The sequence below is a fragment of the Anaerocolumna jejuensis DSM 15929 genome (assembly GCF_900142215.1).
GTDB classification, from domain to species: domain Bacteria; phylum Bacillota; class Clostridia; order Lachnospirales; family Lachnospiraceae; genus Anaerocolumna; species Anaerocolumna jejuensis.
Genome location: NZ_FRAC01000006.1, coordinates 519,045 through 576,715, shown reverse-complemented (window position 1 = coordinate 576,715; position 57,671 = coordinate 519,045). Strand labels below are relative to the sequence as shown.

Sequence of the window (57,671 nt, the reverse complement as noted above, 5' to 3'; positions counted from 1 at the left end):
AATCCAAGAACTGTTGATGATTGTATTAATATATTAGCATACTTAATAACAAATAATCTTATGACCTATACTTTTGACGTAGATATATCCTATGAAGAAGCAGTCAAAGAAGGAGGACTTCAAGACTTATTCAAGACAGCAGCAAATCCAGAGGAAACACCAGAATTATTTCGAGGCGCAATATGTAATACTGATATTAGCATTAAAAGGAATGGGACAGGTACTCAGGTGATAGTAAAATTTAAAGGTTGGAGTACTCAAACGGGAGATAGTCTGGCCAAGTTAAATAAAGAGTATTTTATCAAAACACAGGCTGCAGTACAAAAGTTAATTGATAGTGGAAAAATTACATCTTCCATGACCGAATCCAAGAAAGCATTCCAAATATTTAAGTGGATATCTCTAAATGTATTTCCTGTACTTGACGAGTTCGATGATAATCCTAAATATATGAAGGAAAGCAGCGCTACAGGGTATGATGCAATTGTTAGTAAAACCACCACAAGTATAGGGTATACAGCATTATATAATTTGATGTGTAGATTTGTTGGCTCAACGAAGATTAACACAATGCAGGGTACTTCTTTTGGTAGGTCACATATGTGGACATTTCAAGAGTTGGATGGGAAAAAAGTTATAACTGATGTGGCAAATGGATTTGCAGATGGAACTGAGTTTATGCCTGCTTATTTTGCAATGCATACAACCGAAACAGATTACTATCTAAAATGGGATAAAGTAAAATATGCAGATTATGTTTCAAATTTTGAATATGTAGAAGATGTAGGAGATGAAACGTTTGATGAATGGTATAATGAGAATTATGGCGACGGGAGTGATATAGACTCAGAATAAATAAAACCAATAAGGGTAGGTTATCTTAGAGGGTATTCCTACTCTTTTCTATTGCTCAATATGTTTTCCTTGGCGCTTCGCGCCCCGCATCCCCAATCTCTCAATTTTTCAATTTGATGGTGTAAGTCAATGCAAATTTAGGTATAATAAAAAAAAGCCATTAAGGGAGGGTATCAGTATGTGTGGAAGGTATTATGTGGATGATGAAACTTCGAGGGAAATCAAGAAGATAGTAGAAGAACTGGACAAAAAACTTGGTAACACAAGTGCAAAAGCAAAGACAGGCGAAATCTTTCCCACAAACGATGCAGCTATCTTAGTGGCAAAGGGTAGTAAAATAGAGCCGGATATTCTGAAGTGGGGTTTTCCGAACTTTAAAAACAAAGGGGTCATCATAAATGCTCGGAGCGAGACAGTCTTTGAAAAGCCAATGTTTAGAACAAGCCTAACTTCAAGGAGATGTATCATACCAGCAAATGGTTTTTTTGAGTGGAATGCTAATAAGGATAAAATCTATTTCACACCTCAGAATGAAAATATTATGTATATGGCAGGTATCTTTAATCTTTTTGAAAATGAGTCGAGGTTTGTAATACTGACAACGAGTGCAAACTCCTCAATTGAGGATGTACACGACAGGATGCCTTTGTTACTAACAGAGAACCAGATTGAAGAATGGGTATTTGATGACATGCGAACCTCAACAATCTTAAAGCAGACCCCATACTTACTTAACAGAAAGAGTGATTTTGAACAACAGACATTGAATTTGTTTTAGGGTATTATGACTTAAATTAAAGGCACGGTCAACCAACGTGCCTTTAGTAAATCTACGCTATTAAAATGCAATTTGCTTAATCAGTTATTTTCTAAATAAATTATTTCTTTTCCGTTTTCTTTAGCATATTCTATTTCATTTTTTACACTATCGCCAATATACCCATCCACATTTACAACAAAAATTGCATCTGACAAATCGATTTTTATTCTGTGTAATTCACCTAATAAATCTTTTTCGCATTCTGTCAAATCTCTATCCAAAATATGAGGTATAATTCCTATTACAACATATTCATTTTCTAGTTCTAGCCTTTCAGACATTTCTTGTATTTTATTCCAAAATCTTACCGAACCACATATTGTGACAACTTTTCTTTTCACTACTATTCCCCCTGATAAAATAAATCAAATTCTAATTTATTTAAGAATACCATAAGCAAGGCTAAAAATATAGGCTATGTTGTAATCCTTGGTTATATATGGGTATCTGCTTTTATTGGCGCTTCGCGCCCCGCATCTTCAAGGTCAAATTACTTTGTAAATTGTAAATGATTTCATCTTGAAAAACGAACATTTGTTTGATATAATGACATCAAAAAGGAGGCGAACATTTGTTTGGATAAACTAATTTTTCATATCGACGTGAATTCAGCTTTTTTGAGCTGGGAAGCTATTTATAGGCTTGAACACCAAGGCGGTACAGTTGATTTAAGGGATATCCCTTCTGCAGTTGGTGGTGACAAGGAGAAGCGTAGTGGTATCATTCTTGCGAAATCCACATCAGCTAAAAAATTTGGCATCCAAACAGGTGAGACTATTGGGGATGCTTTAAAAAAATGTCCTGAATTAACAATAGTACCGCCTCATTATAACTTGTATGAGAAATGTTCAGCTGAATTTTTTGATATCCTTTATAGATTTGCTCCGATAGTTGAAAAATATTCAGTGGATGAAGCCTATTGCGATATGACAGGTACCGAGGGTCTTTATGGTTCTCCTGTTGTAACAGCAAATCTAATTAAAGACACAATATATAACGAGTTAGGTTTCACTGTGAATGTAGGTATTTCAAACAATAAATTGCTTGCAAAGATGGGAGGCGATTTTTCTAAACCCAATAAGGTTCACACACTTTTCCCTGACGAAATCCAGAAAAAGATGTGGCCTTTACCTGTATCTGAACTTTTCTTTGTGGGTAGAGCTACCACGAAGAAACTCTTTAACTTGGGTATAATGACCATTGGAGATTTAGCAAAGGCAGATTTAAAGTTGTTGAGAGCACACTTAAAATCGCATGGAGAAGTTATCTATCTGTTTGCTAATGGAATAGACCCCAGTAGGGTAATAGGTACTCCTCCGGCAGCGAAAGGGTATGGTAATAGTGGCACAATACCTTATGATATAAACAAAGCAGAAGAAGCAAAATTAAGATTACTTGCTATTGCTGAAAATGTCTGTACTAGGCTGAGAATGGATGAGGTAAAGATTTCTGTGGTTGCAGTGTCGATAGTGTTTTATGACTTTACCCATATATCGCACCAAACCACGCTGTTTTCAGCTACCAATGTCACTACAGAGATTTATAAAGCAGTCTGTCAACTCTTCGATGATATGTGGGATAAACGCACCCCAATCAGACAACTGGGTATCCATACAAGTAAGGCGGCAGAGGACGATGGTATCTTTCAATATAACTTGTTTAATTTGGATAACTTAGAAAAGCAAATAAATTTAGATAAAGCAGTTGATGAAATTCGAGACCGCTATGGTAACGATTCAATAATGAGAGCTTGTTTCTTAAACACTCAAATCTATCATATGACAGGTGGGGTAGGTAGAGAGAAGCTTTCCGTGAATTATGACGAGGTAAAAGTATTATGATTCCAATCGATGTTAATGCCACATTTAATACTCTAGGAGCAATAAAGCCAATCTATGTAAGGATGGAGGATGACAGCCATATGCTGCATACCTATAAGATACAAGGGGTAGAGTTCTCGAAAGAGGATAAAAAAGCCGGGATAAATACAATTGTCTTTGTCTGTTATATAGAGGATGAGGGTATCCAAAAGCAATTGAAGCTCTCATACAACCTCAATTCTCACAAATGGGTACTGCTATGACATTATCTAATTCATCCCGATAGGCGGGGCATATAAAACCATATGCCCCGCCTATCCCCGCTTAACCAGCAGGTCAGTATTGTAAACATTGTATTTCCTATGTACTTATACACCTTGGCAGTTAAGGGTAAATATTTTTTGACCTTATCAAGACCTAATCAAACCAATGTGATAACTTTATAACCATTACCATTTTAGCCAGGCATAAGCCTAAAAAATCTAAGCCTTATTATTTCAAAACCTTATCATATAAGCATTTCAGCATCTTATCTAAAAACCTTGTAATTCTAAGGTTTCTCTGTATCAGCAGGAAATTCATAAAAACCAGCCATAATTCTAAGAGTACTAAAAAAATCATCTGATATTTTAGGTGGACACATGCAAAAATTCACTAATTCAAGATTTACAAAGTGAAATGGGTATTTATCTTACAATTACAAGGTATTTAACCAATCAAAATGTTCCTCCATTTTTATTATTTTTCGTAGTGGACAGCACGCTGTTTTACTTATCAAATGGGTATTTCAGTATCAAAAATAGGTTATATTTTGGGGTGGTCATTTTCCCAACTTTGGGCAAAAATATGGGCAGAAGCAAAATTTTTGGTATGACATAAATGAGGGACAGAAATTTTAAAATTTTTTCATATGCCAAGAACATAAATCCGGGACATAGATATGTCACCAGTATAATTTGTATAAAGGTGTTAATGATGTGGGTTTACTTATAACTTTGTTAGAGTTAAAATATTTCTATAGTTAAAATATGGGGGTGTTACTGTGGAATTAAGTGAAGTTTATTCGAAACTAATCGATGTTAGTCCGTTTACACTCAATTTTAATATGGGTGGAATGGTTTCAGAATGTATGTTATCAGTGTATGATGGTTTATTAGAACAAGACTTTGATGATGAAATACCAGAGAATGGTATAAAGTTGGGAGAAACGCGCGAGCAAGCAGAACTGTTAAAATCGGAATTACGTGTAATGAGAAGTAATCTTGAAAAACAAATAGAAGTAAGTAATGAGGAATATAAGAACTCGATAAAAACGAGAGAAGAAGCATTTTTATATAATGCTGAGCTTTTGAGAAATATCGACGCATATAGTGGTAGTGTTGATGAAGCCTATCAGAAGTATGCTAAGAATTATCCTGACTTTGATATTGAGACTTTTACATCATACATATATTGGAGAACACAAGTTAGGAACAAGAGGTATATTAAAGCAGCACCATGTTTTATTTATATGTATTTAAGGGAACTATGTAATTTTACTGAAAAAGAAACACCCGAGGAAGTATGGGGTATATTAAATGAGATGTTAAGTGCTTACTCTATTATGGAGGGTTGTAGTAGTATTACTCGATATATTAATAATTCGATGTTAGACTTTTCTTTACTTTATGGCGTACATATTGAAAATAGCGAATTGTATGTAAGAGACGCTTTACTGAGAAAGTATGAGGATACATTAATTAAGTATAAAATAAGCATAGGTAATTTTTCAAATACTTTTGATTACTTTAATAAACATTCTTCTTATAAGATTACAAAAAGCCGTTTTTATAGTGATAGATATATTGATGTAATTAAAAAGTGCTTTCCTATAGTCATGGAGGATTTATATAAATTTTTTCAAGATAGTAATTTACCAGTATTTAATTTATGGGTAGGAGAATTAGTGGATTGCCCATATAGGCTAGAAGAAACGATATATACAATAAATAGACAATATTATTCTGATAGATATATTCAAATTGATGATATATTTCATCTAAATATAGAAAACGAAAAAATAATGACAAAACAATTGCATGCATATAAAAATGATAAGGGTATGTGTGTATGTGGGCGTTCATATACAATGATTTATGTTCTACAGTGCTTTGAAAATGAACTTAGAAAGATAGTTGGTTTTAAATACAAACTGCATCCTAGTAATAATGAGATTGAGAAAATGTTATCGCGGTATGATGCACCATTGCTAAAGGAAATCATTAATATTTATACCTCAGAGGAGTTTTTGAGTACCGTTAGAAATGCTATTGAAAAGGCAATTAAATAATCATTGAAGGAAGTGGTAATGCTACGGTGTTGCCACTTCCTTTTTAAATGTCAAAAATAATTTTTATAACATATAAAGTCAGTAAATGGACAGAAAGAGCCAAACCCACTGCAGTTTAATCTATATTAAGGGTAGAAAGAACAGAAAGTGGGTAATAAATCTTGAAATCAATTGAACATACAGCCAAAGAAATAATAACTCAGATACTTTTGCCGGATGAGGAAACAGTATCCGAGGACTTATTTGAAGATTTGTGTGATATCCTCACTTATGGGGTATCTTCAAAGTCAGCTATAGCAAAATAGCTTTTATATAAATCCCTTTATAAAGTTAATTAGTAATACAAGCGAGAGAGCCGGGGCATATGGGTTACATATGCCCCGGCTCTCTGTCCCGCATAATGCAAAAGTTGGTAGTAAAAAGTATAATATGGACACCCATCAGACCATATGGACAATTAAACCTACTCTAATTAAATGACAGAAAGAGGGTAGGTGCTCAAGATGTTAAAAGCAAAAGTAGATGAATTAAGAAAAATCAAGTTAAATGAGGACTTAGAGAATCCAAAGGAAAAAGAGTTAGGTGAAGACTTTATAAAGCTAATTCGGGGTATTAGCGAACCTGCAATACATAATGATACACAGTATGCTTGGGATTCTGGTTATGTAAAGGCTTTAGAGGAAGTCAGTGAAATTTTGAAGAAACGGGGTATTTGCAGATAATACTCAAATGATAGGAGAGGGCAGCATTTTGAAAATGCTGCCCTCAAAATTTGAAATAATAATACTATATTTTTATATGCTTTTTTGCTAAAATATTATTGTAATATAATGGTTACAAAATAAATCTGGAGGAAAATTGATGGGGAAAACTAATGAAATAAAATATTCAAACTTAACAAGCATATATTTTACTGCTAAGGGTTTTCATAATAATTATGAATATTTAAAGAAAAAGCAAGTAGAATCAAAGGATAAAATAGCTTATGATAGTACTATGCCTGTTGCTGCGACAAATGGTTTTTTTGCAATAGAACTTTATCTTAAGCTTATATACTCATTTGATTATTGGGAAAAAAATGAAAGAAGCAAAGAAGAGCCATCTAATTTAACACAATATCCAAATGGACATAACTTAAAAGGGCTATTTGAATATATAGATGAGAACTCTAAAAGTGAAATAACAAAAATGTTATCTTCTAAAATTAGCAAGGACCAACTTTTAGCTAACTTAGAGAAATATAAAGATGGTTTTATGGATTGGCGCTATTTCTTTGAAAAAGGTGATATCTATGGTGATTATTATTTTATATCAAATACATTAGAAGTCTTGTATTCATATTGCGAAATCTATATGAATCATAAGTCTTATACCAATGAAAATTGGAAAGATGATTTTTCTCGAACAAGTGTAACTATGCATCAGGAGCCTGTATCTACGATGGAAGAGTTGAATGCAGTACTAGGAAAAAGTTTATCAGAAATAATTTATGATAAAGAATAGCTCATTAATTTCATAATGATTGGCTTGGGTATAAAAAAGAGGGTATTTCATAAGACATTTGTGACTTGTAGGATACCCTCTTTGTTTGCTCTTGACCAGTATGTAAAGATAATGCATGAAATAAAATTATTTGTTCTCACTAGAGTTCTTATCAAGTTTCGCTTGAATATATAATATATTTTTAACATTTAGAGTAGAAGCATAATCACTTAATGATTTTTTATCATCATAGAAATCAGCAATTTTATGGTCACCTATAAAGCATTGAAAAAACTCAGAATAAAAACTTCCAAGGTTTTTATAATGCAATTCTTTAGTGGTAACAGTATTAACACCGCGTGCCTTTACATGCTGTGCTGATACCACAAATACACCATCTTCTGTATATAGAAAGAAGAATGAATCTGAAGTAATTTTGAGCATATTTGAAGCCTGTTTCTGAATATCCGGATTATCGCCTGAATAGTATTTTCCAATTTCTTTATCTGCGTGTGGTTGGCATATTTTAGATTGAGCAATAAAAGCTTTTTTGATTTTTTCTGCTCCTAAATCCAATTCTAAAAACCCAGCTAAATCTGCACCAAATTCTTTTTCAGCATCATCTTTATAAGTATATACATTAAAATGTATTCCATTGATACTTTTACCTTTTAAGGCCTTAGAAATTCTACTCATTAAAGATTCATTCATTTTGCTTCTTAAGACTTCGGTTATCGCTTCTTCTCTACCTTCGATTGAAGCATCTTTACTTTTTAAATACTCGTTTATAGTATCCATTGCAATATTATTAACAGCTTTGTTAATCTGTTCTTGTAAATCTTGAGCTACAGCTTTTTGATACATATACCATCCCCCTTGGGCTAATTTGGATATTTTTTCTACATTATAAGATAAAATGGTAAGTTTTACAACAATTTCAAATTACAAAATGTCTAATTTGTAAGATATCTCAATGATACATATATGTATAAACATATTTATATAAATATGCATAAACATATTGACAAACATATTGGCACCCGCTATATTATAGATGCAGATAAGATATAGGAATGGAGGGGGTAGTTCATATGCCACAAGTTACAAAGTATACAAGTAAGGTTTTAGCGAGCTTCGAACCTTTAATGCATAAGGAATTACAAGCAATAAAGGATAAAGAAAATGTTGAAGTTACAGAATCAATAAGATTAGCATGTGAGCCTTACATAGCGGAGCACCTTACATTAGAAGAACGAGCAGAAATTAAGAAAAAGTATTTAGAAGAGTTAAAGAATAGATAAGCAACCAACTGGGTTAGTTGGAAAGCATAGAGTTAGAGGACTATATAGCACCTAAGGGGTATTGATACTCCGGGGATGCAGTATGGTTCTTTTTTATTACAGTAATATCAGAAAATTAGGACAGTTATTATAACAGATACATTAATGGGTATATAAAAATAATGAAGGGTAGGTAACCAATATGTTATCAAAAGAGCAGAAGATTGAGAAATTAATTGAGTTAGGCGGTAATCGTTGGACAAAGGCAGGTAAAGATAGAATTTACTTCAATAGACCAGTATTCGAGAAACTGCTTAATATCCAAACCTCTTACTATAACTCAGGTAATTTAAGCGGCTTTTGGATGGACGGAGAAGTAAAATCCAATACACAAGGAAACCGAATATTGCGTGAATTAGAAACAGGTAAATTTTACTATGATATAGCAGATGATAAATTTTGTTACTATATTATTTATGGTAATGATATAGCAGAGAAATTAAGGTCAATTATAGGACCTGCCGAAGCCGAGCAGAACTAAGAAAAGGAGAGTGTTAGATTATGGGAAAAGCAGTAACTGTAATAGCTTTATTAGTAATGGTTTGTGGACTTATATATGTGGGTAAGCCTAATAATGATAATGTAGTGTGTAATGGTAGCCTGTTATCAAATGTGGATGGTACCTTATCCATTGGTGCAAATTTCTCCACAAATAGAGATTATGATTACATTGTGACTGAGAAAAATAAGCAGAAAGGATTGGTTTTAGAAAAGGGTAAATCTGCTTTTGTACCAATCGGTTTTAATACAGTTACAGTAAATGACTTAGAGGGTGAGACACTTAGATTGGATTTTAAATAATTGAAGAGAGGGTATTTACTATGAGGAGAGCAGTTTTTAGTTTTGTAGCATCAATAGTAGTTTTTGGAATTTATTTGCACATGTTTAGAAATGACCAGTTATTGGTAAGTTTGTATTTAAGGGACACACAAGAGGTAGTGCAGTTTATAGATACAACTTATGTACAGGTTTTAAAAAGTTTTGAGATAGTGGCAGCCAATGTGATAGCAGCTCTGTGTGGGGTGGCTTTTGCAAGAATGATAAGTAATGTTGAGTTCAGGGTAGGAAAAGATAAATTTGCCGAAGCCGAGCTACAAGAAGGAGAGTATTAATTATGGTAAGGAAGTTTAATAATTTCAAGTTTTTTGTGGGTTTAGTAATAAGTATTATGTTTGTGGTGTGGTATATAGTATCTGCAGTACTATATGGGGCAGGTTCTGAAACAAGTGTTAGAATAATAGCTTTGGCTGTTTGCTTAATAATACTTGCACCAAAATCAGAATTATCTATGTTAGAGCGAGTATATGGTTATAAATTTAACTGGTTTAAAGACCCAGATATTGAATTAATCGAAACGGGTAAAATTAATGGGTATACAGCCTATGCGATTGGAAAGGAAAAAATAGAATCACTTTCCCAAGGCAGCAAATACATAATCATATTTGCGGATAATAGAAACAAGAGTGGTATGCTGATAACTGAATATAATAAAACCTTTATTGATAGTAATATAGCAGAGGTAAGTGAGTATTTAGACAACTTTGCAAAAGACTGGAGATACAGTAATAGTCTTAGAGGTCTGATAAAAGACATCAAAGCAATTAGAGAGATGAAGAAAAGTTGCTGAGAGTTTCAGCCAAAAAGATTTAGAGAGTTAAAGGACAATTAAGAGATATGGGTATTCAGCCAAATTGAAGCCCAAATGCTTAAGATTGTCCTTTTTGATTTGTATAAATGACAGTTATAAGGAAAAGTGGACATAAAAAGAGACAGAAAAGACCATAAGTAATGGAAAATAAAAATAATGAAAGAGAGGAAAATAGCGATGATAAAGAGGGTGAAAGATAGAGCAATTAGGGTAGTTTCTATGGCAATGGCATTATTCTTGGCAGTAGGTAATATAGGTACTGGTGTTACTATAAAAGCAGCGGATACATATTCAATGAGTTATCATTCTGAGATTTATTTAGATTCTGGTGAATTATTTGATACATTGTATCATGACGATGCTTTTAACGATTACTATATGACAGACATTGATACAAACTCATACAGTAGCGGAGATACTATAACTATACAGCGGAAGCCATTTTATAGAGAGGCAGTGGAGGGTAGTGCAGAATTACATAATGACATTGACGTTGATGTAAAGTACCCAAATCTGCAATTCTTAGGCTATAAACTGTATAAATCAGTTGGTGTTACAGTGCAGTATGTGGGTATTTGCCAAGTGGGAGATTCCTTTATTAATGATGGTGCGAGTTATTACGTAGAAGGTGTTTATCACGATACCAACTCAGGTAGTTCAATTGCATATGCAGCCGAAAATTTGACATCAGGTGATTACACATATAACTTAACTATGGATAACAAGGCAGTGATTAAGCAGTTTACAGGCAGCGCAGTAGGTACAGTATCAGTACCAAATTCTTTGGCTGGGTATCAAGTGACAGAAATTTTGTCAGGAGCATTCACTAATCTTTCTTCTGGTGATACCTTAGAGATACCAGATAATATGATTGTCCACGAATATGCAATCAAGAATTATGCTCCGGGAGTTATAAGATTAGGGCAGAATATAGTATTTCCAGATTCAAATCCAGTTTTTGGTTACCTAGGTTTTCCAAGATATTTGGAAAATGCATATGCAACAGATGGAGCTGGGTACTATAAGCAAGTCTTTATCAGTCCTAATACCACATGGGTAAAGCAACATGAGATAACCTATGCTCGTAATGATGGTACAGACTATACATACACTGATACATCACGGTATATTGCTGGTGAAGATGTATCATTAGTAACTCCACAAAAACGAGAAGATTATGAGTTTTTGGGTTGGACATTAGCACAGGCTTATACTGAGGGAGATACCTTATATAGTGCTAAATATACTATGCCAGCAGATGACGTTTTAATGTATGGTCAGTGGGAAGTAAGTGAAGATTTTATAGTAACCTATGACACATCAGCAATAGGTGGTCTTGGTACAATTACAGACCCAACAATTTATAAAGCAGGCGATGAAGTAACAATTCTTGATTGTAGTTCCTCCGCAGCATCAGGATATGAAATCGAGGGTATCTACGAAAATGCAGATTATTCAGGCACAAAATACTCTGCCGGAGATAAATTAACAATCACAGGTGATAAGGCCTTATATGTAAAATATGTAGCTATCGGGTATCACTTAACTTTTAATCTAAATGGTGGTACAGGTAATTTGGCAGAAGATACTAATGTTCATAAAGCAGGCGATGTTGTAGTTCTTCCAGATTTGACAGGTCTGACGAGGACAGGGTATAAACCAATAGGTTTTTCTACAAGTCCTTTAACATTGAGCAAATCAGCATCGTTAATACCATTTGGGCCAAATTTTATGAGTGGTATGGATATGATTTATACAACTAGTTACAGTGTATTTGATAACACATTGCTTTATGTAGTATGGCAAGAGGAAGAGGTTGTAGCCGGAAATTATATTACATATTTACCTAATGGCGGAACAGGTCTTGCACCAGTGGATAGTACTAATTATAGTGACATTTATAATATGAATTTTACAGCTAAGAAAAATACTTTTACTCGTGAAGGTTTTGATTTTGGCGGTTGGAATACAAAAGCAGATGGCTCAGGTATTCCAATTTCAGAGGATGAAGTTAGAAGTGCATTTACAGTGTTTGGGTTGGGAGCTGGTAAATTATATGCTCAGTGGACACCAAAAGCAAAGCAAAAGTTTAATCTTACATTTGATATGGGTATTGCATGGATGTATGTATCTGCTCCACCAACTGCACAGTATGACGAGGGTACAGAGGTAAGCTTACCAATTCCATCAACAACAAGCTTTATGACTTCTTTAACGCAAGGATATGCATTTAATGGTTGGGACATACCAAATCCTTATACAATAACAGCCGATACTTTTGCAACAGCACAGTGGCAAGCATTTTGTAAGGTAAGTTATTCAGGTGGTGCAATGGTAGCTAATGTACCGTTTGATAGTAATAGCTATCAGCCGGGACAAACAGTAACAGTTATGGGTCCAACACCGTTAACGGATGGATTTACCTTTACAGGGTATTACATAGAGCAGTTAGGCGTTACAGTGCAAATTGGAGATACCTTTACAATGCCGGGAACAGGGGCAAATCTTACAGCACAATGGACTCCCAATGCAGTAATCCCAGTAGAAGAAAAGTATCATGCTTATTATAGCGCAGGTGCAGATACAACAATAATTACACCAGTAGATACTAATGAATATGCAAAAGATGATACTGTAACAGTAATGAGTGGAATTATAGTAGATGGGTATACCTTTAAAGGATGGTGGTGTACAGAGCTATCTAAGCTGGTACAGCCGGGCGAACAGCTTACTATGGGTAAAGCAGATTTGCACTTTATTGCAATGTTAGAGGTAAATCAACCTCCAGTAGTAGTTCCTACTGACCCTACACCTACACCCGACCCTACACCAGTTGTAACAGGCCCGGCAATAGAGATTACACCTACACCGGAACCAACAAATCCTCCGGAACCAACAGAGGAACCGAGTGTTACACCGGAACCAACAAATCCTCCAGAACCAACGGAAGAGCCAAGTGTAACCCCAGAGCCGACCAATCCACCAGTTCCAACGGAAGAGCCTCCAGTAATAGTAACTCCTACACCAACTAATCCACCGGCTCCAACAGAAGTGCCACCAGTGGTAGTAACTCCAGAACCAGAACAACCTGTCATTGTAACACCTGACCCTGTTCCACCCGTTGTTGTAACACCTGTTCCAACAACCCCGGAGCCTACCAAGACCCCGGAACCAACAAAAGAGCCAGAAGTCATTTATGGTAGAGTGTTTGGTATAGTCATAGATACAGATGGTAAGCCAAGGGTAGGCGAAAGGGTAGAGCTACACTCTAAGCCAAGGGTTACTTATACTGATACCGAGGGTAGATACAGCTTTGAAAACGTGGAATTGGGTAATCATACTATAATCTTAAAGGGTTCAAAAATAGTGGAAGTAAGCGTTATTGTTGTGCATGATTTAACCTCAGGTGATAAGCAAGAGGTCAAGATAGATGATACAACAGAGGTAGTAACAGGTGCAGTTTCATTGGACGAGAACCAAACCGAGAGACAGATTGATTTTGAATTGGTTAAGGATGTGGTTGAAGATACAACTGATGAAGAGCCAATCGATGACACTACCAAGGAAGAGGATAAAACAGTAAAAGATGACACTGATAAAGGTAAAACCTCAGAAGATAACACTACTAAAGGTGATACAGATAAGAAACCTGTAAAAGTTGAGGATAAAGCTGAAACAAAGCAGCCTACACCTACACCATCTGTAATTGACCCTGAGATAGTAGAGCCTGAACCAACACTTGAACCAGAAAAACCCCCAGTAGATTTGGATGTAACATTGGGTATTGACGGGACAGAAGAACCAGAACCTACACCGGTGCCAGAAGTTGTTGAACCAACACCTTCCCCAGAACCTGTTAAACCGGTTCCTAGTCCAATAATTCCAATTGTAATTGCTATTATTGGTACAGTAGTTGCAACTGCAGGATTTTACTTCTTCTTTATCTTAGTGCGCAGAAGAAAGTACATATATGCAGTAATCAAAGATAAGGATGGTAATGTTATTGACCCTGAACGTCAAATTGCTAAGGTTGATAAAATGTTAGCAAGAGTAAATCTTTCAGATATCGAGGACATCTTGGGTAGTATGGAAGGTGTAACAGTTACAATCGAGCAGGCAACAGCAAATAAGTTAGCAGATTACAAATTAGAGATTATGGTAAAAGATAACGTTATTAAGACCTATCAATTTGAAACAGAAATTGAAGAGGATGTTATCATAACACTGTAATATCGCATAATGAAAGGATTACTCACAAAGGGTAGTCCTTTTGTTTTGGTTCAAGAAAAGTTTATAAATATTTTATAATTGACTAAAAAAGTACCATTTAAGTTGAGATAACAATTAGAACCTATATAAAGTGTCAATACAGGTGGTATTGACACACTGTATATACCGCGATACACTACACTTAGAGAAGAGGAAAATATAACCAGATTATGAAATGGGGCGAAAAAATGATTGATACTAAATATATGAAAAATAAAGAGGGTAGAAGAAAGGCAAGAAGTATAAAAATGTTTGATTGGGAAACTAAAAGAATTGATAAAGCAGCAAGAACAATTGGTTCAGACAGGTCAGAATTTATGAGAAGTTTAGCATTAACTGAATCAGATAAGATATTAGGTAAGGAAAAATAAAGCTACACAATGGTTTTGGGTAGTTAAGCATAGAGTTTTGGACAATAAAGGTTTAGTTGATAATGAGGTGTCAACTATCCATTATTGTCTTTTTTATTTTTCGAGAAAGAGGGTATTTTCAATGCAGATTTATGATAAGCAAGTAATTAATAGTATGGTGACTTTTAATTTAGTTAGTTCAAATGGTCAGATTATGGCAGTTATAGAGGATAAGAGTCATTTACTAAATCGCAGAGAGTGGTTTAATCGCGAGGACGTTAATAACCCAAATTATTTAAAAGAACTGAAAAAGGCAGAGAAAAGAGCTGAGAAAGCAAGAAAGTTAGGTAAAGACCCAATTGTTGATACAACAGCTTCCTTATCTGTGTTTGGTAAAGAGATTGACTCAGATAAGTTTATCAAGGGATTTAATACAAAGCTTAAAGCTGATGAAAAGAGCTTTACAGCCTTAAAAGAGGGTAAGATTATATATGCACATAAAGAAATTGAGGAATTACAATATGTAATCGACCAACTTGATACAGAGGAAGATACAATTTCCATGATGCATTGGATACAGTTTGGTAAAAGATTCAAAGAAGAAATTAAGGCATGGAAAGCTGAAAATGAAAATCGAGATAGAATGAGAAGTTTAGGGTATGATGACATCCGATGCTTTCCATTATCCTTTTTAGCACAAATACTATCATGTATTAGTTATGATATGGGTGCCAGTGCTGAATGTTTGGAAGATTATCAATCACTTAAACATGGGTATCTTAATAAATTTACGCAAGGTAGAGAATGTATAGAAAAAAGGATGATGTGTCCAGTTCTTGAATCAAGTTTACTTTTTAATGATTTGTCAAAATTTAAAGCAGTATCACTTAAATCTGGTCCTAATTTATCTGAGCAAGAACATCAGAAAATAGCAGATGAGTTTATCAAATTGGGTAATATAAAAGCAGTTGTACAGAAGTTGAAGTACACAGAAAAAACAGTTAGAAAGTGGGTTGACTGTTTGGTACCCAACAAAGAATTGTTTCTTATAGCATAAGGTGGTGATTGCTATGAAGCTTGAAAAAATTAGAGCAGCTATTGTAATTCAATATGATTATCACGATTTTAAAGCTATAACAACCAATCTTGGGGGTAATCCAGCTTACACAGGAGCTTTATTAAATGCAAAATATCAGAACATATTTGAGGTTGAAAAATTATTAAAAGAAGGTGATTTGGTTTATTTGGCGGAGAAGTTATATCCTAAGCAGTATCAAAGACATGAGTATATTATCTACCATGCTAAGGATTACAGAAATTATTTACAGCCAAGAACAACCTGTAGCCTATATAGAGATGTCATTGCTATGAGTAAGGGTAGGCCAGTGGAAATCGATAAGATATCTGCTGAAAAGTATAGGACTTTGTATGAGTTGGCAAATGAACGACAGGTAAGGTGCTTATATGTATATAATGTTGCGGAAAGTAGATGGTATACATATAGAAAGGTAAGCAAATATAAGGTCGAAAAGCAGAATGTGGATTATACAAGGTATATTCTTAATCTTCTTTATAGCAAAGAAATCAGGAATTTTACAAAGGATAATAAGGAGTGGCTAAAGGAACATGGAATGGATATATATTATTAAATCCATTTTATTAAGACCTAAGTATCTGCTGTCACAAAGTAATCATAGTGGTCTGCTTATCTCTTAATAAGAGATAAAAAATAGAATTACATATATAGGAAGAAGGCTGTAAAATAAGTGTTTTTAGAGTATCTGGAACACAAATAATGGGGTATATAAAAACCTTTATATAGCAGCGAAAACTAAGAATTTCAAGAAATGGGGTAGATTATATGAAGAATAAACAGGATATAGATAAGCAAGTTGCCTTAATTGTAAGTAATGTGATTGCGGGTGTAGAGAAAGATTTATTTAGTCAGTTAGATTTTAGCGATTTGCAGAGACAGTTAGCAGAGCTTAAGGTAACGGTATCAGTTATGCCAGATGTTTTAAGGAAATTTACTAAAGACCAAAAAGTTATATCAGGTGTTCAAGATATAGTGAAAGAGTATCAGAGATTGATTACTCAACAAGAAAAGGAGTTGGAAAAGATAGATGCTGTAAAAGAAGCAATTGATAAAACTATGTGGTGTATTGCTGGTGCAACACAGCAGATAACTCAATTAGTATTAGATAAAGAAACAGATAGTAATGGAAATCCGACATAAATCACTGCAGTAAAAGCAATAGAAGTAAGTTTAAGTAGAGGGGGTTATGACATGACAAGGGTAGAGGAAGCAAGGGCAGAGAGAGCAAAAGAAGTCTATAATAATATGGACCCGTTGGGGTTGGGAGTAGTAACATCTTTCGATGATTTGAATAATGCAGTAACAGATTTTAATGCAGAGGCAAAGAATGAAGCAATTGCTGAGAAAGTTGTGGCAGTAAAAGGTGAAGTTAAGGCTGAGGTAAAAGCAGAATTAAAAGTAGAGTTAAAAGATGATGTCAAATCAGAGGTTATACAGGATATGGAGACTAGATTTAATGAGTTGACAGCGCATCTTGCAGAGCAGAAGCAGGAGCAGAGAGGTAGCTTAGAAATTGATGGGGATGATACCTTACATAGTATAGGTGATTTGCAGATTGTTGAGGAGGCCTATGAAAAAGAAAGATTAGCCAGAGCAGTAAAAGAGGTTCTGCCGGAAACAATGGTACAACAGCAACCAGAACCAGAAGCTAAGAAAGTCAACCCGATAAGAAAGTTTTTTCTTTGGTTAAGGATAAAGATAAAGAATAACTTTATTTTTAAGATGTTTGTAGATGCATTGGTATCAGCGCTGGTTATGTTTGTTATTTATGAGGGTATTTATCTCTTTATGGATTTCAATGCACATAATGATAGTTATAATTTTATATCTTCCTTCTTAACAAGTATTGATGTATTAAAAGGGTATTTAGGCAATTTATATGAATTTCTGCAGAAGCAAATGAAATAGGAGGCGGTATTATGAGACTATTATGTTTTGGGTATATAAAGATATGTGATAAAGAGACAGGAAAAGTCCTTTTGGGTAAGCCAGTCGCTTTTAGTTATCAATATTTTGAAGTTGATTTAACAAAAGTGGTTAAGGGTATTGGTTTAGGTAACATTATCGTAAAATTGGATAAGCGAGCATTAAAGAAGCTAAAAGGCGATTGCCTTGTCCTAGTTGATGGTAATAGAGAAGCAAGAGTATCATTAGCCGGGGTGGATACAACAAAACCTTTGGTATTAACAGATTTGGAGCAGTATTTCAAAGCTACCGAGGAAAAGGAAGATATTTCACAGTGCATTAATCACGAGATGACTTTTCTTTTTGATGAGCTATGGTTATTGGAGAACCAAGAGAAATTTACAGATATGTTGGCTGGTAGAGCATAAAATTAGTTAAAGGATTTCAGAGTGTTTCATCTTTGAAGTCCTTTTTGTTTGCTATAAATTAGTGAGGTTTAAATTACAGATGGACATAAGCAAATCCAGTATACACATAAATCACTACAGAAAAATCTACTTTAATAAAGAGGTAAGGTAGGTGGTGATATGGATGATTAAAGATAAAGATATTGGGCAAAAGGTTTTACAGATGTATCAGCAAGGGTATAGCCGGAGAGCAATACAAGATATGTTGAAAGTGAGTGAAGCTCTAGTCAGTCGTTATCTTACAAAAGCAGGGTATAGAGCAAGAAGTGCCCCAATAACAGTTGAGCAGATTGATTATATTGAAGATTCCTATAGTAGTGGTCTTTCTATAAATCAAATAGCAGTTAATTTTGGAATAAGCCAATATGCAGTGCAATGTAAACTGAAACAACGTGGATATGACCTTAATGATAAGGTATCAGAGAAAGAAAAAGAGTACATACAGAGTTTGCGGGGAGAGGGGTACACAATAAACGAAATTATGATGAAAACCGGGCGTGGTTGGCAGACAGTAAAAAACCATATTGCCGGGAAATGAGGGGGTAATAATAATGGCAGAACAACAGAAGATAGTAACACAGAGAAGATATCAGGTTGTAGTAAATAGAATTACAAAGACAAGGATTTATAAGGATAATTTAACCGAGTTAACAAAGAATATAAATGAAAAATGGTCACCTCATAATAAAAAGGCTTTGATATTTGATGCACTAGGTTTTGGTTACATCAATTTTAAAACAAATGTGTTTGATACTAAATTGATGGGAGTATATAAATTTAATGATATTGTGCCACCAGATGTAGTAAATGCAGAGATACAACGGGGGCGAAATCCGTTCAAATCTACAAGACCTATGATAAATGCAGTAATTGAGCCTTATATTATGAGTAACGTTGAAGAGATTATATTTCACAAGGGTAATTTTGCAGATTTTCCTTATGATTTGCAGTTTGAATTACAAGGTATACAGGCTTTCCTTAATCAAAAGGCGAAGACACATTGTGTAAGATTACAGTGGTTTATTGAGGTAGAGCAAGAGTTCTCATATGACCTTTATCAAGGGTATAATCCAGATAAACAAAGTATCCGAAGTTTTTTTGAGGAGAAGAATGTTGCTTGTAAAGTATATGAGTTGCAACCTGAAAAAAATGAAGCTGGCTATTTGACTAAGTATGTATTAAATAGTGGTAATTATAAGTATGACGCTAAATATGACCCGAACGATAAAAATTGTAAAGGTGAAGAATACAGTTTATCAAAGTACTTTTATGAATATGACATGGCAGCCAAGAAAGTCTTAGAGGAAATGCAAAAACCTAAGGAGAAAAAAGAAGGCACAAAGAAAACTGAGGAACCAGTTGTATATGATGCACAGGTAGAAAGTGCAGTTAAAGCTACATTAAGCAAGTTGGAAACTTTCTATTCTCCACTTTGGGGGAAGAAGTATGATGCCATCTTTTGTGATACTGGTTTAAAGTATACTGTATCGGGTAGAAATATCTACAATAGAAATAAGTCTTTAGTGGATGCAATGTACTCAGCTTGGAAAGAAACATCTAATGTAGTAAATGTTGCTGATGTTGAATCACCTAAGTTTACTATGAAAGATGATTTCTCACCGGGTTTTCATCATTCAGTACTAAATGATAAGGTGTTGTGGATAACAGGGAAAGATGGTCAACCTGCTATAAAAAAACAATTATATAAAAAATATCTTGAAAAATATAATGAATACTATTCTTCTAAACCTGAACAATTAGATATATTAGAAAGAAATCTTACTAACTGTTTTGTTGTTAAAAGGTGGGGAAAGAATGATGTATTATTAAGATTTACAGGTATAAGACCAGAACAGAAAGAAGAGTTTGAAAGAGTATTTAGTGAAAGGTTAGCAGCAACCTATCGTGGTGGCAGTATGGCAGGTATGATAGCAAACTGTGAAATTAGCAAAGAGGGTATTGGTACTTTAACTTATATTATTAATTGGCAAGAGTTCTTAGATGAAATCTTATTTGCATATAAGCAGTACACTGAAAATGGAGTAAAGCCAAGTCTGACAAATGCTTTATTAGGATTGAAAATGGATGGTAGTCCGTTATCTATAAATCTTGTAGAGACAGGTCAAATGCTTACTACAATCCTAGCAGGTTCCCGTTCTGGTAAAGGTACTTTAACAATGGGATTATTGGCTTCTTTGTTTGGTGCAGGTGGTAGTATTGTTTATCTTGACAATAAGCCAGATATAGGCTCTATGTTATGGGATTTGGAAAGAGAATATGCAAATCAAGGATTGAAATTATTATCATTGGATGTAGGTAAAGAAATGCATGAGTTTACAGGCTCTACACCATTAAGAACAGGTGAACTTAACTTATTACCAAATGATGCGCATCAAGCGACTGCTTTTAGAACACTTCGATTGTGTAAATTATTTCAGCTTGTGACACTTTTGGGTAAGCATAGTAGTGAAATCTCTAAGAAATTGGGTATTACTACAGATAATTTATTCTTTATTATTGATGAGTTGACTTCCCTAAATGCAGATTATACTACTTTAGAGCTCTATGTGAAAGAAATGAGTAAAAAGTATAAATCTATAGCTGATAAGCAGAAAGCAACCGATGAAGATAAAGCATTGGCAAAGTATTATGCAACCCTTGAAAATATGATAATTCAGATGAATATTGACCTAGTTCAAGGTCTTACAAAGGACTGGGGTATGTCAGGCATCAGAGTAATCTTAGTAGGTCAAGAGTTAGGTGCAAAGTGGAAAGTAGCGGGTAAAGGTTTCAATACTTCTTTTGCCGGGTTATTAATGAACTCAACCCATAAGACCTTAGCCGGAAGAATCCAATCCAACCCTAATACTTATAGATTTGGTAAGTCAGGTGCAAAATTAGCAGAGCAAACAGGTGTATTTACATATAGCCAGTCTGCACCATCCCCAATTGATGCAGCAGGTAGTTCAACTTTAGGTTTAAATATAACTCAACTGCAAAAATTTCAGCAGTTTAGGTCATACTTTTCCTTAGTAAAGAACGATTTTAATTATGAGGAATTTGAATCTGAGGGTGCAGAAGATTATGTAATCAACCATCCAAAGAGATTTACCACACAGTTACTAAGCAACTATATCAATAAAGGTGAGGATGCTATTAACAGGGTAGTTAATGAGTTGTACGATGCTGAAGCAGGTAAAAACAGAGATGAAATATCATTTTCTGGATTGATAAAGGTAATGCAAGAGAAAGCTGGAGTATCTGATGAAACATTGATAGCTAATATGAATAAAGGATATCAGATTTTAGATGGTTTATTCAAACTATTAGGATTAGCACAATACAATCACTTGGAAGAATATTTGTGTGATTGTAGTCCAGAGGGTGTCTTTACCTTAGCAGAATTGAAGGGTATCCTTGGTTTGGCAGGTGGTACTGCACCTAGAAAGAAAGTAAGTGAGAGTGTTGATTTTGAGGAAGAACTTAATTTCTTCAACGGTTCAGAGCAGAATGAAAACTCACAGTACCAACAAACAACACAGACCGCTCCGAAACCTAAGACACAGCAAGCAAAATCCGACCAGTATCAGCAACAGGCAGCTAAACCTCAACCTAGTACCGATGAACCTGAAGTTACTTATAGATTTAAAGAGCCTGATAGAAATACAGCTTATAAATTTGCAAAAGTTTTACGCGATGTGCATATTAATGTACCTGATAAAATGGCTGATATGTGTGACAAAGGTGGAGTATTTAATAAGTTGTATGTAATGCAAGAGGTGACTGCTCTAATTTTAAAAGAGATAAAAAGTCATTTTGGTTCATTTAATAAAGTAACACAATTTAAAGTTACTTCAGAGGGTTATATAATTATCAATGATGTTGCAATAGCACCGCAGTTTAATGACTACTTTATAGATAGATTACCAGAGGAAATGCAATATAATGCAAGAGAAGGGTATTTAGCCGACTTGTTTAGTATGAGAGCAATTAATAAATTTAAACATTTGCGAGAATTCGAGATTGAAGATACTGGATTTGCTACAGGTAGAGTGCAAATAGAACTTGGTCTAAAATCTAAATCGTTTACTAATCTTTATGATACTTTTCATAATCTACAGAGTATTATTATTGGTGGTATACCTTATGTAAAAGGTGATGTGTTGCAAAATTTTGTGGAACCAAGACCTAGATTAAAAGACCTCAAAAATAGTATGTCAGCAATAAATAACATGAAAGTAAATCCTGATACCTTGGTAGGTAAAGTATTGCAAAGTAGAGTAGTTAAAACATTGGTTTGCTCTTTAGGGTGGACAGGTGGATTGACCGTCGCTTGGGGCTTGGCTGGCCTTATGGGTCCTTGGGGATTATTGTTTGGTATATTATTTGGTTCAAAGATAGTTACAGATTATAAAAATTCAAAACCACAACAACCTCAAACAATTACTCAGCAACCACAACAAAATAGTGGTCGTGGTTATAATGAGGGTAATAAAAAGAGTGGTAACACAGGGACTAGTAATCAGAGACAGAGTAACCAAAAGCGCAATAGTACTAGCAAAAAATGATAGAGAGCATAACAGTTATTACAGAGATTAACCATATAATAAGAAAGATACCTAATACTAATCAGTGTTGGGTATTTTTCTTTTTGTCTCAACTGCATTATGGCAAGGCTTCGCCTTGCCCCGCATCCCGTTCATCCAATCTATACATTAATATCCTTATAGTTGTAATTAAAACTGCTTGAGTAAATCAACCACACGCGGTAATATGAGACAAAATAAGGGAAAAAACGAGGTGACAGTGTGGGAGAGGAAGAAAACAAGCGGTATCTGCTGAATACCTTAAAGCTGACTGTTCAGATTGAGGGTATTCAAAAGGAAATCCAGATATTGAAGCAATTTTATTTTAATACAATCGCTGATTACAGATTTGACACTATTTGCAACAAATACCAATGGCAGATACTAGAGACAGAATATTTGGATGAAAAGCTTACCTTGTGCGAAATAATGTACCTTGAAATAGTGGATTATTTGACAGAAGAAAGCAAAACCCTGATTGATATTCAATATCCTGAGTGCTTGGGTATTGAAGATGAAACACAGTTTGCCCCGGTTTTGGTAATTCCTATTGATGAGAACCTGCCTTTTGACTAAAAAAGTATATTGAGCAGTTGTAAATTAAGTAGTTGGACATAAACAGAGACATAAAAAGTTATAAAAGTAAGAGAGAGGTATCAATCCAGTTCGGAGCAATGATATTAGAAAAATGGTAAATGGAGCAACTCGAAGAAGATTACAAAGGGGGTTCTTTATGTTTTTTTCTATCCTATGCAACTTGTAATCATTGGAGAGTTTGAGACTTGCAAGCAATAGAAAATATGCAACCCGTAAGTATAAGAGATTATGTGATAATCAGTGGGGGAGTAGGCAATCATAAAAATGTGTGGCTTCAATATGCCTCATATAATACATTTCAAGGTATTCCAACACATCACTTCTTCCGCAACAATCCAAGGTAAGGGAACGCCGTCCAGCGTTCCCTTACCTTGGGGAGATAGATTAAGAGTATGCACTATTGTTAAAGACAAAAAAAGAGTAAAGGAGCATTACATATGACACTAAAAAAGTTAATAGAAACCGCAGTATCCGGGTTAATACAAGAGTACCTAAGTCCATTGGAGCAAGCAAAGATAACCAACTTTATCATTGATAATTCAACCCTTTCAGTAACCCAAACATTATTAGCAGTAGAATCAGCATCCCTCTTAGGTATTGGTATTGATATAGCCTCCAAACCTATACCAAATTACAAATTTATAACCTTCTTCTGGGGCGACTTAGACCCCGATGTTCAGCCAGAAGCTGGCTTGCCAGCGCGAGAGTGGTTTATTCTCTCACATCGCAACTTGGAACAATTGGAGCGAATGCTAATTGTACGTGCCTATGATGACAAAGATAATGATTTTCTAAAAGGCGAAATGGTAGTCTTAATCGATGGTATCTTACAAGAGTACAAGGTGGAGAGCGAACCCCTTGGTAAGGGCGAGATTGGATTGGCAAGAGAATATATAGAATGGGTAGGAATAGAACCTTATAAAATAACCTATGCTATGGGCACCGAAGACCTCACAGAGACTTTTTCTTCACAGTATCAAGCCGAATTAAGAGTACTCCAGTTGCTAAGAGATGAAGCAAGAGGCATCCATGTAATAGAAACCTTAACAGACCGTGAGCTGCATTTTAGTGTTAATCAATCTGTATATGATACCCGTCCTTTAGTAGATGACTGTGACCTCAATATTATGTGGCACCCATGGGAGATACTTGATTTTACAGATAAATAAAGAAAAAGGATAGAGGGGTACTATGAGAAATGAAGTCTTGTAGTGCCTCTTTTTATAGGAAATGGGTAGTCCGAGAGCGAAGCCGAAGGCGAGCGAAAGATTGTTAAATAAGCAGATTGTAACGATTGAATATAATCTCATATAGGCAATATTGCAGGAGAGAAGGCACCGCTTTGGCGGTGCCCTCTCATTGCTCCCGATGCTAATTCACAAATTTTATGCAACCTGTTTATCCTTGTATTTTAAGCATCCCGCAGCTTTTAATTTTATAGACTGGACAGTTAAATAAAAAGCCATACAGTTTTTACAGCAGAAAAGATTATAAATATGAAAAGCGAAATATGAAAGGAGTAGGTCATTATGGAAATAGTGCCAGATATGGCGAAGTTAAAGGAAATAGAGTTAGATATTTTACAGGCGAAAGAGCTGTTAACAGTATCAGAAAGTAATGAATGGTTGTTAAGTGAATCAGTGGTTTTTCTCTTAGAACTGGGTAGTAAAGTAGTTATCTATGCAGATTTACAGGGACAAGAGTTTAAGGAGCAGATAGATAACAGGGTAAGTAAGATTAAGGAAATGATGGAGCAACGAGGTTATGCAGAATGTATAGGGTATCTGGGAAGTGCCTTTGATTATGTCCTGCTTGTAGTAAGAGGGTACTTATAAAACCTACCATATCTAACCTCTCATATAGCCAATAAGAGGTCGAGGGTGGCAACGCTCTGGCGTTGCCACCCCGCATCCCAGTTAAGCATCTTGTCTTATTATAGAAGTGATAGTATCAACCCACAAGAGTAAGCAGTATTGCAGTAATAGTAAGATAATCGAGCGTTAATAGATTACATATAACATTTCATTAAGGGTATTCAGAAAAGTAGTAATTATCGAATTGAACGAAAGAGGGTGGTTATAATGTATAGGGTATTAATAGCGGACGATGCAGTGTTTATGAGAACAGTAATTAGAAACAATTTGGAGAAAGCAGGCTTTGAGGTCGTGGCAGAAGCAGCCAATGGTAAAGAAGCAGTAAGCCTTTATAAGCAATATAAACCTGACATAGTATTTATGGATATCACAATGCCGGAGATGACAGGCATAGAAGCTATAAAGGAAATAAGAAAAGGGTATTGCGGTGCCAGAATCGTTGTCTGCAGTGCTATGGGACAAGCATGGATGGTCGTAGATGCAATAAGAGCAGGTGCAGTGGATTTTTTAGTAAAACCAATTGATGCTCAGAGATTGGTAGAAACAGCAGTAAGAGTATGCAGTGGCCTAGATAAAGGAGTATCAGAAAGCGATGTAAACAAAGTAGTAAACCAAAATACTATAAATTTCGAAGCATTAAAATTAAAATTAATGGTAATGTAAGAAAGGGGTAATGATATTATGAAACCAATAACAAAAGTATTTTTAGTAATAGGAGCATTGGTACTTAGCCTAGTAATCTGGGGTTTATTCTTTAATGGTGGTGGGGTATTGGAGACAGCTTGGACTGCATTAACAACACCAGTAAATAACACTTGGAAGTCTGTAACAGGCGGCACCACCAATATACTGCCACAGTTTAAAGAGACCGGGACTGCATCAGATACAGGTAGCCTTGATGCAGATAAGAATATGGGTGGTAATTAGAATACATAGTAATTAGGCAGACCGAGGGGCGCAATATATTGCGCCACGTTCTCTTGCTAATCTGCTTAAATATGTATCTTGTACCAAATGGATTAGATACTCTTATAAAGGGGTAGTATGCCTTAATTGAGCCATAAACAGAGCGAGGGGCAACGTCATGACGTTGCCCCGTCTATTTGCCCATCCCGCCAATAAGTAAAGTTGACATCTATTGTTTTGCCCTTGGACACAGGTACCCCGTAAGCTAAAAATCCTACTTTCAAAATTTACATACCTAATCCTCATTTATCATTGAAATTGCAAGCTAAATGCCTGGTTGAAATGTTCCTCCAACATCACCCTATTTTATGTATTGGTACACCCTTGCTTTTCCTTACCATTACTGCAAAACACTTCAAAAAATAGGTTATATTTCAGCAAAATATTTTCCCAACTTTTGAATAGATTTTGGACATAAAAGATTTTTTTGATATGGGACTTACAGACTACAGATATTTTAAAATTTTTTCATATATTTGGGACATACAAGTAGGGACAGTTGGTAGCCGATGCCTTGGACATAGATAAGCATCTTTTATGAAAATCCGATTCTCAAAATTTACATACTAAATCAGTGATTTTCATTGTATTTGTAATGTAATTCATTGATTGAAATGTTCCTCCAAGGGTAGTCAGATTCTTGTATTGGTACACCCCGACTTTTCCTTATCATTACAATAAAACACTTCAAAAAACAGGTAAGATTTTGACCATCAATTTTCCCAACTTTTGAACAAAAAATGGGCATAAATGATTTTTTTGATATGGGACATGAGTGGGACAGAAATTTTTAGCTATTTTACAGAATATGGATGAAATAAAATGGGATATCATTTGCTGTAAAAAGTAAAAATTAAGCAGATGATTATAGAATAAAATGGTGGATTCTGGTATACTGGGATAAAATAAATATGGGGAGAAGGTGTTCTATGTTTAAAAAAATGCAAGAGAAGTTAAGAGATGTGGGTATTGCACCTATATTCTTTATTGGTTCGGGTATATCGAGAAGATATATTCAAAGTCCAGACTGGATTGGATTGCTTGAAGATATAGTAAAAGAACGTGATATAAATTTTACTAAACTAGTTCAGAAGTATACAGATAGCGATGGGGTTGTAAACAACGAGAGTTTAGCGCTAGAACTAGAGGATGTTTATTTTGAACAATTAAAAGATAACGAAATAGAAGTGGGTGGCAGTAAACCTTATTACTTCAGAAAAAGAATTGCCGAGATAACGGAAGGGTTTTTATATGACAATCTAAATTCTATAGAAAGTAACTCTGAGGTAGTAGAGCTGAGAAAGACCAGACCAGCAGCAATAATTACAACAAATTATGATAGATTTTTGGAGACTGTATATGGGGATGATTATTCTGTCCTTGTAGGACAGAATTCTTTGTTGGAAAATGTAGTGGATGGGGTAGGTGAAATCTACAAAATTCATGGGTGTGTGAGTAGTCCAAATAGTATTGTTATAACTAAGTCAGACTATGATAACTTCTTTCATAAAAATCAGTATCTAAATGCCAAGTTATTAACCCTCTTCCTAGAGTATCCAATAGTATTTATGGGGTATAGCATTAGTGACAGAAATATTATTAGTATTTTGTCAACCATATTTGCAATGCTGTCTCCTTCCAAAATAGAAGAGTTAAAGAGTAGAATGTGGTTTATTGAGCCGGGAGATAAAGATGCTAAGGGTAGTGTAAGGATAAATCTGAATAGTGGACACTACATGGATATTGACTCCTTTACATTGTCTGATTATGGAAAGCTATATAGTGCTATAAGTGATATAAGTATAAAAAGACTACCAATGAAGTTTCTAAAATATTTGAAATCAAATGTATATGAACTAATTGCGAGCCAAGAGTACAATCCAGCACTATTAGATGTAAATGTTGCTGATTTGGAAAAAATAGACGATTTTGATGATGTGAATCAGTTCGTAGGCTTGACATTTTCAACAGATAGAAAGATAGGTTTTTGCAATAATAAAAACCTTTGTAAAGCATTTTTAAAAGCTGACGATGGAACAAAATATGTAGAAAATGACCTATTGGATTATAGGACAAAAAATATTGTACCATTTTACAAGTTTATAACTCATGTATCAAAAGAACAAGCATTAGAAGGTATAGCAAATAAAAATTCAGACTTTTATAAGCAATTATTTGATGATGCATATGATTATAAAATAGAGATTGGAAAGAAACAGACTGTAGATTACAAGGGGAATGTTTCTAAAGATGAAATTGAATCCTATGCTGAGAAATTTGTTGAAGAAAATGGATTACAACCTAACCAGAAAAGTACAGTTATTCGTTATGTATTGTTACAGTTGATGAATACAAATATTAAGTTAATATCAGACAATAAAATTATTATTAGTGATTATAAAAATGAAATTGTAAAAGTAATGACTTATTTATCGAATGAGTATATCTGCGAAAATCAAACGGATATATTTAGCTTATTAAATAATTTGGGTATTGAGAAAATTGCAGAACATAACTTTAGATTTTTATTATGTCATATAGATAGAGCGCTCTATAGGAAAGATTAATACTGCTCTGATATGCATTGATACAAGCTAAGGGTAAAATAACTATGTAGGAGGAAGTTGCATGACTACAGCCGAATTAGAAGCAAAGGGTGAAGAACCAAAAGATGAAGCAGTTAAAGAACAAGACGTAAAGGCAAGGATTGTTGGATTTGCACGTCGCCATAAGAAAAAAATAATAATAGGTGCCAGTGTAATAGCTGGTGTTGTAATAGCTGGCGTTGTAGCATATGTATGGATTAAATCATCGAATGATGATGAAGACAATGATTATGATGGGTATGACGATAGCCTCAATTCTATTCCATATGCTGATACAGTTGATAAAACACCAAGAAATTATCCTAAAAGAGATATCGCTGGAATTGATGTTACTGGTTCGCACATCAAGAAAAACGAAAAGCAGTTTTTAGAGGATTTCTCGACGCAATATGATAGGTTTAAAGGTAAAGAACAAACTATTGTAATAAATCACGATGATGTTTACTCTGGTGGGCGGTATACAAGACAAACTACAACTAAGTATAGTTTTCGAGAGGATAGAATGGGTATTGATGTTAATATAAGTTACATAGATGACGATGACGGTCAAACTGATGAATATAATTATACAATAGATACAGGAAGAGATTTAATTAATTTCTTAAAGCGCAATAAAAAACTAAAGATGCTAGATGACGTGCAAGATATTGTTGATGTATAATCGAGAACCAACAGCAAATCCTTGCTTTAATGGGCGTGGTAGTAGACCATAGCACTTATAAAACTTAATCATATGCAGGGACAGAGGGGCAAAGTATTTTACTTTGCCCCGCTCTATTGCTCATCATGTATTTGTTTAAAAATGTCATAAAAGGATGTATCAATCAAGTTGTTGTGGTATAATCTGGATATAGCATATGTAAGGAGGGGTATCCTAATGATAGCTGAAGGAATGGGATGTAATTATTCAATAGATAATGATATTTTAACTATAAGTAATAAAAAGGGTAAAGTACTTTTGTCTGCACCTGCAGAAGAGTGTGAGATTTTGTTTTATAGTTCTCGTGAGCTGCTTGGTACAGGAGAGGTTGTATGGTATCATCCAGCTTTCAAGAAACCTATAATAGACAGATTTAATAAGAAATTTAGAGATATTTATGATAATCTCTTTGATACTTTAAAGGGTATTTGTATTATAAGAAATCTTTCAAGAGTGGATGCCGAGGTTTACCGGGGAGAAGAAAAGCAGTTAAAGAAAGACCAAGCTAAAGAAGCAGTGGCTACTAAAAGAGCAGAACAAAAGGAAAAACTGAAACAGGAATGGGCAGATAGACAGGCTCAACAAAAGGCAGAGATTGCAGCGAAGAAACGGGAAAAGGAACTTATTAAGCAAAAGTGTCAGAAGCTTATAGAGTATGAGTGTACCTGCCAGCGCTGTAATAAAGTCTTTTACTATGATAATATTGAAGAGTTGGATGCAGCTTCAAGACAATTATATTCTTTGGGTAGTCTTCTGTTGGGTAGGACAGCAACTGCAATGGTAGTAAGTGGACAAGCGAAGGATTTGGGTAAATGCCCATCCTGTAATTCAAGGGCTATTACTAAAAAAGAAAAGATAATCTGGTTGGATAAACAGGGTAATGTAGTGGAAATGCAGTAATTACAATGGAAAGGGTATTACATATGAGTAATATAGGGAGAAATGATAAATGTACGTGCGGTAGTGGATTGAAATATAAGCAATGTTGTTTAAGAAACAATAATCTGACCTTTGGCCAAATTGAATGTGAAGATAAAATGAGAACTATAGTTAAGAGTACTTATGATTTCATAAAGGAAAGAGATTTTCAGGGTAGCTGCCATATTACTTCTGCAATTATGTTCATTCTTTTATCAGAAGCAGGCTTTACAGATTTGGTAGTCAAAACAGGTGTAGTGGTAATAGATGAAAGTGTATTTGACCATTCTTGGTTAGAGTATAGAGGTCAGAAAATAGATATGGCAATTATGAATACATTACAGAACGGTTTAAAATTTTCACCCGTTTTTTTAGATAAATTAATTGGTGCTTCTGAACCATTAAAATATATCTATGGAATAAATAGAGATTTGGATGCAATGGCGGAGTTTGTTTTAAGCGAGTCACTAGGCGATTATATTTTGGGTGGTGAATCAGAAAATACAGTGGTTTATTTTGAAGATATAGCCAAGAGGGCAGGCATGCAGTTTTCAGATGCCAAAGATATAATAAGTAAATATACTGATACATAACGGGTATTGGATAGGAAGAAGCAATAAATAACTTCAAAATATAATATGGAATAGATAGGCACAGAAGGCACGACATAAAAATGTCGTGCCTTCTCTTTACCAATGAGCCCCGTAAAGTAATTTTGTATAATTTAAAATCATTGGAATAATAAGGTTGAATATATTAGACCTTTTGGAAGACACTATTTATCATAGTTAGAGCAATGCATTAAATAATAATCAATAAAAAGTGAGGTGAATAATAATGGGTAAGAAGAAAAAACAACCTAATTTAAGTCCAGAGGAAGAAACAGTATTAATTCATGGCTTGATTGATAAAGGATTTTCCCAAAAGGGTATAGAAGGTTTATTCCAAGGAAAATATTCGCAAAGTAAAATAAGTAATATGAAACAAAAAAAGGATGCTTATAATCAGGGTAGAAATGATAGAGAAAATGAGATAAAAACAGAAGTGTATGAGAAAGTTCTGAACAATCAGAGTAAAGCAGCTCCTATGATACTAGGAAGCGTAGATGATTAAGTAATATTACTACCATCGGTATAACTTAATAAAATGATTAATACAGATGAACAGAGAGGGACAAAGTGAAAACACTTTGTCCCTCTCTCTGTGCCCCGATAAATACAAAAGGTTAGGCTAATAAAAATATTAAAAGAATAATGTAAAAGATATTGCATTAATACTACACATATGCTATATTAAATGCACAAGTTAATTTAATACTACATATATGCAGTATTAATTGTAAATAATGAAAGGGGTAACAATTATGGGATTTAAAGATGATTTTCTAAGAAAGACTAAAATGCTCAATGCACATGGAGTAAAAGTAGGTGTTGATGAGGTAATGAACTTTTTGGTTAAGCCTGAAAGTGTTAATAAAATGATAATTGCCTCAGAAATGGGTTTACCAGTACTAACGTTAATAGGTAAAGAGCTAGAGATAATGTTTAATGAACATTCCAATTTCCCTGTTGTTTACCTTGGTAATGACAAAAACCCTACCGCTAGGCAGAATGTGGGTAGAATGATAAAGGTAGTAATGGAACAATATGGGTATACTCCTATTGATGGAGGACTATCAGAACAAGCAAGAATACCTGCGGTATCAGGTACAGATTACTTTTCCACTAGTGCTATCTATGCAAAAACAGGTGAAGCAAAACTCGAAATAGAGGTAATATCTAAAGAGATAGAGCAACACTAACTAGAAATTGAGTAGAAAATTCATATATCTAAAGTTGAAGGTGCAGGTTTTATCTGCACCTTTTATCTTTTCTATCGACACCACATCCTATACAGTCTCAGGGTATCTCTATATTTATGTCCCAACTATAAACTCACTTTATAAAAAGTTTATACTTTTTTTCTCCTTACAATCTCAATCTCCCCACACAAGCGATTCAAGAAACCCTTTAAAATCAAGGCTTTGAAGCACTAAAATTTCTTTACAATCTTCTTGACAGATGAAAAAATCAGCGTTATTTTATCATCAACAAGAGGGGGTTGAGAAAAATGTTAGATAAAAAAGCGCAGGTACATGCAAGATTAGATAGTAAACAGTTGGCAGTGTTACAGACTTATGTAGCAAAGTACAATATGAGCCAAGAGTTAATGATAGGAAAGAAGATAGATAATCTAAGATTACCAAAAGAGAAACAGGTCGCGAGGATAATATATAGGATTGAAGAGGAAACAACACCTACCGGGTGGTATGTGACCCCGGCGCAGAAAGTAAAATTAGGAAGATATGCAGAGTTATGGGGTATCACAAAAACCGAGGTAATCAAAAGAATTATAGATGGTATGGCTCGCGAGCTTGGAATGTGAAGTGGGGAAGTAATGAGGGGGAGATTGTAATGGTAACATCAAATAACACTAATATAGGACCAGTAGGTATCCTTATCATGATTGTTATTTACATTTTTGGTATTTATAATTCAGTGAATGCAAATGAACTTTATCTTAACTGTAATGATACCGTAGTATATGCAGAGGGTACAACCGCAGGTAATTTGGGTATAAGCAACAGAACACATAAAACAGTCCAAGCAGTTATTTATAGAGAGGATACCAAAATTATCATATATAAAAGCGCAATGTTACCAAAGGGTGGTTTTGTAGATAGTGATAAGCTGGGTATTGACTTGGAACCGGGTACATATGATTGCAAGGTTGCATTTCAAGGTTTAAATAGTAGTGGTAGTGTAGTAACTCTTGAAACAAAAGATATGCAGATAACAATACAGCAGTAATGAGGAGGGTAATCAAAATGAAAGAATATAAATTGAGAGAATGTGCAAGATTGAGAGAATGTGCAAAATTGGGACTTATTAGTCCATTTGATGAACGTTTAATTATTGCTGAATATGAAACAATGAAGAGGAGAGTGTTATTTGGTGGTATTGCTTTATTACTAATATTAGTTCTTGTGGTTACAGCAGTAGTTAATATAGGTAAAGAATTAAAGAAGCAGGAACTGGAACATAAGCTTACATGTAGTAAAGTAGTAGTATTTACAGATGGTACAGCAGAGGGTGAATTAAATATTAGTACTAACATAACTGAATCAGCCCAAGCAATAATCACAGTAAATGAAACAGGTGAAGTTGTTTATAAAAGCAAATTGATAGAATGGTTATTTGGCGTTGATAAAGATAAGTTATCTGCTGATTTAGAGCCGGGTAGATATGAGTGTACAGTAACATTAATCGGCTGGGATGACGATGGCTTTGAGTGGGAGCTGGCAACTAGAGATATGGTTATAGTAGTTCAACAATAGAAAGAAGGTAACAGCATGGATGGAGTTATCATTATAATAGTAGTAATTGGATTAGTAATATTAGCATCAGGCAGTGGTGATAGTTCAAAAAAACCTAAGCCCAAACGTAAACACAATCCTGATAACGACGATTAGTATAGAGTAGAGCATTAAGAGAAGGGTATTTTTCATAAGAAAGGGTGTTATAGCAATGGTAACATTTAGTGTAAATAAAGATGTATATGCAGTAATGCCTAAGGTGGCACAGTTAAATCTCAATCCCACAAAACAGATTGAGCAAGAGTGGTTGAGCGAGGCTTACATAAAGATAGTAGAGGGTAAAAAGGACATTGGTACGGTTGAGTTATCTGCATATGCTGAAATGTGTGAACGAGTTTCTGCCTTGGAACGTGCTAAGAAATGCGAAGTGGCTCTCCTTGATAGTACTGAAACAATAATGGGGTATGAGGGTATCCATACAGATTTAATAACAGATAACAAAGCAGAAGATGAATTTGGTGCGGTAGAAGCAACTGCAGATATTCAATACTACATAAAGAATTTTATGGATATGTGTGAATATATTGATTTAGAGGTGGGTAAAAACCTTTGGATATTACTAAATCACTGTATTCAGAATGATAAGAAAGCTCATTTAAAAATGAGAGCGCTAATACAAGAGTTTGAACATTTGGATGAAATAATTTCCTTTGTAATAAATAATCCTTGCTGTTTTACAGCACTGGCGAAGATTTTTCAATTCACAATAGAAATGGCTTCATAGCAAGGAAATTTGATGGCAGCATTACAAAATCAGCATCACTACATCCAATATTGCCATCATTGTTGTTAAATCAACATCACTAATACCTAATTTAGCATCACTATAATAGCAACATTTCAGAGTATGATGGCATATTCGTAGCAATGGTAAGGAAACTCAAATGGAAGATAATTTTTACCGAAGCCGTAAAACGACCAGATTCGCAAAAATTACCCTTACCCTAATTTTCCCTAACTATTGCCCCTAAAGGTGGTCAAAAACCTGAATCTGAACCTTACAGACCAGTACAAAGCGAAAATCTTGAGAGTAGGATGTAATTTTAGGTGTAAAAATAGAATTTGAGGGTAAAAGACTTGAAATGAAAGGGTAATTTGATGGCACTATCATAATGTATAAATGCCAACAAGAAAAATGTTGATGGCACTATTACAATTGATAATTACACAAGTGGCACAGTTGATGTTAAAAAATGAATTTGCCATCAAAAAGAGTTAAGGGACGTTGAGATTACAAGGAAACTTGTAAATTTGATGTCCCCTTTATTTTGGAATAAGAGAAAGAAGGGTATTCACCATGATACAAGCAGGTTTAGAAAGTGTGGCGCAAGGATACACAGGAAAGCATTTTGAATCCTCGTTATATGAGGTAAACAACAATAGAGCTTATCAGGCAGCCAAGGAGCAGTTTAAAAGATTTTATATTGACCTAAGACCAGAGGATTATGGAATTGATTGCGATGCTTATTTGACAGAAGAGGACTTTCTATTAAAAAGAAATCCAATCTTTAAGTTGGAACTTGAAATCAGAACCCATTTTGACCGTGAAATTGAATATAACCAATTCAATTTTTTTGGTAGAAAGCAAAAGTTACTAACGCAAGAGGTTACACCTTTCTGGTTGGTTTATAACCCGGAGTGTACCGACTGCTTATTAGTACCTTTCCCAACAATATTAAGAGGAAGAAGGGTAGTAGAAAGATTGAATCTAAATACTGAATCATCTCAGTATGATGAAATAGTAAAGGTTCCTAAGATATTCGGCAGTATAGGTACACAAAATCTTGACCGAGCAATCTTGGAATATTTTATTTCAGTGGCTAATCCAATGTATTCTGCAATATTTGGTGCAGATTATGAAGCCTTTGATATAAATAACCTTACTAATGAGGATGTAAGGCAATTGGCGAGGATTGCGAACGCAGCCTACAGAAACATATTTACTATTAAAGATAATTCAGCATTAGATTAGGATTACAGAAAGAAAAGGTAAAACCAATGAAGAGAACAATAAAATTATTAAGTACAATACTTTTAGCATTAACAGTCCTACTAGTAACACAGACCGTGGCAGTAAGTGCTGCCGAGGGCTATAAGCAATATGATTGCAACACCTATTATAAAGGGGTATCAAAAAGCAAAGCACAGACAATCAGTAAATATACAGCGGCAGTACCAACAGACCTCTATAATGCTTTCAAATCAGCGAGTACTATTTATATAGTAAAAAGTCTTGCAGACATTGATACAGATTTTACTTATGCTACAATAATTAAGGATAGTAAAAGTAAGATTGTAGGTGTTATTGTACCAAGCGCGGATAACAAGTCCTGCCAGACCTTTGTTATCACAACAGCATCAATCAAAGATGTTAAAAATGTACTGTATACAGCAGTTGGGTATTATTTAGATACCAATTATTATGGGTATATCTCGATTGAGCCTATATTTAAAGCTATATACAATGATTATGTGGCAGGTAATCCCACAACAAGTATCTCAGCACATGTGTTATTTGCTCAGTATTTTAGTGCATTTATAAGTAAATCCAAGTTGCCAACTAATGTGTATAATTTCTACGATGCTTTATGTAATCCAAGCGCAGCAACTACTACAAGCCTAAATACCGCAGCAATTTCAGGCTATGAAAGTGAAAATATTCTTGCTGATAAAAGGGGTACTATTACTTACAAACAGCTATCTGATGGCATAATCTATGATACATCCCTATCAGATACCTATGTCAAACAAGCAAAACCATGGCTTACCAGTATTCCTAAAAAGGCAATGGTTCGCTTTGTGAGTGACGGTTGGACTTTTATCTTAACAGATGAAAAATTGGTAATTGGTAGTAGTAATGCAGATTATTACACAGCTCTCTGCAACTATAAATACAAGTTATTAGTATTAGGGTAGACATAAGGCAGGCAAGCCAACAAAATGCCGTTCACGAATTTGGGCATTTTATTGATTATACTTATTCAAACGGTACATATCTATCAAACAACTCAGACTTTCAAGCACTTTTTGAAAAGTTTAAATCCACTTATAAAGAATCCGGCAGTGGTGCAAACGCAGGGTATGCGACAAGTCAGGCTACTGAGTTTTTTGCAACAACCTTTAAAGATTACCTTTTGTATAGTAATAAGCTAAAAGCACAAGTACCTGAGGTTTATTCCTATATGGAAAACCTAAATAAGACAGTTTTACAATAATAAAGTAGAGGCACCTTTAGCCGGGTGTCTTTTATATTATCTTATAATAGGCATTGCCATATTTTATCAATTCGCCTATAATTATTTATGGGGAAATCTGCAAATCATTGTCAAATAAATAAGTAATAAAGGTGGAAAGCTATGTGGATTGAATTTATGGCAGTAACGACAGTAGTAATTGGTTCTACTGTTTTTTATATTAGTAAAAGAAATTTTAAACGCCTACAAACAGAGCCAGATGTTGTAATGAATTTAGAAAAATTAGATATATTTGAATCTGAAATATTGCAACTAAGGAAAGATTATATAACCAGACCTCAAGAGGAAAGTTTAAAGTTAAAATACCAAGAAGTATATAAGGTGTTTTCAAAGAGCAAATATTCTAAATTGAAAAACCCTCTTATAAGTGAATTTCTAAGTACTTATTCCAATCTTGCGAATCTGGTTAAAGACTGGAATAATCTATTTGTTGAAAGTGAATTGGTAAAGCATAAGGTTCTCTTTGATAATATTGATGGAAAGTCTTTAGATGACCAGCAACGGAGAGCAGTTGTTGTAGATGAGCAAAGTAATCTTGTATTGGCCGGTGCCGGAAGTGGAAAGACTTTGACTATATCAGGTAAAGTTAAGTATTTGGTAGAAACCAAAAATATTAATCCAAGTGAAATTTTGCTTATTTCATTCACTCGCAAAGCTGCTGAAGAAATGAAAACTAGAATAGCTAATAAGCTACATATTGGGGTAGAGGTAAGAACCTTTCATAGCCTAGGTTTAGATATAATTAAGCATACATACCCTGTAAAGTATATTATTGCTGAGGATGGTTATTTAAGTCGATTAGTAGAGGCATATTTTAGGAGAAGTACTTTTAATGAAAAGAAGCAAATACAAAATATTATTAATTTTTTCAGCTATTACTTGAACATTCCGAAAGATTGGGAGCAATTTGAATGTCTAGGCGAATGTTATGACCACTATAAAAATGCTGATTTTGAAACATTAAAAGGTAAGGTTACCAATATAAAAAAAGAAGTTGAGTATGTAGCGGCAGATTTAAAAGTAAGAAAATATACATTACACGGAGAGACTGTAAAATCCTTGGAAGAAGTAATGATAGCAAATTTCTTATACTTAAATGGTATCAATTATGAGTATGAAAGAAGATATCCTTATGATTCTGGAGATATAAATAAGAAAGCATATCAGCCGGATTTTTACTTACCTGATTATGATATTTATATTGAGCATTTTGGTATTACAAAGGATTACCGCGCACCTTGGTTAACCCAGATTGAAGAGAAAAAGTATATTGATGGTATTGGTTGGAAAAGAGAGCAACATAAAGTAAATAAAACCAAACTACTTGAAACCTACTCCTATTTTAATAAAGAGGGTATTTTGCTTATAGAACTTGAAAAGTTATTAAAGAGCGAAGGTGTTAAGTTTGAAGAGGTTGATTATTCAATGATATATAAACAAGTATTTGAAAAGACTGATAATAAGTATTTCAAAGAATTCATCAAACTAGTGTCTACATTTATAAAACTATTTAAATCAAATGGGTATGATGAAACTTCCTTTGCTAGTCTTTTTACTAAGGCTAACATGCAGTCCAACGCATTCCTTATAGAACGAAGTAGGCTTTTCCTAAGCATTGTGCAGCCTATATATGATGAGTACCAACAAAGCCTTAAGTCCAGTGGGCAGATAGATTTTGATGATATGATTAATCTCGCAAGTGAAAGTATTAGGCAAGGTAGAGGTACTTTGGATTACAAATATATCATAATTGATGAGTATCAGGATATATCCTTGAGTAGATTTAACCTTATCAAAGAAATTAAAGACAGAGCAAAAGCTAAATTATTATGTGTGGGTGATGATTGGCAGTCCATCTATCGTTTCGCTGGAAGTGACATTACTTTGTTTACTGACTTTGGCAAGTATTTAGGGTACTACGAACTGTTAAAAATTGAGAAAACATATAGAAACTCACAAGAACTTATAAATATTGCAGCGAAGTTTATAATCCAGAATAAAAATCAATTACCTAAAAACTTGGTATCAGATAAGCATTATAGTAACCCACTTAGAATCATTGGGTACAAAAGGGATGTAATAACAGCTTTTTGTAAAGTTATATCTGAAATAGTAGATAATTTCGGAGAAGAAGCAGAAATAACTATACTTGGTAGGAACAGGTTTGATAAAGATGTATTGAAGGACCATGAGGAGTTTAGTGTTGATGAAGAAAAAATTGTATATGAAAAATATCCTAAGCTCAAATTAAGGTATTTAACAACACATAAAGCTAAGGGATTAGAAGCAGATAATGTTATTATACTTAACCTTGAGAACAAGTTATTAGGTTTTCCCAACAAGATTTCTGATGACCCAGTTTTATCTATGATACTTGCAAGCCAAGACAATTATGCTTATGCAGAAGAAAGAAGATTATTTTATGTTGCAATTACAAGAACAAAAAATGCAACCTATTTGTTAACTCCCGATGAATCACAATCAGTGTTTATAAGTGAATTAATCAAGAGTTTTAAAGTACATTATGAATTTAAGACCGATGAGGAAACAGTACATGACAATCCAAATTGCCCAAGATGTCAGACAGGTAAGCTTGTAGTCCGGGAAAACTCAACTAGTCATAAACTATTTCTCGGCTGTACGAACTACCCTAATTGTGATATGAATCTGAATGATATAGAAATCATTAATAATCAGATTATATGTAATGTATGTGGAGGGTATATGTCTAAAAGAAAGGGACCATATGGGGAATTTTACGGATGTACAAATTATCCGCTTTGTACAAATAAATTACCTATAAGAAAATAACTCAATAAAGGATGTGAAAGAATTTATGGCTAAACTAACGTTTGTTGAAAAAGATTGCTTTGTAAGACTGTTTGAAATGGAAGGTGGGTATGTTTTAGACTTTTCAAATAGAACTTTTCAAGAATTTGTTTATGATGTATTATCTATTGATATTTATATGAAGTATCCAGACACTTCAAAAGGCAGAATTCTCAAAGCTATAATGCAGGAATATGATAATGTTGCTGTTGGTAAGCTATTATTACAATTAATGAAATATATGCAATCCAAAAACATGATTAATGATAAGAATGGTGAATTATTCAAGCAATGTGCAGATATCGGAAATAGATTAATCGGTAGAACTGCTTCTAGTACACTTTCAAATGTTTCTTCAAATATTGTTACTAAACCGATTACATCTTTGATAGATTATGAAAAGTATTCAAAAGAGTTACAGAACCTTTCTATTTGTGAGGATAGCCCCCAGTCAAGAGGTTTTGCTTTTGAAAAATATCTAAAAGATTTTTTTGATGTAAATGTACTTCAACCAAGAGGTAGCTTTAAAATTGTAGGTGAACAGATAGATGGGAGTTTCATCTTACATAATGAAGTATATTTATTGGAGGCAAAATGGACAAATAAACCAATTGATAAAGGTAATTTAGTGATATTTAATGAGAAAGTATCATCTAAGTCAGGCTTTACAAGAGGTTTATACATAAGCTACTCTGGGTATTCTGAAGAAGCATTACAAACTTTTGCAAATGGTAGAACAGTAAATATAGTCCTTATGACGGTACAAGAATTAGCAATTGTATTATCACGAAAGAAAGATTTTACAGAATTCCTATGGAGTAAAGTCAGAGCATTAGCTGAGGAAGGGGATTTTAATAAATCTATTTTTGAAATATAGTAAAATAAATATATAGTTTTTTATTAGGCATCCTATGGGTGCCTTTTAGTTTATTATGGCAGAGTCGAAAACAAATGAGCATTGTAAAATGGTGTAAACTCTTCTATAATTAAAGGAAATGGTATTTTATGTATGTAAAAATTTATAATAAGGGGGCAATATGGGGTTATTAATTAAACGTTATTTTTATAGAATACCTTCAGTTGGAGATATAGTAAGAGTGACAAACAGAAGAATTGAAGCAATTGAACAAGATACAGTTCATGATGAAATGAGAAAATACAGAAATGCAGACATAAATGAAATAAGAGAAGTATATAAATCAGACCCAGATTTTATTGAGTTACATTGCTTATTAGGTCGCCAACGATTATATGGGTATATTGACTATAGAGATGGGTATGTAATCGGAAAAGGTAAAGATGGGGATTTATTTAAAATTAATATTGAATTGTACAAGGCACAACATCCTTTTGAGAAATTAGAAGAACCTGAAGATAAAATAGTAAAAACGGCAGTATATGGTTCACATTTTCGAAATTTAAAAATGTATAAACTTACTTACGATGAGCAGAATAAAGAGAATTTTTCTATTCATACAGATTGGGTAGATTATCAACCGGAAAGTTTCGTTTATGATGCTAATATGTATTGTGGATTACACTTTACGACCTTATCATCAGTACTGGATACATTTGATGATTTACACACAATTTATGGTCATAAATTAGTTGTATTATCATTCCCGGAAGAACTGCATAGTGAAATATATTACAATTATCAGTCAGATTATTGGTGTGGAGATAAGGTATATGTTGAAACTATTATGGACTTATCAGAAAGAAGGACTTGGGATTATATTATGAGTGTGCTGGAGTTTAAAGAAACCGAAGAAATAAGGGGATTTCTTGATAACTCAATAAAATATCTACATAGATTAAAAAGTGATGCTGGTTTAAGTTACGGGGATGCAATTTTATATCTTGAAACAAGAAAGAATATAAGCTAAATGGTTGAATTGACAGTATCAACTCAATCGTTTATACTGGTATATATTGCTTTATATGGAGGTGGTAGAGTGTGACAATCTCAGAGCAAATAAAGATATTATGTGTAAGGAATAATATTAGTGCAGCGGAATTAGCCAGAAGAATAGGACAATCTCCTCAAAATTTTAACGCAAAGATGAAAAGAGAGAGCTTCACTATTGCCGATTTGGAGAAAATGGCTGAAGCTGTTAATGCAAAGTTTGAAAGAAATTTTATACTATTCAGTGGAGACAAAGTTAAAGGAGAATAAGAACGATGAAATTTAGATTGGGTGAATTGTTTTGTGGTCCGGGTGGTTTAGCTTATGGTGCTATGAATGCCGAAATTGGAAATAAGGATTTTCAAATAGTACATGAATGGGCAACAGACTATGACCAAGATACATGTAATACTTATATAAAAAATATTTGCCCAGAACATCCTGATTCAGTAATTTGTGCTGATGTTAGAAAATTAGATTTAACCACATTACCTTCAATAGATGCCTTGGCATTTGGTTTCCCTTGTAATGATTATAGCCAAGTAGGTGAGCAAAAGGGTATGGATGGGACATATGGTCCTTTGTATTCATATGGAGTTAAGGTATTAAAGAAACATAAACCTATGTGGTTTTTAGCTGAAAATGTAGGTGGTATAAGGTCAGCTAATGAGGGTAACGCATTTGAAAAAATCTTAGGTGATTTGCAGAAAGCAGGTTATAGAATTTATCCTCACTTATATAAGTTTGAGGAATATGGAGTACCTCAGGCAAGACACAGGGTAATTATAATTGGTATAAGGAAAGACTTGCCTTATGAATATAAAGTTCCTTCTCCTGAGTTATATAAAGATATAGATGTTTCTGTAAGAACCGCTTTGGAAAAAGTACCTATAAGTAAAGATGCTAAAAATAATGAACTCACAAAACAATCAGAAAAAGTAGTTCAAAGATTAATGTATATAAAGCCGGGACAAAATGCATTTAATGCAGATTTACCAGAAGAATTACAATTAAATGTAAAAGGTGCAAAGATAAGTCAGATTTATAAACGATTAGACCCTGATAAGCCAGCCTATACAGTGACTGGTAGTGGCGGTGGTGGAACACATATTTATCATTATTCAGAGCCAAGAGCATTGACAAATAGAGAAAGAGCAAGATTGCAGACATTCCCTGATACCTATGAATTTGTGGGTAGCAAAGAAGCAGTTCGCAGACAAATTGGAATGGCTGTACCAAGTAAGGGAGCGCAGGTAATATTTGAAGCAGTATTAAAAACTTTTGCGGGTATACCTTATGAAAGTATACCTTGTAATATAAATGAATAAGTAAGGAGAGATGTGGGGTGTTAAATTATTGGTGGGTAACAAGACCAAAACGAAAATTAAATTCAATTCCTGAGGTGTTAACTACATTTGCTGATATGGCACTAGACCAAGAATGGCAAGGGCAAAGAAATGCTCATTTATCTTTGGAGGATGCATTAGAGCAAGCAGGATTAAAAAGAGTAGGCGAAAGAAGAGACCAAACAGGTGGTGGAGCTAGAACTTATAAAGCATGGGTAGCAAGCCTTGGATTAATCTTTACTCAGGAATCAACGAAACAAATTAAGTTGACATTAGCTGGTGAAGCAATAATGGCAGGTGAATCGCCTGTAGAAATATTAAAGAATCAAGTTTTGAAGTATCAGTTCCCCTCTTCTTTTTCCCAAAGTAGAGGGGTTCAGGTCTCTTCAAGGTTTAAAATTAGACCTTTTCGGTTTCTTTTAAGGCTTCTAAGTGATAGTCGTTTGGGGTTTTATCTTACAGAAGAGGAAATTGCCAAGGTTGTTATTACTGAAGCAGAAAACGAAAAAGAAGATTGCTACTTAAATGTAGTAGATAGAATACTACAATTCCGAAATTATGGTGATAGTTGTTTAGCTGTGGATTTCTTTGAGGTATATAAACCTTCGAAGGGAGAAGGTAGTAAAGACCATCCTTTTAGATATCTGACTGATATATCCAATACAATAGTTAATTGGATTGAATATACTCAATTAGCCAAACGAAATGATGAGAAACAACTGGTAATATTGGATGATAAGAAACAAGAGGTTGCTGAAATACTAGTTACAGTTCCACCTTTTATTGATAGACCCGAGCAACATGAGTATTTTCAGCGTAAATTTGGTATTGACCCTAAACATACAAAAGACCTTCGAAATCTTACAGCTACAAAAACAATTACGCATAAGATAATTGCAGAACAGAAAATTAAACAAGCATTTATTACTGAATCACTAAAATCACCAATAGGTAAGATAACACCATCTTTAGTCGATAAGATAACAGAGCAGACTGGTATAGACAATCAGGTTGTTGAGGAAACACTGCTTAAGCTATATCCACGTGGTGCTATAGGTTCGTTTATGTCAGAGTATTTTGAAATGGCATTTCGAGGTAGAGATGATGCTACGGAATTTGAGCTTGCAACAGTTGAATTATTTAAGACTGCCTTTGATTTTAAGGCGGAACATGTGGGACCGATTGGGTTGACTCCTGACGTTTTAGTCTTTTCAGATTCAGATAAGTATATAGGTATATTGGACAACAAGGCATATAGTAAATATACAATTAACAATGACCATAGGAATCGAATGGTACATAATTACATAAAAACTTATGGTTCAGGTCAGAAATATCCATTAAAATTCTTTGGATATATTGCTGGTGGGTTTGGTAATAACATAAATTCGCAGCTAAAATCTATTGTAGAGGAAACAGAAGTACATGGAGCTGTTATGAGTGTATCTAATATGATTAAATTGGTTGAAAATTACAGTTCAAATGGGTATACCCATGCAAAAATCAAGGATATTTTTACTGTGGATAGGCAAGTGTTATTATCTGACCTTTAATATGGTAATAATGGAGGTACATTATGGGTACTAGCAAAAAAGTCTTATTTAGCAACGTAGAACAGGTTAAACTCTATAGAGATAAAATAGTAAGCATCACAGAGAAGCACATGTCTGACCTATTAACTAATGGGTCAGGTATGGAGTTTCTGCGTAAGATTAAATTCACACAATCAGGGTATGACCCACTATTTCAACACGAGACCAATTTTATAGAGCAGGTGAATCAAACCTTTACCTATCTTGTATGTTTGGAGGCAGTAGAATACTTACTGAAAGAGCATCCAACAAAACGGTTTAATGTATGCTTTGGAACAGAAGCCGGCCACGATGTAGAATCAGAGGACGGTAGTGTTATCTGTGAGTGTTTTGCAGCAACTGCGCCGGATAGTAATGGCAAATTAGAGAAGGACTGCATCAAAGTTCATAGTAATAAAGTAGCAGAGCATAAATATGTAATTTTCTATGCATCAACCAATAAGCAGGTACACGTGGAAAACTTAAGGAAAAAATATTGTGATGTTACTATTAGAGCATTGAATTCCATATAAGGGGAGAAAGTAGATGAAAGGCGATAAGTACTTAGACTTAGAGAATTATTTAAAGAATAGTAATAAGGACTATTTAGAATTTACTTTTGAGCAGATAGAGGGTATTCTAGGCCAAAAACTTACACCGTCAGCCTATAACCATGCAGCTTACTGGTATCATCCTGAATCTCATACATTTCCTTTGGCTTGGCATAATGCAGGTTACAAATTGAAGAATTTGAATCTAAAGTCACAGAGTGTGGCATTTGTCAAAGATGATGCTTCTGGACATTTGAGTATGGTAACTAAACCCAATAAAATACTGCAAGAGCCACAAAGGACAATCAGCCGCACAAAGCCATCCATAGAAATTGATATTGTTATAGAAAAAGGAAACGAATTTTTAAAGAACCTCAATACTGAGAACTCAAGGTATTTAAGTTGGGAGCATTGCTATACAGCATTTGCGGATTGCAAAGAATTAACAGAGGACAAGGTTGACTTTTTGTGTCTGCATTTGGCTTTTTACTTAGCATCATGGGGAATGTATCGGGGGTCATCCTTCCTTTTGTGGAAAGATTATTTGGTACATAGAGATGCAGTAAAGGAAATATATAATCCAGAGTATAAGCCTCTTTGGGGTATAAGTTGTAATGACCTCTTAATAGAAGACAACTTGGATTTGATAATAAAACTATCAGATAAATTAAAGACAATATACATAGATAAGAGAAAGAATATTGATGATTTTGACGGGGTATCAGATATCCTAATTACAAAAATATTAATGGGTACTCTTGGTTGTGTACCAGCTTATGATAGATTTTTTGTTGATACTCTTAGAACTTATAAGATAGCTGCCGGAAGTTATAATAAAAGGTCATTAGCTGACTTAACACAGTATTATAATGATAATCGTGAGAAATTAGATGATTTCAAGAAGAGATTATTTGTCCAAAGGTGTATAAAATATCCAGAGATGAAAATCTTGGACATGGCATTTTGGTATATCGCATTTGAGAAAGCAGAAGATAAAGAATGAATTGATACTTACCAAGGGAGAGGGAAAAAATGAACAAGATTGACTTGCATCCGATACATGGAGAATGTCTGGATTATCTATTAGGGTACAAATTGCAGCATCCGAATTTTCATTTTGTACCACGCATTAAGGATAATAAGGGTAGGCTTTCAGATGGTTTGTATTTTCGAGGAAATGAAGAATATTTACAAATCACATTTTGGCTGGGTTCTGATTCACAAGAAAAAATCTATAATATTGCTATGGTTATAAATAATAAATCAAAGGTTTTCTTAGAGATTAGTTGTAGAGATAACGAGCAGAGAGCAGTCTATACAGACCAACTGACTGAAGTATTAGCAAAAGAATTGGGCAGAAAGTTTGAGAAGATAAAAGACCATAAGTGGCAATGGCATTATGCTAAAGATACTCCTTTTATGGAAGCTTTGAATGATTACATAACAGTGGCAAAACCTGTCATTGATAAGTATGTTATAAATAACCCTGCATCAGGTATCACTTTAGCGGATGAATCAGTAGATAAATATTTGGAGAAGTTACCGGGATACCATGCATACATAGAACAAGCCAAGCAGAAAGCTAAAAAGACAGGTGAAATACCAGTTAAGCCATCAGAGTATATGATGCAACTGCAACACAATGAGTTATCTAATGCTTTAAGAGATTATCTAATAGCGAAAGGGTTTGATAAGGTAGTAACTGATGAAAACTATGTAGATATAAAAGCCAAAGACCAGCAGGGTAATGAAATTTTCTACGAACTAAAAACAGCAGCTACAGTAAGGGTGGCAATTCGCCAAGCCTTAGGTCAGTTATTGGAATACAGCCATTATCCTATTACAAAAAAAGCTGATAAATTAATTATCGTTACAAGTTCTAAGCCTAAAAATGAAGATATACAATACCTTACAGGATTAAGAAAAGTATATAATATCCCAGTCTTTTATCAGCAATTTGATATGGATAAATTAGAACTATCACAAGAGTATTAATGTTTATGAGAGGGTATGATTTCCCTCTCATTATTCTTTTTTGCTTTATTAGGATATATTAATTTAGAACCATAAAGGTTACACTGTGTTTCAATTAGATAGTGATAAGCTGAAAAAATCTGATTTACACCACCTGTTGAAAGTGCCAATTAGTCTTGATTTTACAACGTTTTAGAACTTATTTAATTGTTACTTATCTATTGCTCTGAATTATCTTGATTTTATAACCTTTTTGGTTTTCTTTCAATAAATCCATTTATTCATCTGTTTTTGCATTTGCTTCGCAAATGCCCCGGCATCCCGAAGAACCATAAATAGAAAAGGAGCAATCGCCCCTAAAGATTGCTCCTCAATGCTTAAATGAAAAGTTTTACAATTGTAATAGTAGTATTTAAAAGTATAAAAACAATGCTAAATTTGTAATATGTGCTTGGTTGTATTTGCAGATTATCAATTGCTGTAATAATCTTCTTTATAAGTTTTTTCATACTGGTGTCCTCCTTAATTAGTATTCCAGATGACTGCCCCAAACTGCATCTGTCTTATATGATAGATATGTCAACATTCTTTTATAACGAAAAATGGTTCTATATCTGTCTAATGGAAAATATACCGATGAAAAATCCCAAATGTAGTTATACAGAAAAAATTTTTATGTTGAAATAAAAGGGTAATTTATATGCAGGTGGACAGTTGAGAAAAAAGGTGGACATAAAAGTTCGGAGATACATCCATATAAGTAGAGAGTTAATAAAAGTGATGGTATATATGAAAGGTAACATTGTAAAAGCAATGATAATCCTAAGTATATTACTAAGGCTCCTTCTGTCTATTTCTTTATACTAAGCAGGTGGAGCAAGCAGAGTAGGTTAGTTATATTGAGCAACCTAACTATGTTGAGCAACCAGAACCATATAGAGGTTAATCAATATCAACCACACCCATAGTCGTGAGAGCATCGCTCACATGACGTCAACCTGAGCAACACCACAATTTAAGCCAATTGTCTAAGGAGTTAATCCTCCTAAGTTTGTTTATATAACCCTTATTAATTTAGTTAAGCAAAAGAGCCGGGTCAAAGCCTCCCGGCTTTTTTGCGTTATGGGGACATAGTGATATTATGATTAAAGGGGAGAGTGCTATTAATTTAGAACAGTCCGAGAGGGTGGCACGTTTCCGTGCCACCCTCTCATTTACGCGATGCTCCTTATGAGCTCATTGTCCCGGATGCCCCCGTTGTAGTAATAGGCAACAGTAATATTGTATTCCCAATGATTCAGACACTTTCCATGTTCCCTACTGACTTGGGAGAGGGTAATGATTTATCGCAAAAACGAGAGACACTTTTCCTTAGATTTATAAGGAAACACCGCAGCAAATAGGTAATGAATTTATGTAAAATGAGTTAAGGTATATAAGAAAAGAATATTTTATTATAACTTATTTTCTGTTATACTGGAAGAAGTAGGTGCATTTAATATAGAGGGTATAAGGGGAATAAAGTAGTAATGAATAAGCAGGATTTTGATAAAATAGATGAACGATTGAAAAGTATCACAGAACAAACAGTTGAGCAGATTGAAATAAAATCTGATTTACCTCCCACAATAGAGCAACTGGAGGACAATAATAAAACATATGCTATTATGGCAGCCATTCTATTTATAGATATAAGAAAGTCTACCTACCTTACCGAAAACAGTCAGGCAAAAAGTATGGTTAAGATATATCGTGCTTTTATGAGGATGGCAGTTGATTGTGTCCGAAAGAATGGTGGGGTAACAAGGCAGTTTCTTGGTGACAGAATAATGGGAGTTTTCATTGATTCAAAGAATGAAAATGAGGAAGTTACTGAAAAGGCTGTAGATAAAGCGATTAATGCGGCAAGAAGTTTACAAACGGTAATAGATTATAGCTTAAATAAACATCTTAAAAATAATGTAAATGGAAAGATTATTGAATGTGGCATTGGTATAGATTATGGAAGGGTACTTGTAACGCAGGTTGGTATGTATGGTGTAGAAAGCGATACCAATAAGGAAAATGAAGTGGATTGTGTTTGGGTAGGAAATACAACTAATCATGCAAGTAAGTATTCAGACTTGGCAGCAGGTGGAGAAATATTCATTTCAAATAGTGTATATAAAGGGCTATCGGAAGAGTATAAAGAAGTCTGGACTGAATCAGCAAAATATAAGGGTAGTAAGCTGTTTCAAGGGTATGTAACCAGTGCCTACTATATGGATTTCACGGAAGAATTAGGACATCCAATAAAAGTTGAGGATGACAGCACATCAGGACGTGATACATCACAGCAACTGGCAGATGGTATAAAAGAAATCGAGACCCTGCAGAATAAGTTAATCCAACGTGAGCGTGAATTGGCAGTATTGGAAGAGAAGATAAAGAAAGAAAATCAAGAGTTAAATCGAAAGTATAATATTGAATATAGTGCAAAGGTAGAAGCAGTTGAAAAGAAAAATAAGGCTGAGGAAAACTTAAAAAGTGTCCTAATTACTTATTATAATTTCATAAATACACTGATTGATAAATCATTTTGCTACAAATATGATTTCATTGAAAAAATAGGTTTAGATTACTGGAAGGAGATAATACAAAAACTATACTTAGCAGGTGTCGCAATTGGATTAAGCATGGATGAAATAAAGACCAGAGCACATTCGTTAGTTGATGTATATGGGTTTTATGATATGCAAGAAGAGGCATATGATATTATGGTAGCGATGGCAAGGAATAGTGAAGTATGGATTAGTTGGAGAGATAGTGCAGTACAATGGGCTTGTAAAAATAGTGTAAGCTGGAAATTAATTGATGCGATAGAAACAAGACTAAAAAACGATAGTATACCTTATGATAAGAGAGAGTCATTTAAAGATTATATCGTTAAGGTAAAGAAGATAAGGGGGTACTAATTATGGTGCAGAATAATGATAATAAGCAGTATTTTGACAAAGAAGATGCCTACAGAACTCTTGAATTAACAAATTCATGGGTAGGAAATGTAGATACAAAGATTTCTTTTGCATTAGCTCTGGTTGGGGTATTATCAGCTTTTGTATTTAAAGGCGGATTACCTTCAGCGTTCCAGACCGTAATTGATAAGGGTAATTGGTCTTTAATAACAGGTGGGGATATAATAGCTGTTGTAATTGTAGTGCTATTGTACCTTGCAAGTTTTTCCTCATTAGTTCTTTTGTTACTTGGCATGATAGCGAGGACTAAAGCAAAAGGTGATTCAATATTCTTTTTTGGAACGATAGGAGCAAAGAAGTTAGAGGATTATAAAAGTAAAATCAAAGGTTATGAGGAAGAGCAGATAAAAGATGATTTGATAGAGCAAATACATACTAATTCTCAGATATGTAAGAAAAAGATGTGGTTTTACAATAAGGGTATACTGCTTATATTGGTAACAGTTATTTTGTGGTTTATATGTATGATATTTCAATTAATATAATAGTATAACGAGAGAGGGGCTTCTTTTCAGAAGCCCCTCCCTCTGCCTGCTTAACCCTCTCATGCATCCCGTGACCCCCGCATCAAAAAGATAAGCAAATTCAACACATTTTAAAAAGTATTGAAATTTCAACCTTTCAAGGCATTGGGAATTTCAAAATCATCGGTACCTGGTATTTATGTTGTCATTGTAAGCAAATTACACTTTCCCAATAAAAAGTTCGCAAAAATGACACCCTATTTAGCCAGTAATAATAAGAAAACTCTCTCAAAAAAAGGTAATGAGTAGGTTATCAAAGGAACATTCCAATAAGGGTATTTCCTTGCCTTTGTGGGTAAAACTCCCTCTCCATTTCGTAAATTTTGCAGATTGTAACAAAGGGTGCGGGCATGAAAGATGACCGCACCCCGTTGGTCATCCCGTGCTATGGTTAATCAAATACTAAAAACTTATAAGGTTCAATCTCCAATGCCTTTGCAATCCTAAAAAGTGTATCAAGAGATATAGGCTTAAGTATATTGGGTGCCTCAATCTGACCAATAAAAGATGTTGCAACTTCGAGCTTTGCAGCAAGCTCCTCTTGGGTATAACCCTTAGTTTTTCTATAATATGATATTTTTAATCCAATTCGGATATAGTTATCTCTGAATTCTTCTTGCATTTCAATATACCTCCCAGTACCTATAATTTTATTGAGTTGACGGGCAAATTGTTATTTGATAAACTTGTAATAAATATTACTGTATGAATAACATTTATTATTTGTTGGTGTATTAATGTAAAAAGAAGGAGGGTAGTTAAAGCTATTGGAATCAAAAGAAAAAACAGAAAAGTATAAAGGGAAAGGGAAAACAAATTTATGAAAAAAATTATGTCACTATCATTAGCAATTATGCTTTTAGTAAGCATAATACCAGCAATGCCAGCGCAGGCAGCAACACAAACCATTACATATCTAACAGAGGCAGTGTATGATTCAATTGGAGTCTACTCAGAAGGTTATGTATGGGTAAAACAAGGCGATACCTTTAAGTATTTAGATGCAAAGGGTAAAGTGGTAATTGATTTATCAAATAAGAAATATGTGGGTAAGAACGAATATATAGCCGAGGTTGGGGATTTCCATGATGGTTTAGCCTTAATTGCAGTAGCAAAAGAAGCAACTGAGGAAGACTTTGAATATGACCCATATCGGTATTATATTGATACAAAGGGTAATATTGCTCTTAAATCAGCGCAAATTGAAAAAAAGCCAAGTGGTTCACCTAGAATTAGTCCTACAGCAATCAGTGGTTTTTTTAGTCCTTTTTCTGAGGGTGTAACAGTAACAGATACCAGACCAGAGGATGGCAATGTAGCAATTATCAAGCCTGACGGTAGCGTTAAATGGTATTCAGGTTCAATGGATTATTACTGGTATACACAGGGTTTATTGTGCGCAGGTAGTTATGTGGATGGTGAACTGCTATGGGGATATGTAGATAAAACTTATAAAAAGGTAATCTCATATAAATATGAGGAAGCAAGACCATTTAACCAAAACCTTGCCCCAGTAAAGATAAAGGGTAAGTGGGGATTTATTAATAAGAGTGGTAAAACAGTAATAAAAGCACAGTTCGAGGACTTTGGGGTACAAGACAAAACCTACTCCTACCAAGTATTTAATGATGGACTTGCAACGGTTAAAAAGAACGGTAAATGGGGAGCAATAGATAAAAAAGGTAAGACGGTTGTTTCCTTTAAATATGATAATCCAGTAATCTTTAGCAATGGTTTGGCTTGTGTAAAGGGTAGCGATGGAAAGTATACCTATATTGATAAAAAGGGTAAAACAGTAATCAAAACTAAGTATGCAGATGCTAATTACTTCTCAAAAGATGGTATTGCTATAGTTGGTAACAACGGTACATATAAGCTAATTAATTCAAAGGGTAAGCAGATAGGTACTAAGACTTGGAAATTTGATGGTACCAATGTTTCCGGCATGACCCCGGACATTCTCAAGTATAAGATAGGTAATAAGTGGGGTATCGCCAAGATAGGCTAACATTGTATTCCTCATAATATGGCGCCACTTCAAGGAGTGGTGCTTTTTCAAATCCTAAAAGCACCCCGCATCATGTTATAATATTGGTATATAGAGGAAATGAGGTTTGAAAGGTTGATAATAAACAGTTTTGTATCAAATAAAAAATTGGTGTTGGATTTTAGCAATTTTATAGTTTCAGTAGATTGTAGTAATGCTATCACAAGGGTAGGCTTTGATGAAACAAATTGTAGCCTGATTTTAAGTACTTTGGAGGGTTGCAAGATATTGAACATTGAAGCATTGCTTTTAAATCAGTATTCCTATGATACCGAGATTATAGGCTGCTTAATTCCTAATAGTAATGATATAAAGCTGTACTTAAAGACTATCAAATCAATAAATTGGCTGGGTGTTATAGGATAAACAGAATTGGGTAGTAATAAAGGATATATTGTAGAGAATGGAAAATGTGGCATAATTGTAGTTAATAAATGGGAAAGGGTAAGGGAGAAACAAATGAAATTGAAAAGGGTAATTATCGCTATTGTAATGATAGCACTGTTGGTAGTTGGTGGTTTACCCCCAGAATCAATCCACGCTGAAACAGTAAGCACTGGGAGTACTGCATCCATTGATAGCGCAGTTGAGGGTGTTAGGGCAAAGCTTACTGCAGTGCAGGCGACAGTGGCAATTAATGTGGTAGATACAGACAAAATTACAGATTTGGCAACAGAGGTACTTAATCTCGCAGATATGGTTGAGAGTATTGCTACAGTTCCTTCATCGGTGGTAAGCTTGTTAACTGAACTGGATGAAGTCGCAGGTAGGATACAAAATTTAGAGAATGATTGGGTAGAACTAGGACGGTTAACTGCAGCAATCCAAACTTTGAGGGTACAACTAATCCTTCATAACTCCATTGAAATGCCAATAGACACAAGCATTATTGATAATTCAAACAGTTCACAGAATAATGGTTCTGTGATAAATAATAGTGATAAAGTAACTTTTTATGATGAAAATTTAGAAGCTGCAGTCCGTGAAACAATTAATAAACCAGAAGGTGTCTTAACAAAAGAAGATGTTTTGAAAATTACTGAATTGGATGCCAGTGACCGATATATCGAGTATTTAGAGGGTATTGAGGAATTACAGAATCTGAAAAAATTAGATTTGGGACGTGGAACTAGTATTTTTAATAGTAATAGATTTGAGAATCTATGGGCTCTTAACGAACTAAAGGGTTTAGAGGAGTTAAAATTAGATGGGAATATCTATCTTGATGACTTTGATGCGTTAGAGAATTTAACAAATCTCAAAGTGCTTGATATTGGAACAACATCCATAAATGACATTACAGTACTAAAAAATTTGAAAAACCTTGTAGAGTTAAACTTATCCAAAAACTATATAACAGATATAAGTGCATTAGAAAATAAATCAAATTTAGAAACTCTTATCTTCGCGAATAATCATCGTAAAATAAAAGACCTTAGCGCATTAAAAACATTGAAAAGTCTGAAAGTGCTTGATATAGAACGAATTGACGCCGAGAGCTTAACAAGTATATCAGGGTTAATAGGACTTGAAAGTTTAAATATAAGTGATACAGGACTTAAAAATTCAACTATAATCAAAAGGCTTACCAAATTAAAAGTATTGGATATAAGCTGGAATGATATAAAAAACGCAGATAATATTTCCCTGCTTACAGATTTAACCACGTTAAATATAAGTGCTACTGATTTGGGTGATATAAGCAATCTGAAAAAATTGAATAAATTAAGAAAACTAGAATTACAATCATGTAGTGAGACCACAATGAAATCATTAAAGGCCTTGACTCAGGTTACAGACTTAAATTTAGAGTATAATTACTTAAAAAATTATGACTCTGTAACCTACCTGAAAAATCTCAAATCTTTGAATTTTATGGGTACTAGCCTTAAGAGCTTGGATTTCCTTAAAAACTTAAAGAAATTAGAAGTATTAAACCTTACATCAACTAGTACAACAGATATTAGTGCCTTAGCTGGATTGACAAATCTTAAAGTTTTAGATGTGTCAAATTCGACGACAAATCACAATAGTATAAAAAATATCTCATCTTTAAAAAAATTGACAAAACTAGTGAGTTTGACTATAGTTTGTGATGATGAATTAACAGATATCAGTGCATTAAAAAATCTAAGAAATTTGAAATTGTTGGAAATAGAGATTCAAGGTGTAAGTGATATTGGCTCTATGAGTAACCTAAATAAATTACACTCCTTAACTATAAAGGGTAAAAATATAAAGAGTTTAAATGGTATAAAGGGATTGCAGAAGATAGGATACTTGGACCTTAATTGTGATAAAGTAAAAGATTTATCTCCTTTAAATGGCTTGAAAAATCTACGAACTTTGATTTTGTATGGTAATAATGTTAGCAGCTTAAAGCCACTAGCATTATTGGAAAATCTAAAATCCATAAGTTTGGCCGGTACCAAGATGACAGATATCTCCCCTATTAAAACATTACCGAAACTAGTTTATTTAAATATTAGAGGTGTTAATTTTAAGAGTTTTAAAGCTATGTGTAATCAGATTGATGGTGGATTCAAAGAAGTGCGTTATATATGGGTAGGTTATGGATTGGTTAAAAGTGAAAAAATAAAAGACTTAGAAAAACTTTTACCAAGCCTAAGGGTAACAGATTTCTCACATTAATATATATATATATCAGATGCATAAGCGGGGCAAATCCATTAGATTTGCCCCGCTTCATATAATAAGCAAATTCTTAAATGTAATAGTATTATAAATGCTAAGAAGTGGTATATACAGGCTGTAAAATTTGGTATAATGAAATTAAAAACAGGGATAAGGTGAAAATATGAATAAAGTACTTGATTTGATTCAGCGAGATTTTTTAGTCTTTTTAAAAGATTTGTTGGGTGAAGCCGATGTTGATGAAAGAACAAATAGCAGCGTAAGGTTTTGTATAAAAGTAGGAAGAGAAAGTTTTGTGGTTGAAGTCCATATGTCAGATAGGGAGAATTATGTGGCATTAACTAATATAATGTTGCCGAACTCAATGAAGGGTAAAGGTGTGGGCACAGAAATAATAAGAATACTAGCTAAACAATGTAAAGATAATGGTTATGATTTGTATATTACAGTTATCACAAATCCACAGTGGATTGAAGGCTTAAAAAAGCATGGTGGGGTATTGACTTCTGAGGACTGTATCTATATAGATAATGACAAATGGCTTGAGAATCATAATGAGAAGAAATTCAACTTTGTTAGGGTCGATGGTGAATTTGTATTACAGGATGAGGTTGAAAAGTATAAAGAACTGAAAAATGTTTGTTCAGATAAGGTGATAGAATTATTCAAAAGGTGGGATGCAGTAATAGATATAAAAAGAGGGGATAACAATGAAGTTAAAACAATAATAGCTGATGCAAATGAGATTACTTATTGGGTAGATTTTAATGATAAAACTCTTAAAATAATTAGTAAATTAATTGAGGAAGATTCTTTAGAGCAATATATTAAGACAAATCAGTTCATAGGCTCAATGGTAGGTTTTTAATACAGTTGAGGTAATAACAGGCAGCCAAGGATTGGCTGCCTGTTATCTTTCAAAAAGAGCAATATATGTAAAATGCTGCAATAAAAGTATTTATTAGAATGTGAGAATCTGTTATACTGGAAGAAATATGTAATAAAAGGTCGGTGAAATAAATGGAAATACTAGTGATAGGAAATGGCTTTGACCTTGCGCACCATCTACCAACCAAGTACTCTGATTTTCTTGAATTTATAAGAGTAATCCGCGAGGTTATAGATAAAGGTAATGATAAAGTCAACTGGGGTAAGTTGAATCCTCTTATTCAGATTAAAATACAAACAAACTTGGCAAGTGGGTTTGAAACTATTATAGACAATAAAAAATATTGGTTAGATTGGGTAGGAGATAATATATGGGTAGAGTATTTCAACAAAAACCAGACTTTTATTAAAGAGGGTTGGATAGATTTTGAAAGTGAGATTGCATCTGTTATAAAGTCGCTCGATGAAGATATGCTTGAATCAGATGGTAAAAGAGTTTCTTTATTTAGTGATATGATAAAACTCAGTAATGCATTCTTATCAGAATATTATAGTGATTATTCATTCACAGTACAAATGATGGACAGCAGTAACAAAAGTATTACCTTTAAAGAAATTAGAGACAGATTATTTGATGACTTAAACAAACTAATTCGTACCTTAGAATTTTACCTTATAGAGTATGTTGGAAAAATGGATACCAATATTGTATCACCTGATATTAAAGGTATTGCTCCTGATAAGGTATTAAGTTTTAATTATACAAATACCTATGAGAAATTATATGGAAAAGGGAAGCAGATAGAGTATGACTTTATACATGGTAAAGCAGACCAATACCGTTCTGCCGAGGATAACAGACTAGTTTTGGGCATCGATGAGTATTTGCCGGAAGAAAAAAGAAATAAAGATATAGATTTTATAGCCTTTAAGAAGTTTTACCAACGAATACATAAAGAAACAGGTTGTATGTATAAGGAGTGGGTAAGTAAAATTCATGGTGAGTATGTAGATTATGTGTATTCATTAAGAAATTCTATAAGTCGAGTTTCTGAATTTGTAGATGATG

The 57,671-nt window shown here is 34.1% G+C and carries 57 protein-coding genes (2 of these 57 cut by a window edge); 54 read left to right on the top strand and 3 right to left on the bottom strand.

Annotated elements, in window-relative coordinates; all coding sequences use genetic code 11:
- On the top strand, positions 1–855 hold the 3' portion of the coding sequence (locus BUB77_RS02640) for a hypothetical protein (RefSeq protein ID WP_073272628.1). It extends 633 nt beyond the left edge of the window; only the last 855 of its 1,488 coding nucleotides appear in the window; its start codon lies beyond the left edge, outside the window; it ends in the stop codon at positions 853–855.
- Positions 856–1,033: 178 nt separating this feature from the next.
- Entirely contained in the window at positions 1,034–1,633 is a 600-nt protein-coding gene (locus BUB77_RS02635) for an SOS response-associated peptidase (protein WP_073272627.1), read from the top strand.
- An 80-nt stretch (positions 1,634–1,713) separates the two neighbouring features.
- Here the strand turns inward: BUB77_RS02635 and BUB77_RS02630 are convergent, their stop codons facing one another.
- Entirely contained in the window at positions 1,714–2,016 is a 303-nt protein-coding gene (locus tag BUB77_RS02630) for a hypothetical protein (RefSeq protein ID WP_207650818.1), read from the bottom strand.
- A gap of 234 nt (positions 2,017–2,250) precedes the next feature.
- On the opposite strand from BUB77_RS02630, the gene BUB77_RS02625 reads away from it, so the two are divergent.
- The 5 genes from BUB77_RS02625 to BUB77_RS02605 all read left to right on the top strand — a co-directional run bounded on the left by BUB77_RS02625 (position 2,251) and on the right by BUB77_RS02605 (position 7,327).
- Positions 2,251–3,516, top strand: a complete 1,266-nt coding sequence (locus tag BUB77_RS02625) for a DNA polymerase Y family protein (RefSeq protein ID WP_330392478.1) — start codon at positions 2,251–2,253, stop codon at positions 3,514–3,516.
- On the top strand, positions 3,513–3,758 hold the full coding sequence (locus tag BUB77_RS02620; RefSeq protein WP_073272621.1) for a hypothetical protein: 246 nt from the start codon (positions 3,513–3,515) through the stop codon (positions 3,756–3,758). Before BUB77_RS02625 ends, BUB77_RS02620 begins: the two co-directional genes overlap by 4 nt.
- 779 nt (positions 3,759–4,537) lie before the next feature.
- Entirely contained in the window at positions 4,538–5,824 is a 1,287-nt protein-coding gene (locus BUB77_RS02615) for a TerB N-terminal domain-containing protein (protein ID WP_073272619.1), read from the top strand.
- Positions 5,825–6,327: 503 nt separating this feature from the next.
- A complete protein-coding gene (locus tag BUB77_RS02610) occupies positions 6,328–6,546 on the top strand; it encodes a hypothetical protein (protein WP_073272618.1) in 219 nt (72 codons plus the stop codon).
- 139 nt (positions 6,547–6,685) lie between these two features.
- Positions 6,686–7,327: a hypothetical protein gene (locus BUB77_RS02605; RefSeq protein ID WP_073272616.1), complete on the top strand. Its 642-nt coding sequence runs from the start codon at positions 6,686–6,688 to the stop codon at positions 7,325–7,327.
- Between the two features lie 126 nt (positions 7,328–7,453).
- Here the strand turns inward: BUB77_RS02605 and BUB77_RS02600 are convergent, their stop codons facing one another.
- Positions 7,454–8,170: a hypothetical protein gene (locus BUB77_RS02600; protein ID WP_073272614.1), complete on the bottom strand. Its 717-nt coding sequence runs from the start codon at positions 8,168–8,170 to the stop codon at positions 7,454–7,456.
- A gap of 227 nt (positions 8,171–8,397) precedes the next feature.
- Between BUB77_RS02600 and BUB77_RS02595 the strand changes: the two genes are divergently transcribed.
- The 43 genes from BUB77_RS02595 (at position 8,398) to BUB77_RS02390 (ending at position 50,973) form a co-directional block, all read left to right on the top strand.
- Entirely contained in the window at positions 8,398–8,607 is a 210-nt protein-coding gene (locus BUB77_RS02595; RefSeq protein WP_073272612.1) for a hypothetical protein, read from the top strand.
- A gap of 181 nt (positions 8,608–8,788) precedes the next feature.
- Positions 8,789–9,127 (top strand): hypothetical protein, encoded by a 339-nt coding sequence (locus BUB77_RS02590; RefSeq protein ID WP_073272610.1) that lies wholly within the window; start codon positions 8,789–8,791, stop codon positions 9,125–9,127.
- Between the two features lie 20 nt (positions 9,128–9,147).
- Complete coding sequence (locus tag BUB77_RS02585; RefSeq protein WP_073272608.1) at positions 9,148–9,447, top strand: hypothetical protein; 300 nt, start codon at positions 9,148–9,150, stop codon at positions 9,445–9,447.
- Positions 9,448–9,467: 20 nt separating this feature from the next.
- Positions 9,468–9,758, top strand: a complete 291-nt coding sequence (locus BUB77_RS02580; RefSeq protein WP_073272607.1) for a hypothetical protein — start codon at positions 9,468–9,470, stop codon at positions 9,756–9,758.
- A 2-nt stretch (positions 9,759–9,760) separates the two neighbouring features.
- The gene (locus BUB77_RS02575; protein WP_073272605.1) at positions 9,761–10,273 is read left to right on the top strand and encodes a hypothetical protein; all 513 of its coding nucleotides are present in this window, start codon (positions 9,761–9,763) and stop codon (positions 10,271–10,273) included.
- Between the two features lie 177 nt (positions 10,274–10,450).
- Positions 10,451–14,524, top strand: a complete 4,074-nt coding sequence (locus BUB77_RS02570) for a carboxypeptidase-like regulatory domain-containing protein (RefSeq protein ID WP_084123872.1) — start codon at positions 10,451–10,453, stop codon at positions 14,522–14,524.
- Between the two features lie 209 nt (positions 14,525–14,733).
- Positions 14,734–14,934, top strand: a complete 201-nt coding sequence (locus BUB77_RS02565; RefSeq protein ID WP_073272600.1) for a hypothetical protein — start codon at positions 14,734–14,736, stop codon at positions 14,932–14,934.
- A gap of 121 nt (positions 14,935–15,055) precedes the next feature.
- Positions 15,056–15,970, top strand: coding sequence for a hypothetical protein (locus BUB77_RS02560; protein ID WP_073272598.1), 915 nt, complete (start codon positions 15,056–15,058; stop codon positions 15,968–15,970).
- A gap of 13 nt (positions 15,971–15,983) precedes the next feature.
- Entirely contained in the window at positions 15,984–16,562 is a 579-nt protein-coding gene (locus tag BUB77_RS02555) for a hypothetical protein (RefSeq protein ID WP_073272597.1), read from the top strand.
- Positions 16,563–16,774: 212 nt separating this feature from the next.
- Positions 16,775–17,149, top strand: coding sequence for a hypothetical protein (locus tag BUB77_RS02550; RefSeq protein WP_073272596.1), 375 nt, complete (start codon positions 16,775–16,777; stop codon positions 17,147–17,149).
- Positions 17,150–17,200: 51 nt separating this feature from the next.
- Positions 17,201–17,917 (top strand): hypothetical protein, encoded by a 717-nt coding sequence (locus BUB77_RS02545; protein WP_073272594.1) that lies wholly within the window; start codon positions 17,201–17,203, stop codon positions 17,915–17,917.
- An 11-nt stretch (positions 17,918–17,928) separates the two neighbouring features.
- Positions 17,929–18,342 carry a hypothetical protein gene (locus BUB77_RS02540; RefSeq protein ID WP_073272592.1) on the top strand — a complete coding sequence of 138 codons (414 nt, stop codon included), beginning with the start codon at positions 17,929–17,931 and terminating at the stop codon, positions 18,340–18,342.
- 163 nt (positions 18,343–18,505) lie between these two features.
- On the top strand, positions 18,506–18,919 hold the full coding sequence (locus BUB77_RS02535; RefSeq protein ID WP_139241084.1) for a hypothetical protein: 414 nt from the start codon (positions 18,506–18,508) through the stop codon (positions 18,917–18,919).
- 13 nt (positions 18,920–18,932) lie between these two features.
- Complete coding sequence (locus BUB77_RS02530; RefSeq protein ID WP_073272588.1) at positions 18,933–22,949, top strand: hypothetical protein; 4,017 nt, start codon at positions 18,933–18,935, stop codon at positions 22,947–22,949.
- 240 nt (positions 22,950–23,189) lie between these two features.
- Positions 23,190–23,543, top strand: a complete 354-nt coding sequence (locus BUB77_RS02525; RefSeq protein WP_073272587.1) for a hypothetical protein — start codon at positions 23,190–23,192, stop codon at positions 23,541–23,543.
- A 458-nt stretch (positions 23,544–24,001) separates the two neighbouring features.
- Entirely contained in the window at positions 24,002–24,733 is a 732-nt protein-coding gene (locus BUB77_RS02520) for a hypothetical protein (protein ID WP_073272585.1), read from the top strand.
- Between the two features lie 360 nt (positions 24,734–25,093).
- Complete coding sequence (locus BUB77_RS02515) at positions 25,094–25,399, top strand: hypothetical protein (RefSeq protein ID WP_073272583.1); 306 nt, start codon at positions 25,094–25,096, stop codon at positions 25,397–25,399.
- 246 nt (positions 25,400–25,645) lie between these two features.
- Positions 25,646–26,101 carry a response regulator gene (locus BUB77_RS02510; protein WP_073272581.1) on the top strand — a complete coding sequence of 152 codons (456 nt, stop codon included), beginning with the start codon at positions 25,646–25,648 and terminating at the stop codon, positions 26,099–26,101.
- Between the two features lie 18 nt (positions 26,102–26,119).
- Positions 26,120–26,365: a hypothetical protein gene (locus BUB77_RS02505; protein WP_073272579.1), complete on the top strand. Its 246-nt coding sequence runs from the start codon at positions 26,120–26,122 to the stop codon at positions 26,363–26,365.
- Positions 26,366–27,333: 968 nt separating this feature from the next.
- Positions 27,334–28,971 carry an SIR2 family protein gene (locus BUB77_RS02500; protein ID WP_073272578.1) on the top strand — a complete coding sequence of 546 codons (1,638 nt, stop codon included), beginning with the start codon at positions 27,334–27,336 and terminating at the stop codon, positions 28,969–28,971.
- 61 nt (positions 28,972–29,032) lie between these two features.
- Positions 29,033–29,671, top strand: a complete 639-nt coding sequence (locus tag BUB77_RS02495) for a hypothetical protein (protein ID WP_073272575.1) — start codon at positions 29,033–29,035, stop codon at positions 29,669–29,671.
- Between the two features lie 216 nt (positions 29,672–29,887).
- Positions 29,888–30,610 carry a hypothetical protein gene (locus BUB77_RS02490; RefSeq protein ID WP_073272573.1) on the top strand — a complete coding sequence of 241 codons (723 nt, stop codon included), beginning with the start codon at positions 29,888–29,890 and terminating at the stop codon, positions 30,608–30,610.
- Positions 30,611–30,615: 5 nt separating this feature from the next.
- Positions 30,616–31,221 carry a YecA family protein gene (locus tag BUB77_RS02485; protein ID WP_073272571.1) on the top strand — a complete coding sequence of 202 codons (606 nt, stop codon included), beginning with the start codon at positions 30,616–30,618 and terminating at the stop codon, positions 31,219–31,221.
- 244 nt (positions 31,222–31,465) lie between these two features.
- A complete protein-coding gene (locus BUB77_RS02480; RefSeq protein WP_073272569.1) occupies positions 31,466–31,741 on the top strand; it encodes a hypothetical protein in 276 nt (91 codons plus the stop codon).
- Positions 31,742–31,991: 250 nt separating this feature from the next.
- Positions 31,992–32,429, top strand: a complete 438-nt coding sequence (locus BUB77_RS02475; RefSeq protein WP_073272568.1) for a hypothetical protein — start codon at positions 31,992–31,994, stop codon at positions 32,427–32,429.
- A 308-nt stretch (positions 32,430–32,737) separates the two neighbouring features.
- On the top strand, positions 32,738–33,052 hold the full coding sequence (locus BUB77_RS02470; protein WP_073272566.1) for a hypothetical protein: 315 nt from the start codon (positions 32,738–32,740) through the stop codon (positions 33,050–33,052).
- A 29-nt stretch (positions 33,053–33,081) separates the two neighbouring features.
- Positions 33,082–33,477 (top strand): hypothetical protein, encoded by a 396-nt coding sequence (locus BUB77_RS02465; RefSeq protein WP_073272564.1) that lies wholly within the window; start codon positions 33,082–33,084, stop codon positions 33,475–33,477.
- A 17-nt stretch (positions 33,478–33,494) separates the two neighbouring features.
- Positions 33,495–34,004, top strand: coding sequence for a hypothetical protein (locus BUB77_RS02460; RefSeq protein WP_073272562.1), 510 nt, complete (start codon positions 33,495–33,497; stop codon positions 34,002–34,004).
- 190 nt (positions 34,005–34,194) lie between these two features.
- On the top strand, positions 34,195–34,767 hold the full coding sequence (locus BUB77_RS02455) for a hypothetical protein (RefSeq protein ID WP_073272560.1): 573 nt from the start codon (positions 34,195–34,197) through the stop codon (positions 34,765–34,767).
- Positions 34,768–35,340: 573 nt separating this feature from the next.
- Complete coding sequence (locus BUB77_RS02450; protein WP_073272558.1) at positions 35,341–36,015, top strand: hypothetical protein; 675 nt, start codon at positions 35,341–35,343, stop codon at positions 36,013–36,015.
- 26 nt (positions 36,016–36,041) lie between these two features.
- Entirely contained in the window at positions 36,042–36,959 is a 918-nt protein-coding gene (locus BUB77_RS02445) for a hypothetical protein (protein WP_073272557.1), read from the top strand.
- Positions 36,935–37,258, top strand: coding sequence for an anthrax toxin lethal factor-related metalloendopeptidase (locus BUB77_RS30950; protein ID WP_139241098.1), 324 nt, complete (start codon positions 36,935–36,937; stop codon positions 37,256–37,258). The genes BUB77_RS02445 and BUB77_RS30950 overlap by 25 nt, the downstream gene beginning before the upstream one ends.
- A 141-nt stretch (positions 37,259–37,399) precedes the next feature.
- Complete coding sequence (locus BUB77_RS02440) at positions 37,400–40,108, top strand: UvrD-helicase domain-containing protein (RefSeq protein ID WP_073272555.1); 2,709 nt, start codon at positions 37,400–37,402, stop codon at positions 40,106–40,108.
- A gap of 25 nt (positions 40,109–40,133) precedes the next feature.
- On the top strand, positions 40,134–41,003 hold the full coding sequence (locus BUB77_RS02435; RefSeq protein ID WP_073272553.1) for a restriction endonuclease: 870 nt from the start codon (positions 40,134–40,136) through the stop codon (positions 41,001–41,003).
- Positions 41,004–41,163: 160 nt separating this feature from the next.
- On the top strand, positions 41,164–42,012 hold the full coding sequence (locus BUB77_RS02430) for a hypothetical protein (RefSeq protein WP_073272551.1): 849 nt from the start codon (positions 41,164–41,166) through the stop codon (positions 42,010–42,012).
- Between the two features lie 71 nt (positions 42,013–42,083).
- Entirely contained in the window at positions 42,084–42,302 is a 219-nt protein-coding gene (locus BUB77_RS02425) for a helix-turn-helix domain-containing protein (protein WP_073272549.1), read from the top strand.
- 5 nt (positions 42,303–42,307) lie between these two features.
- Complete coding sequence (locus BUB77_RS02420) at positions 42,308–43,360, top strand: DNA cytosine methyltransferase (protein ID WP_073272547.1); 1,053 nt, start codon at positions 42,308–42,310, stop codon at positions 43,358–43,360.
- A 17-nt stretch (positions 43,361–43,377) separates the two neighbouring features.
- A complete protein-coding gene (locus BUB77_RS02415; protein ID WP_073272546.1) occupies positions 43,378–44,931 on the top strand; it encodes a PDDEXK family nuclease in 1,554 nt (517 codons plus the stop codon).
- A 23-nt stretch (positions 44,932–44,954) separates the two neighbouring features.
- On the top strand, positions 44,955–45,482 hold the full coding sequence (locus BUB77_RS02410; RefSeq protein ID WP_073272545.1) for a hypothetical protein: 528 nt from the start codon (positions 44,955–44,957) through the stop codon (positions 45,480–45,482).
- 13 nt (positions 45,483–45,495) lie between these two features.
- Positions 45,496–46,503, top strand: coding sequence for a DUF7662 domain-containing protein (locus tag BUB77_RS02405; protein WP_084123870.1), 1,008 nt, complete (start codon positions 45,496–45,498; stop codon positions 46,501–46,503).
- Positions 46,504–46,532: 29 nt separating this feature from the next.
- Positions 46,533–47,495 (top strand): hypothetical protein, encoded by a 963-nt coding sequence (locus BUB77_RS02400; protein WP_073272543.1) that lies wholly within the window; start codon positions 46,533–46,535, stop codon positions 47,493–47,495.
- Between the two features lie 1,508 nt (positions 47,496–49,003).
- On the top strand, positions 49,004–50,428 hold the full coding sequence (locus BUB77_RS02395; protein WP_073272541.1) for an adenylate/guanylate cyclase domain-containing protein: 1,425 nt from the start codon (positions 49,004–49,006) through the stop codon (positions 50,426–50,428).
- Between the two features lie 2 nt (positions 50,429–50,430).
- Entirely contained in the window at positions 50,431–50,973 is a 543-nt protein-coding gene (locus tag BUB77_RS02390) for a Pycsar system effector family protein (protein WP_242962341.1), read from the top strand.
- 430 nt (positions 50,974–51,403) lie between these two features.
- Here the strand turns inward: BUB77_RS02390 and BUB77_RS02385 are convergent, their stop codons facing one another.
- The gene (locus BUB77_RS02385) at positions 51,404–51,634 is read right to left on the bottom strand and encodes a helix-turn-helix domain-containing protein (protein WP_073272539.1); all 231 of its coding nucleotides are present in this window, start codon (positions 51,632–51,634) and stop codon (positions 51,404–51,406) included.
- Positions 51,635–51,832: 198 nt separating this feature from the next.
- Here BUB77_RS02385 and BUB77_RS02380 point away from each other — a divergent pair, with 198 nt between their 5' ends.
- The 4 genes from BUB77_RS02380 to BUB77_RS02360 all read left to right on the top strand — a co-directional run.
- Entirely contained in the window at positions 51,833–53,020 is a 1,188-nt protein-coding gene (locus BUB77_RS02380; RefSeq protein ID WP_073272537.1) for a WG repeat-containing protein, read from the top strand.
- Between the two features lie 411 nt (positions 53,021–53,431).
- Positions 53,432–55,711: a leucine-rich repeat domain-containing protein gene (locus BUB77_RS02370; RefSeq protein WP_073272533.1), complete on the top strand. Its 2,280-nt coding sequence runs from the start codon at positions 53,432–53,434 to the stop codon at positions 55,709–55,711.
- Positions 55,712–55,877: 166 nt separating this feature from the next.
- Entirely contained in the window at positions 55,878–56,582 is a 705-nt protein-coding gene (locus BUB77_RS02365) for a hypothetical protein (protein ID WP_073272531.1), read from the top strand.
- Between the two features lie 152 nt (positions 56,583–56,734).
- On the top strand, positions 56,735–57,671 hold the 5' portion of the coding sequence (locus tag BUB77_RS02360; protein WP_073272529.1) for a bacteriophage abortive infection AbiH family protein. It continues 305 nt past the right edge of the window; 937 of the gene's 1,242 nt are visible here — the first part of the coding sequence; its start codon is at positions 56,735–56,737; the stop codon falls past the right edge of the window.

What these genes read in the sequence shown, in the direction of transcription:
- BUB77_RS02635 (WP_073272627.1), top strand. Translation starts at nt 1,034, where the DNA reads ATGTGTGGAAGGTATTATGTGGATGATGAAACTTCGAGGGAAATCAAG.
- BUB77_RS02620 (WP_073272621.1), top strand. Translation starts at nt 3,513, where the DNA reads ATGATTCCAATCGATGTTAATGCCACATTTAATACTCTAGGAGCAATA.
- BUB77_RS02610 (WP_073272618.1), top strand. Translation starts at nt 6,328, where the DNA reads ATGTTAAAAGCAAAAGTAGATGAATTAAGAAAAATCAAGTTAAATGAG.
- BUB77_RS02605 (WP_073272616.1), top strand. Translation starts at nt 6,686, where the DNA reads ATGGGGAAAACTAATGAAATAAAATATTCAAACTTAACAAGCATATAT.
- BUB77_RS02600 (WP_073272614.1), bottom strand. Translation starts at nt 8,170, where the DNA reads ATGTATCAAAAAGCTGTAGCTCAAGATTTACAAGAACAGATTAACAAA.
- BUB77_RS02595 (WP_073272612.1), top strand. Translation starts at nt 8,398, where the DNA reads ATGCCACAAGTTACAAAGTATACAAGTAAGGTTTTAGCGAGCTTCGAA.
- BUB77_RS02590 (WP_073272610.1), top strand. Translation starts at nt 8,789, where the DNA reads ATGTTATCAAAAGAGCAGAAGATTGAGAAATTAATTGAGTTAGGCGGT.
- BUB77_RS02585 (WP_073272608.1), top strand. Translation starts at nt 9,148, where the DNA reads ATGGGAAAAGCAGTAACTGTAATAGCTTTATTAGTAATGGTTTGTGGA.
- BUB77_RS02580 (WP_073272607.1), top strand. Translation starts at nt 9,468, where the DNA reads ATGAGGAGAGCAGTTTTTAGTTTTGTAGCATCAATAGTAGTTTTTGGA.
- BUB77_RS02575 (WP_073272605.1), top strand. Translation starts at nt 9,761, where the DNA reads ATGGTAAGGAAGTTTAATAATTTCAAGTTTTTTGTGGGTTTAGTAATA.
- BUB77_RS02570 (WP_084123872.1), top strand. Translation starts at nt 10,451, where the DNA reads ATGAAAGAGAGGAAAATAGCGATGATAAAGAGGGTGAAAGATAGAGCA.
- BUB77_RS02565 (WP_073272600.1), top strand. Translation starts at nt 14,734, where the DNA reads ATGAAATGGGGCGAAAAAATGATTGATACTAAATATATGAAAAATAAA.
- BUB77_RS02560 (WP_073272598.1), top strand. Translation starts at nt 15,056, where the DNA reads ATGCAGATTTATGATAAGCAAGTAATTAATAGTATGGTGACTTTTAAT.
- BUB77_RS02555 (WP_073272597.1), top strand. Translation starts at nt 15,984, where the DNA reads ATGAAGCTTGAAAAAATTAGAGCAGCTATTGTAATTCAATATGATTAT.
- BUB77_RS02550 (WP_073272596.1), top strand. Translation starts at nt 16,775, where the DNA reads ATGAAGAATAAACAGGATATAGATAAGCAAGTTGCCTTAATTGTAAGT.
- BUB77_RS02545 (WP_073272594.1), top strand. Translation starts at nt 17,201, where the DNA reads ATGACAAGGGTAGAGGAAGCAAGGGCAGAGAGAGCAAAAGAAGTCTAT.
- BUB77_RS02540 (WP_073272592.1), top strand. Translation starts at nt 17,929, where the DNA reads ATGAGACTATTATGTTTTGGGTATATAAAGATATGTGATAAAGAGACA.
- BUB77_RS02535 (WP_139241084.1), top strand. Translation starts at nt 18,506, where the DNA reads ATGATTAAAGATAAAGATATTGGGCAAAAGGTTTTACAGATGTATCAG.
- BUB77_RS02530 (WP_073272588.1), top strand. Translation starts at nt 18,933, where the DNA reads ATGGCAGAACAACAGAAGATAGTAACACAGAGAAGATATCAGGTTGTA.
- BUB77_RS02520 (WP_073272585.1), top strand. Translation starts at nt 24,002, where the DNA reads ATGACACTAAAAAAGTTAATAGAAACCGCAGTATCCGGGTTAATACAA.
- BUB77_RS02515 (WP_073272583.1), top strand. Translation starts at nt 25,094, where the DNA reads ATGGAAATAGTGCCAGATATGGCGAAGTTAAAGGAAATAGAGTTAGAT.
- BUB77_RS02510 (WP_073272581.1), top strand. Translation starts at nt 25,646, where the DNA reads ATGTATAGGGTATTAATAGCGGACGATGCAGTGTTTATGAGAACAGTA.
- BUB77_RS02505 (WP_073272579.1), top strand. Translation starts at nt 26,120, where the DNA reads ATGAAACCAATAACAAAAGTATTTTTAGTAATAGGAGCATTGGTACTT.
- BUB77_RS02500 (WP_073272578.1), top strand. Translation starts at nt 27,334, where the DNA reads ATGTTTAAAAAAATGCAAGAGAAGTTAAGAGATGTGGGTATTGCACCT.
- BUB77_RS02495 (WP_073272575.1), top strand. Translation starts at nt 29,033, where the DNA reads ATGACTACAGCCGAATTAGAAGCAAAGGGTGAAGAACCAAAAGATGAA.
- BUB77_RS02490 (WP_073272573.1), top strand. Translation starts at nt 29,888, where the DNA reads ATGATAGCTGAAGGAATGGGATGTAATTATTCAATAGATAATGATATT.
- BUB77_RS02485 (WP_073272571.1), top strand. Translation starts at nt 30,616, where the DNA reads ATGGAAAGGGTATTACATATGAGTAATATAGGGAGAAATGATAAATGT.
- BUB77_RS02480 (WP_073272569.1), top strand. Translation starts at nt 31,466, where the DNA reads ATGGGTAAGAAGAAAAAACAACCTAATTTAAGTCCAGAGGAAGAAACA.
- BUB77_RS02475 (WP_073272568.1), top strand. Translation starts at nt 31,992, where the DNA reads ATGGGATTTAAAGATGATTTTCTAAGAAAGACTAAAATGCTCAATGCA.
- BUB77_RS02470 (WP_073272566.1), top strand. Translation starts at nt 32,738, where the DNA reads ATGTTAGATAAAAAAGCGCAGGTACATGCAAGATTAGATAGTAAACAG.
- BUB77_RS02465 (WP_073272564.1), top strand. Translation starts at nt 33,082, where the DNA reads ATGGTAACATCAAATAACACTAATATAGGACCAGTAGGTATCCTTATC.
- BUB77_RS02460 (WP_073272562.1), top strand. Translation starts at nt 33,495, where the DNA reads ATGAAAGAATATAAATTGAGAGAATGTGCAAGATTGAGAGAATGTGCA.
- BUB77_RS02455 (WP_073272560.1), top strand. Translation starts at nt 34,195, where the DNA reads ATGGTAACATTTAGTGTAAATAAAGATGTATATGCAGTAATGCCTAAG.
- BUB77_RS02450 (WP_073272558.1), top strand. Translation starts at nt 35,341, where the DNA reads ATGATACAAGCAGGTTTAGAAAGTGTGGCGCAAGGATACACAGGAAAG.
- BUB77_RS02445 (WP_073272557.1), top strand. Translation starts at nt 36,042, where the DNA reads ATGAAGAGAACAATAAAATTATTAAGTACAATACTTTTAGCATTAACA.
- BUB77_RS02440 (WP_073272555.1), top strand. Translation starts at nt 37,400, where the DNA reads ATGTGGATTGAATTTATGGCAGTAACGACAGTAGTAATTGGTTCTACT.
- BUB77_RS02435 (WP_073272553.1), top strand. Translation starts at nt 40,134, where the DNA reads ATGGCTAAACTAACGTTTGTTGAAAAAGATTGCTTTGTAAGACTGTTT.
- BUB77_RS02430 (WP_073272551.1), top strand. Translation starts at nt 41,164, where the DNA reads ATGGGGTTATTAATTAAACGTTATTTTTATAGAATACCTTCAGTTGGA.
- BUB77_RS02420 (WP_073272547.1), top strand. Translation starts at nt 42,308, where the DNA reads ATGAAATTTAGATTGGGTGAATTGTTTTGTGGTCCGGGTGGTTTAGCT.
- BUB77_RS02410 (WP_073272545.1), top strand. Translation starts at nt 44,955, where the DNA reads ATGGGTACTAGCAAAAAAGTCTTATTTAGCAACGTAGAACAGGTTAAA.
- BUB77_RS02405 (WP_084123870.1), top strand. Translation starts at nt 45,496, where the DNA reads ATGAAAGGCGATAAGTACTTAGACTTAGAGAATTATTTAAAGAATAGT.
- BUB77_RS02400 (WP_073272543.1), top strand. Translation starts at nt 46,533, where the DNA reads ATGAACAAGATTGACTTGCATCCGATACATGGAGAATGTCTGGATTAT.
- BUB77_RS02395 (WP_073272541.1), top strand. Translation starts at nt 49,004, where the DNA reads ATGAATAAGCAGGATTTTGATAAAATAGATGAACGATTGAAAAGTATC.
- BUB77_RS02390 (WP_242962341.1), top strand. Translation starts at nt 50,431, where the DNA reads ATGGTGCAGAATAATGATAATAAGCAGTATTTTGACAAAGAAGATGCC.
- BUB77_RS02385 (WP_073272539.1), bottom strand. Translation starts at nt 51,634, where the DNA reads ATGCAAGAAGAATTCAGAGATAACTATATCCGAATTGGATTAAAAATA.
- BUB77_RS02380 (WP_073272537.1), top strand. Translation starts at nt 51,833, where the DNA reads ATGAAAAAAATTATGTCACTATCATTAGCAATTATGCTTTTAGTAAGC.
- BUB77_RS02365 (WP_073272531.1), top strand. Translation starts at nt 55,878, where the DNA reads ATGAATAAAGTACTTGATTTGATTCAGCGAGATTTTTTAGTCTTTTTA.